Genomic DNA, 57,671 nt, shown 5'->3' with positions numbered 1-57,671 from the left:
TTTTTCTTGTCTTGTACAGAAAACAAATTTGGAATTGATAAAAACATTCCTGATAAAACTGATTTTAATAAAGAACTAAATATTGAATTAAATAAACATTATTTAGAATAACATGGAAAAAAATATGATTTAAAATGGGAATTATTAGATAAAAATGCAATAGAGAAAAAAGATTCATTTCCAGAATATTTTGTTTGGATAGAAATGTTCAAAAAAGATAAACTACAAAATCAAGGTTTAGTTAAACTTATTGTAAAGGATAAAAAATTCTAATTACTAAGTTTTATGAATGATGAGCGATTAAAAGCAGACCCTATTGACGCATCCAAAGAATTCCCATCAAATATTTTGGTGAAAATTAAAAATAAATAATATTTCTGCAGAAAAAATGGTTCCCAAATTTGCGGAATTGTAATCCATGACCAAAACTATTTTAAAATCTTTTTTTTAACTAGAAAACGAACAACCATGAAACTCGAACTCTATCAAATTGATGCTTTTACAGATAAAATTTTTGGTGGAAATCCGGCTTGTGTGGTGCCTTTAGAAAAATGGTTACCAGACGATATTCTTCTAAAAATTACAAAAGAAAATGCGGTGGCTGAAACGGCTTTTTTTGTAGATAAAGGAGAAAAAATACATTTGCGCTGGTTCACGCCCGAAATTGAAATGGATTTGTGCGGTCACGCAACTCTTGCAACGGCGCATTGTTTAAAAACAATCCTAAATTACAAAAGCAATAAAATAATCTTTGAAACTTTAAGTGGCGATTTGACCGTTCATGTAGAAGACGATTTCTATTTTTTAGACTTCCCGTCAAGAATGCCACTTGAAAGCACTTTACTTGAAAACTTCTCAAAGTCTTTAAACATCCAACCAAAAGAAGTTTTAAAATCACGGGATTATGTTTTAGTCTATGATTCAGAAGAGGATATTAAAAACATATCCATCAACCGCCAATTTTTTGACGAAATAAACCTCGAAACAGGCGGCGTAATTGTGACCGCAAAAGGCGAGAACTGCGATTTTGTTTCCCGCTTTTTTACGCCGCAAGCCTCTATTTTAGAAGATCCAGTGACGGGTTCGGCGCATTGTTCATTAATTCCATTTTGGGCAAAACGTTTGAATAAAAATCAATTGACGGCAATGCAAATTTCAGAACGTGTTGGGAAATTAAATTGAACCAATAAAGAAAACCGGGTCATAATTAGCGGACAAGCCAGAACGTATTCCAAAGGAAATCTTTGGACAGATGGCGATTTTGATGATTTGTAATCCTTCACGAGTTATATTTAAAATTAATTTTAACAAAAAAAATCACGGAATAAAAATTCAGACGTTGCGGATTTATACTCTGTGACCATTAATTTTTAGAAAATTACTTACTTTTCTCTGCTAAATAATTGGCAAGTACTTTATCCACCAACTCCTCTTTCGTCAAATGGTGAAAAACAGTTTTTATCTGATGTCTCACCTCATCTGGAATTTCGCGGTTTGGCTTGGTTTTAAAGACTTTTTTTGCCCAGACTAAAGTATTATTCCATTCGATAGATTCTGCGTCAGCTTTTTTTACCGGCTTAAAATGAATACCCAGTTCTTTTTCAAAATCAGCAATCTCAGAAACTTCTTCCTCTTGAATGATCGTCATTGAAAGTCCCTTTGCTCCTGCACGACCCGTTCTTCCACTTCTATGAACGTAGGCTTCGGTCGTATCTGGTAAATGGTAATTGACAACATAGGCTAATTCTTTTACATCAATTCCTCTGGCAACGAGATCTGTCGCAACCAATATATCAATATATCCTTCACGAAACTGATCCATTATCCGATCCCGAATTCCCTGTGTTAAACTACCGTGTAAAGCACCCGAAGAAATTTTTCGGATGGCAAGATTTTTCGCTAATTTATTAACTGCCGCTTTGGTTTTGCAAAAAATAATCCCACTTCCACCTTCCTGTGAGTTTAAAAAATGCAAAAGTACATCCAGTTTTTCTATTGGATCAACAACAATATATTGATGGTCAATACTTTCATTTCCAATAATTTCCATGTCAGAATTAATGGAAACTGCGCTTTTTGAAATAAAATTATGCACGACATCCTTCAGCTCGCCAGGCATTGTTGCGCTGAATAAATAAGTATTCCGTGTTTTAGGTAAAGCTTTTAAGATCGGCATAATGTCTTCCTTTAAAGCCTGAAACATTTCATCTGCTTCATCTAAAACCAAGTTTTTTAAAGATTTAATGTCGAACGTATTTTTTTCTAATAAATCTAAAAATCGTCCTGGCGTAGCGACAATTATTTGTGCGCCAGATTTTAATTCTTCAACTTGTGATTTCACCGTATTTCCTCCTGTTAACAAAACAATTGAAATTTCTGGAGTATATTTTGAAAAACCCTTAAGATTATTAAAAATCTGTTGGCTTAATTCTCTTGTAGGTGATAAAATTAAAGTTTGAACATTTGTATTTTCAACGTCAACCAATTGCAAAAGTGGCAATCCGAAAGCGGCGGTTTTTCCCGTTCCTGTTTTTGCTAGCGCAACTAAATCTTCTTTTTGATTCAAAATTATCGGAATTACTTCTTCCTGAATTTCCGTTGCAACAGTAATTTCTAAATCTTTTAAGGCGTTATGAAGTTTTTTAATAATTCCTAAATCGGATATTAGTCGGGGCATTGTAATTTTTTTACAAAGATAACCACAGTTTTTGTGAATAAATTATTCATGGTTAATAATTGTAGATTTTTATTTAAATTATAATCTGACAATGCTAAAAATTTAAGCAAATCTTAATCTCCACCACTTCAACTTTATTATAACTTTACACTTTAAAAATAAATATTTAAATCTATCAAATGTCAAAATCTATGAAATCAAAAGTTTGTTTCTTGCTTGTAAGTTTAACGATGATTGCTTTTGAAGGTTCTACAAATAGGTTATCTTCACAAGAATTAAGTGGTTCTGTTTCACACTCATTTAAAATTTTTAGTCAAATAAGGTATAATAACACGCCTAAAGATCTCGAAGAATTTGGAATAAGTCCAAGTATTTTGCATCCTCCCACAACGTTTTTAAATCCTCTTCCTAATGATCCAAATTCAAAAGGCAATGGCAATGTTGATAATAAAATTATAGATTTTGTAAATTTAAAGACAATTGCAAAAAATGATCTAAACTCAAATCCAAAAACACCTGTAGTTCTTGATGTTGAATCCTGGAATTTTAATCCCGCTGATATATCTAATTCTGTTCAAAATTTTAAACGAGTTATCTCAACTTATAAAAGTATAAATCCAACTGCACCTTTGGGCTTTTATGCCACTTTTCCCCAGACAAAATATGAATGGAGCAATATTAACACTGGTGAAAAATATAAAAAATGGCAAAGTGTAAATGATAAATTAAAATCAATAATAAAGGATATTCAATTTTTTGCGGCAAGTCTTTACACAAGAAATAATATTGTTGATTCCGCAAACTGGAAATCTTTTGCACAAGCCAATATTAACGAGTGTCGCAGGCTAAATCAAAAAATTCCTGTGTATGCTTACATAGAACCGCAAGTCGCAAAAACCGCCCAATTTTTACCAGCGAAGTATTGGAATTTTGAATTAAACGAATTATATAAAATGGGCTATGATGGTGTCATTATTTGGATCTCTAACAAAGACGAAAATGGAACTATTTTAACTTTTGCGGAAGCTCAAAAAGAGAATTGGTGGAAAACGACGCTAAATTTTATTAAAGAAAAAAACATAAAAGTTTTGCAATAACTTAATTACACCAAGCAAATTTATCAGCAATAATTTCTTCCTTGTGAATTTTTAAATATGCTAAAAACTCTTCAGAAACTGGTGAATGTTTCTTTCCTTCGCGCCAGATGAGTTGCCATTCTGTTGTAATTGGTAAACCGGGACACGGAATTATTTGAAGTTTTCCCGTTTCTAATTCATTCCGCAAACCAATTAACGGCATGATGCTAAAGCCTAAACCTGCTAAAATCGATTGTTTTACCGCTTCATTAGTTGCTAATTCCATTCTTTTGATGACCGTAAGATTTTGATCTTCAATAAATTTTTCCATTGTTTGTCGCGTTCCAGAACCTTCTTCACGAAAAATTAATGGCAAATTTTTAAAGATCTCTTCTACTTTCTGATCGGGTTTAAAATCGATTCCAGTTTTCCCCACCAAGTATAAATTGTTATCTAAAAGATCAAGTTTTTCAACTTTCATTTTTGATGGTAAAAGTGAAACCAAGGCAAAATCAATTTCATTATTTTCTAAACTTTCAATCACTTTTTGCTTATTTGTCACGTCCATTTGTAGTTTAACTTCTGGATGTAAATTCATAAAATCTGTCAAAAAATAAGGCATCACATATTTCGCAGTGGATACGATAGAAATTCTTAATCGACCTGCCAATAAACCTTTGTAAGCAGCAGTTTTAAAATCAATCGCCTGAACTTGTTGAAGAATTTGTTCTGCGGATTCCGCAATTTCTCGTCCAAAATCTGTAATTTGAATTTTTCGACCAACAACTTCCGTTAAAGGAATTGGGAATTGATCTTGAAAATTTTTAAGTTGGATAGAAACTGCGGGTTGACTTAAAAATAATTCTTCTGAGGCTTTTGTTACACTTTCAGTTTGCACAATTTTTAAAAATACTCGCAATTGATTTAAAGTATAATTCATAAAATTAATTTATATATATCATTGTAAATATATATAAAAATATATGAATTAAAAAATTCAACTTTGCCCCACTAAATAATTAAAAACAAATTTACATGACACGAATTACAGTCGCAAAAGGAGATGGAATTGGACCAGAAATTATGGATGCTACCTTAAGTATTTTAAAAGCAGCCGGTGCACAAATTGAAATTGATGAAATAGAAGTTGGTGAGAAAGTTTATTTATCAGGAAACACTTCTGGAATTGCAAAGGAATCTTGGGACACGATCAGAAAAAATAAAATTTTCTTAAAAGCGCCGATTACTACACCACAAGGTGGCGGTTATAAAAGTCTGAATGTAACGACCAGAAAATTTCTTGGTTTGTATTCTAATGTTCGACCTTGTATGAGTTTAAGTCCTTTTGTGACCACAAAACATCCGAAAATGGATCTCGTTATCATTCGTGAAAATGAAGAAGACACTTATGGCGGAATCGAGCACCAGCAAACGGATGAAGTAGTGCAATGTTTAAAATTGATCAGCCGACCTGGTTGTGAAAAAATTGTAAGATATGCTTTTGAATATGCTAAAGTTTATGGCAGAAAAAAAGTGACTTGTTTCACAAAAGACAATATTATGAAACAAACCGACGGTTTATTTCATAAAATTTTTGACGAAATTGCTTTAGAATATCCTGAGATTGAAAACGAACACTGGATCATTGATATAGGCGCCGCGAAAATGGCAGATACACCTGAAGTTTTTGACGTGATTGTTACTTTAAATCTTTATGGAGATGTACTTTCTGATATTGCGGCTCAAATCGCAGGTTCTGTAGGTTTGGCTGGATCCGCCAATATTGGTGAAGAATGTGCGATGTTTGAAGCCATTCACGGTTCTGCGCCGAGACGTGCCGGTCAAAATATGGCTAATCCTTCCGCTTTATTAGAAGGTGCTGTGATGATGTTAAACCACATTGGGCAAACCGAAGTCGCAGAAAAAGTACAAAATGCTTGGTTAAAAACTATTGAAGACGGTATTCATACTTACGATATTTATAGAGAAGGAACCAGTAAAGAAAAAGTGGGAACCAAAGAATTTGCGGAAGCAATTATTAAAAATTTAGGTCAAAAACCTTCAATTTTAAAAGAAGTTCATTTCGCAAAAGATGCTGTTTTACACTTACCAAAATATGTTAAAAAAGCCCCGATGAAAAAGGATTTAGTTGGTGTTGATCTTTTTGTGGATTGGAAAGGTACCGATCCAAATGAATTGGCAGAAAAACTGCAAAGCATTAACACAGAAAACAAACATCTAACAATGATCACCAATCGAGGTATAAAAGTTTGGCCAAATGGTTTTGAAGAAACCTTTTGCACCGACCACTGGAGATGCAGATTTGAACCAAATGAAGGGAAAATACTATACAAAAATAACATCATTACACTTTTGGCCAAAGCCTTAGATGCGAAAATTGATGTAGTGAAAACTGAAAATTTATATAATTTCGATGACAAAGCGTGTTATTCGTTAGGACAAGGTCAATAAAATTAGAACCTTAAATTAAAACTAGCAAATAAAAGATGCAGAACTTCTGCATCTTTTTTAACAAAAAAAATAAATATGACATCTTCAGAAATATTAAAATTAAGTCTTATTGACGGTAGTTTTTCAGCGGAAGAAGCCAAAGAAATATTATTAAAAATTTACCACACGAAATTAAATTTTCATCAGCGAAATAATCTAAGCAGTCAAGAGCGGTTTGGTAAAAATAATGCAATAGCTGAATTAAGAATTCCGATACTCCAAAAAAGTATTGAGGAAATAAAAGACTTCACAAAATTGGCAAAAAATAAAAATTTAAGCATTAATATTTCTTCTCAAATCACATTGGATTTAATGAAACATGATTAAAATAAAAAAGTTGAGCGAAATAAATCTGCTCAACTTTTAATGAAAAACTTAATATAATTATTTTGAAGCAGTTGGTGCTTTACCACCTTCTGGAACAAAAATGAGTGCTGCTGAATTCATACAAAATCTTTGACCAGTTGGTTCCGGTCCGTCATCAAAAACGTGACCTAAATGAGAACCGCTTTTGCTGTCTACCACTTCACTTCTCGTCATTCCATCGCTGTTATCAGTTATGATTTTGATCGCATCACTTGATATCGGCTGATAAAAACTTGGCCATCCTGTTCCGGAATCAAATTTGGTTTCGGAACTAAAAACCGGTTGCAAAGAAGCTGCCGAATAATAAGTTCCTTTTTTATAAAAATGGTCCAACTTTCCTGTAAATGCCATTTCTGTCCCTTGTTCGCGCAGGACTGTATATTGATTTGGTGTCAACCTTGCCTTCCATTCGGCATCAGACAATTTCATTGGATAATTTGATTTTGCAACTTGCGTCGTTTTCGAACTGCTTTTTGCTCCTTTACTTTGGGCTTTATTACAGCTTAAAGTAAAAAAAGCTAAAAGTATGAGTAAATAATGACTTGTTTTATTTAACATGATGTTTTTTTTAATTAGTTATACTGTTTAGATTTACGAGATTTTGTGTCTTTCAGATTTTGTTGTAATAAATTTTAAATGAATGAAACCTATTATATTAAATGAAATTTACTGTTTTTAATTAGCGTATAAAAATTTTCCGAAAATCAAAAAATGCAGAAGTTGAAAGCACTTTTTTAAGATAATTTGATTTTTATGCTTTTCTGATATGAAGAGTTTTTTCAGTTTTGTTCTTTACCAACCTTCATTAAAACCATTTTTTAGCGCCAGTTGGTAATTTTCTTGATTAAAGATATATAAATCCGGTGCTTTGTGCGCGCCACCTTTTCGGGTTTCTTCTAATTTAGTTAAAATATTGTAGCGCAACATTTTTCTGTAGAAATTTCCCCGATTAAGTTTTTTAGATAAGATAATTTCATAAAGTTTTTGAAGTTCGGGCATGGTAAATTTTTCGGGCAATAAATTGTAGCCAATCGGTTTATGGATCAATTGTTTTCTTAAAGTGGCAAGTGCTTTTTCAAAAATAAAATTGTGGTCCATCATTAGTTCCGGCAGATCATCAATTGATTTCCATTCGCATTTAATTGAAAATTCATCCACTACTAAATTAACTTTTGTGTAATCTACCAAAGCATAAAAACCAACTGAAACAAAACGCTGTTTATTCCACAAATCATCCGCATAATCTTGAAAAAAACCTTCCGATCTATTAATATCCCCAAAAACTCGAAATTGTTGTAAGTAGACATTTTCCGCGCCGGTTCTGTCTTTCAGGATTCTATTAGCAGCATCTATTAAATTTTCATCTTTTAATATATAACCTCCCGGTAATGCCCAGATTTCATCATCCAAAATTTTTACTACCAAAACTTTCAGCTCATTTTCATGAAATCCAAAGACAATGCAATCTATAGAAAGATTTGGCAAATAGATTTCCCAGGAATTTGCAGATATATTAGCTATTTTATTTCTAAAGTCCATTTTGCAAAAATATAATTAAAAACATTTGAATTTGCTAAAATTATCATATTCAATATTTTACAACATTATTTTACAATCATTAAACTTAAAATAATTATTTTAAAAATAAATTATACATTTTTAATGGAAAATGAAATTTTATAAAATTATCTGTAAAAATATTTTGCAATTTAAATATAATTAATTAATATTGCTTCATATTGAAGCAATAATTTATTTTAAAACTATAAAAACTATTTATATGATTAAACATTCTCTACAAAAAACAGCTAAAGCCTCACTTTTTACTGCGCTGATTATTTCCGGTTCTTCCCTGAAAGCCAATCCTATTAAGGGTTTTCTAACCAATGACCCTATAATTAAAGTAGGTGGATTAAAATTTTCTGATCTAAACAGAAACGGAAAATTAGATAAATTTGAAGATTATCGTCTTCCAATTGAAGACCGAATAAAAGATATACTTAGTAAAATGACAGATGATGAAAAAGCCTCACTTCTCATCGGAAGCGGAATTCCCGGTTTTAGTACGGGCGCAACAGCATTTGATCCATCACAAGACAAAAGTAAAGTTCCAGGCGCTGCGGGCGGAACAAATCCTATTAAACGCCTCGGTATTCCAGCAGTTATTGTTTCTGACGGACCTGCGGGCGTAAGAATAAATCCTACAAGACCCGATGATAAAAACACTTATTACACAACAGCATTTCCTGTAGGAACTTGTCTTGCTTCAACCTGGAACGAAAACCTCATCAAAAATGTTGGAAAAGCGATGGGAAATGAAGTAAAAGAATATGGCATTGACGTTTTACTTAGTCCGGCAATGAATATCCACCGAAATCCTTTGTGCGGTAGAAATTTTGAATATTACTCTGAAGATCCACTTTTATCAGGCAAAATTGCGGCGGCAATGGTAAACGGCGTGCAATCAAACGGCGTCGGAACATCCATCAAACATTTTGTGGCAAATAATCAGGAGCGCAACAGAATGGATGTCAATGAGCACATCAGCGAACGCGCATTAAGAGAAATTTATCTAAAAAGTTTTGAAATTGCCGTAAAAGAATCACAACCCTGGACCGTAATGTCCTCTTATAATTTAGTTAACGGCACTTATACTTCTGCCAGAAAAGATCTGCTCACTACAATTTTGCGTAATGAATGGGGATTTAAAGGTCTGGTAATGAGCGACTGGTTTGGCGGTTACAGTGATTTTTCTGGTGAAAATTCAGCTTTTAAAAAAGATGCAACAAGTGACGTCACAAAACAACTTGTCGCAGGAAATGATCTTCTTATGCCCGGAATGCCCAATCAAAAAGCGGCAATTCTGGAAAACATGAAAAATGGTAAACTTTCCAAAGAAATTGTAGATCTAGATGTGAGCAGAATTTTAGCTTTAATTTTAAAATCACCGGTGATGAATAAATACAAATATTCAAACAAACCAGATTTAAAGGAAAATGCAAAAATTACCAGAGAAGCTGCAGCAGAAGGCACAATACTTTTAAAAAATGACAAAAACACACTTCCTTATAACTCTAAAAAAAATCCATTAGCGGTTTTTGGTATCACTTCTTACAATTTTATTTCTGGCGGAAGTGGTAGCGGAAAAGTAAATCAGGCATACACAGTTTCTCTAATTGACGGCTTAACAAATTCTGGCTTCTCAATTGATAAAAATCTAGAATCTCTTTACAAACCATATGTTGATGAACAAGGTGCAATCGAAGCTGCACGTATGAAAAAAGACGGTATTTTGGCCATACCAAAAAGAATTCCTGAACTGGAAGTGAGCAAAGCAGTAATTTCTTCACAAGCTAATGTCGCAGAAATGGCGATGATCACAATCGGGCGAAATGCGGGAGAAAATGCAGACCGAAGCGTGGACGATGATTTTAATCTAGCACCAGATGAAGTTAATTTAATAAATAATGTATCGGAAGCTTTTCATGCAAAAGGTAAAAAAGTGGTTGTTATTTTAAATATCGGCGGCGTTATAGAAACTGCTAGCTGGCGTGATAAAGTGGACGCGATAATTTTGCCTTGGCAAGGCGGACAGGAAGGCGGAAATTCTGTAGCAGATATTTTCACCGGAAAAGTAAATCCGTCCGGTCGTTTAACAATGACATTCCCCGTAAAATACGAGGATACTCCTTCAGCGAAAAACTGGCTGGGGACGCCTCCGGGAAACAAACCGAAAGATGTCAATTATGAAGAAGGAATTTATGTGGGTTACCGCTATTTTAATACCTTTAAAGTAAAACCGGCTTATGAATTTGGTTACGGATTATCTTATACAAACTTTGAATATTCTGATTTAAAATTGAGCAGCACAAAATTTTCAGGAAAAATGGAAGTTAAAGTGACCGTGAAAAATACTGGGAAAACTGCCGGGAAAGAAGTTGTACAACTGTATTTATCAGCGCCAGACAAATCCACCGATAAACCAAGTGAAGAATTAAAAGCTTTTGGTAAAACAAAATTACTTCAACCTGGCGAAAGCGAAACTTTGACCTTAACTTTAAATTCCGATCAACTCGCTTCATTTATCTCAAAAAGAAACAGCTGGATCGCGGACGCAGGAAATTACAAAATCTCGGTAGGTTCTTCTTCCACAAATATTAAAAAAACTGCAAATTTTTACGTTGGGAAAGAGATCATCGTTCAAAAGACAAATCCTGCTTTTGCTGAAGATGTTGCTTTTACTGACTTAAAAAGCAAATAGAAAAATCACATTTTTCCTATTTTCTAAATATTAATTAAAAAAAAGTTTACCGAATTAGTTCCGGTAAACTTTTTTTTAAATTGATTTTTAAAACAAAAATTTATGATAATATCATCAAATAATATTAAGTAAAATATTTTACTTAATATTTTTATTTATAAAATATTTTTACTAATTTAGCAGTGTCAAAATCAATCGACATTTAGAAACAAAAATGAGAAATTATTTAATAATCGGCGGTTCATCAGGAATCGGTAAAGCTTTGGTTAAACTTCTTCAAACTGAAGGAAGTAACATCACGGCCACTTTTAACGACACACAACCGGAAGAAAATTTAGATAATGTCCGTTATATTCATTTAAATGTTTTAGAAAACAGCTTAGATCTCGAAACTTTACCGGAAGAAATTCATGGTTTGGTATACTGCCCGGGAAGTATTAATTTGAAACCTTTTCACAGATTTTCAGAGGAAGATTTTTTAAATGATTTTAAGCTTCAGGTTCTTGGCGCAACCAAAATTATCCGTGAAATTTTACCAAAATTAAAAGTCAGCGGAACAGCTTCGATCGTTTTGTTTTCAACGGTTGCCGTACAGTCAGGTTTTAATTTTCACTCGCAAGTCGCCATGTCAAAAGGTGCTATCGAAGGCTTAACAAAATCTTTAGCGGCAGAATTTGCACCAAAAATTCGGGTCAATGCAATTGCGCCGTCTTTAACAGATACACCTTTAGCAGGAAAAATTTTAAGCACCGAAGAAAAAAAATCAGCTCAGGCAGAACATAATCCATTGAAAAAAGTGGGCGAAGCAAAAGATATTGCAGAAATTGCTGCCTTTTTATTATCAGAAAAAGCCTCCTGGATCACGGGTCAAATTATTCACGTGGACGGTGGTTTTTCAACTCTCAAATAAGTTATTTTAGTTTTTTATATGTGTTAATTTTTGTTTGTTCCTGCACTTCTTCTAAGTGCAGGTCTTTTTTTTCACAAAAAAAAACAGGATCAAAAAATCCTGCTTTTTATTTTATTTTTTATCAACAACAATTCTTTCCTTTCTGTTTGCCAGTTCCCAGGCTGTTGCAAAAACTAGTTGCGCTCTCTTTGCCAGTAAAACATAATTAATTTTTTCCGGATCGTCTGTTGGTTTATGATAATCCTCATGAATGCCATCAAAGAAAAATGCGACAGGAATTCCTTTTTTAGCAAAGTTATAATGGTCACTTCGGTAATATAAACGCTGCGGATCTTTTGGATCATCATATTTATAATTTAATTTCAATTGATTGGTTTGCGCATTAGCCGTCTCATTTATTGTTTTCAATTCTTTTGAAAGCATCTCGGAACCAATTACATAAACATAATCCTGACCTCTGTTCTCAGCATCGTCGCGGCCGATCATATCAATATTTAAATCTGCAACGGTATTTGCCAAAGGAAAAATTGGATTATCAGAATAATAGGCCGATCCAAACAAACCGTGCTCTTCACCCGTCACATGTAAAAAAAGAACAGAACGCTTTGGTCCGTGACCTTCTTTTGCGGCTTTATTAAATGCTTCGGCAATCTCCATCACACCCACAGTTCCACTTCCGTCATCATCCGCCCCGTTGTAAACTACGCCGTTTTTTGTACCAACGTGATCGTAATGTGCAGAAACAACAATGATTTCTTCAGGTTTTTCTGAACCTTTTATGAAAGCCAGAATATTAGCTGAATCATTAAAAGTTTCACCCCTGCTTTTTTTATTCATGTAATCTGCAGGAACGGTTTGTAGATAAGATGTCATTTCAGTTGGGTGACCGATGTTCAAATTTTTATAATAATTGATAATATAATCAGCGGCGCGCTTTTGTCCGGGACTTCCTGTGTCTCTTCCTTCCATATTATCTGCGGCAATCACGTAGAGATTTTTCTTTAAATCTTCACTTTTAATAGAAGAAAAAGCACTTTTAAAAGCTTTTCCCTCATAAGAATAATTGACAGCAGCGCAACTGGAAAGCATTGCTACGAAACCAAATGTCAACAGACCTGTTTTTAACTTCATATTTTAATTTTTTTTAAAGATAATAATTTTTACTCTAAATAGTCAAACCGTTAATAAGTGTTAAATCTTACCATTCTATTCAAAAATGGAATGTTTTATGTATAAAATTTAGCAAATAAAATATACTATTATGGAAAATGAAAAAGTAATAAGCTTGCTGAATGATTTGATCACAAAAAATTATGATGCAGAAAATGGCTATAAAGAAGCGGCGGAAAAAACCGAACATTCATCTTTAAAATCCTATTTTGAAAGTCAGGCGAAAAACCGCTACGATTTCGGACATGAGATAAAAGCGCTGATCGCAAAATATGGTGGCGAACCAATTAAAGGAACAAGCATCGCAGGCGATCTTCATAGAACCTGGCTTGCCATAAGAAACGCTTTTACAGATGGAGATAATGCGATTTACGACGAATGCATTAGAGGCGAAGAAGCTTTCTCCAATGAATATGGTGAAATGTTGATCGACCATGAATTGCCGGAAGACGTTAAAAGTTTGGTGAGAAAACAGAAAGAATCTGCTGACAAAGCGCTTCTTTCTTTGCGAGCAATGGAAGGTTTCGCCAAATAAGAATTAAGTTTTTTAAGTTTTTTTAAATGACTTTACTGAAAAGTAAGGTCATTTTTTATTTTTGATTTTTATTTGAAAAAAGTTCTATTTGGTATTGTTTGAATTAAAAATGCAAAAATCTTTGTTTCAAATAAAATCATCTTCGTGGATCTAAAATTTCTATAAATCTTTAGATTAAAAAATTTTTTCTTGCTTAGATTTCAAAAAGAAAACGCTTCAAAAGTATATTGATTATCAATAAATTTCACGGAAATATGTTGCAAACCATTACTCAAAATAATTTTTTCTGCCTTTAAAATTGAATTGTAACGTGCAGTTTGTTCAAAGGTTTTTTCCGTTAATTTAATATGCGGCGCTTTACATTCTATTAAAATTTTTGGTAATGCTTTTTCGGTTATTAAAATATCAATTCTTTTAGTTAAATTATTGATTACCAGTTTTTTCTCTAAAATTATAGCAGACGCTGATATTGATTTTTGTTTGATAAAATGATGAATCCAATGTTGCCGAACCCACTCTTCCGGCGTAAGCAAATACCACGATTTACGGACTTCATCATAAATAAAAAACTTATCTTTGTCCTGCTTAAATTCAAAATTAAAATCAGCCGGAAAGTTGAGTTTCTGAAGTTCCATCGTCTATGAAAGATTTAAATGTAATTCTCAAAAGTATTAAAAATAAAGCGTTTTTGCCGGTTTATTTTTTTCACGGGGAAGAATCTTACTTTATAGATGTGGCCGTAAAATCTCTGGAAAATGATGTTCTCACAGAAGATGAAAAAGCCTTTAATCAAATAATTGTTTACGGAAAAGACAGTTCTTACGCAGAAATTTGTTCACTCGCTCGCCAGTTTCCAATGATAGGAGACAAACAGGTTATTATTGTAAAAGAAGCGCAGGATTTAAAAAGTGGCGAAGATGATACAAAACCAATCCTCGCCTATTTAGAAAATCCAGTTGAAAGTACGATTTTGGTTTTTGGTCATAAAAACAAAAAAATTGACGGCAGAAAAGCATTCGGAAAAGTATTGGCGAAAAAGCAGTTTTTGTTTCTTAGTGAAAAACTAAAAGACGGAAATTTAGTAAAATGGATTTCTGACGAATGCAAAGAATTAAAAATAAAAACATCCCCAAACATCCCAAATTTATTAGCAGAATACCTCGGTGATGATTTGTCAAGAATCGCTAATGAACTGAAAAAACTTCAAATTGTTTTAAAAGAAAATGAAGTTTTAGATGAAAAATTAGTTGAACTTCATATTGGGATTTCCAAAGATTATAATGTGTTTGAACTGATCAACGCGTTATCAGAAAATAATGCTTCGAAATCTCTAAAAATCGCGCATTATATGGGCAAAAACGTAAAACTAAATCCGATTGTTTTATCACTGGGAAATCTTTACACTTTTTTTTCAAATTTAATAATGTATCAGGCAATGGCGGGACAAAATCCGCAAACAATTGCTTCAGAAACGGGAATCAATCCTTACGCAATAAGATTTTTGGCAATTGCAGCAAGACATTATAATCTAAGAAACTCTACAAGAATCATTTCACTACTACGCGAAACTGATCTTAAAAGCAAAGGTTTAGGCGCTGTAAATGTTGGTGACGACGCACTGTTAAATGAGTTGGTTTTTAAAATTTTAAATATCAATTCGATTAAAGTTTTACATTAAAATTTATCATATTATTACGATTTAAAAATCATATTGACTTTTGTCTTCAAACAAAAATATTAAAACGAATTTTGTACTTCTAAAAAATTAAAATTAAAATATGGAAAATATATTAGATTGCATTATTGTCGGTTCTGGTCCATCTGGATTTACTGCCGCAATTTATGCAGCAAGAGCAGACCTAAAACCTGAACTTTACACCGGTTTAGAGCCAGGCGGACAATTGACAACAACGACTGAAGTTGACAATTTTCCAGGTTATCCGCAAGGAATTACCGGTCCGGAGATGATGATGGATCTGCAAAAACAAGCCGAAAGATTTGAAACAAAAGTGCATTACGAAATGATCACAAAGACTGAATTTTCTACAGAAATGGGTGGAATTCACAAGCTTTGGGCAGGAAATAAAGAATTAGCGGCAAAAACGGTAATTATTTCAACTGGCGCAACGGCGAGATATTTGGGTTTAGATGATGAGAAAAAATATATGGGCGGCGGTGTTTCTGCCTGTGCAACTTGCGACGGATTTTTCTACAAAGGAAAAGATGTGATCGTTGTTGGCGGCGGTGATACGGCGGCAGAAGAAGCGACTTATCTTTCAAATATTTGCAGCAAAGTTACAATGTTGGTCAGAAAAGACCATTTCAAAGCGTCAAAAGCAATGGAAAACAGAGTGGCAAATACACCAAATATTGAAGTAAAATATTTCCACGAATTGATTGGGATTGAAGGTGAAAATGGTTTGGTAGAAAGAGGTGTTGTTATCAATAACCAAACGCAGGAAATTTCTAAAATTGACGTTCACGGGATTTTTATTGCAATTGGTCATACACCAAATACCTCCGTTTTTAAAGATCAGATCAATTTAGATGAAAACGGCTACATCATCACCGACGCAAAATCTACGAAGACCAATCTTCATGGTGTTTTTGCTGCAGGGGATGTTCAGGATCATCTTTACAGACAGGCGATAACAGCGGCTGGAAGTGGTTGTATGGCAGCCATGGACGCTGAAAAATATTTAGGTGAGTTGAAATAAAAAAGAATTCTGATGGAATTTCGGGCAATTATTTATGTTTTTTTAGGTGGTGGGTTGGGTAGCGTTTTGCGTTTTCTAGTTTCCAACTACACTGAAAAATTATTAAATATCAAAGCATTTCCGTTGGGGACTTTTACCGTTAATATTATTGGTTGTTTTTTGATTGGTTTACTTTCCGCTTATTTTTTAAAAGTTGATAATTATTTAAAATTTCTTTTAATAACAGGATTTTGTGGCGGTTTCACGACATTTTCCACTTTTTCTGCGGAGAATTATTCGCTTTGGCAAAATGGGAATTATTATACTTTGATTTTTTACATTTTGAGCAGCGTGATTATTGGTTTATTTGCGGTATTTGCTGGCTTTCAAATGATTAAAAATTAAATTAAAATCGGTTCAAAATTTTATAAAAATAATTTTGTGGGAATATAAAATAATTTTATATTTGCACCACTGAAAACGGAAACGTTTTTATGGAGAGCTGGCAGAGTGGTCGATTGCGATAGTCTTGAAAACTATTGACTGTAACAGGTCCTGGGGTTCGAATCCCTAGCTCTCCGCAAAAATCCTCAAACTTTATTGTTTGGGGATTTTTTATTTTTAAAGTAAAATTAAACTGAATTTCAATAATTGAACTAATTAAAATGTTTATTGTTAGAATGTTAATAATACTATTAAATTTTGAACCTTCCTTTGTTAATTTCATTGTGGTTTCATGGCGCAAAAATATTATCTTTGGGAAGTTTTTTTATTTAAATTATACCTTACTTTTTTAAAATGATCTTAATTGTTGATGATTCTCCGGAAAATATTATCTCTTTAAAAAAAGTACTGGAGAAAAATGGTTTTGAAGTTGATACTGCTTTGTCCGGCGAAGAAGCATTAAGGAAAATACTTAAAAAATCTTACGTGCTTATTATTCTGGATGTTCAAATGCCCGGAATGGATGGTTTTGAAGTTGCAGAAGCAATCACTGGTTACAGCAAAGCGAAGGAAACTGCCATTATTTTTTTGTCAGCTGCCAGTGCAAACGTAAATCTTATTACACGAAGTTATTCTTCCGGCGGTTTAGATTACATCAGCAAGCCTGTTGATATGAATATTCTTCTTTTGAAGGTAAAAACTTTTTACAGAATCTATGAACAAAGTCGTGCGCTTCATGAAATGCAGATCGAGCTGCGAAAAGAAATTGAATTCCGGAAAGAGGCTGAGCAGAAAAAAGATGAATTTATCAGTGTGGCAAGTCACGAACTGAAAACGCCAATGACAACGATCAAAGGCTATATTCAACTTTTAGAAAGAAGTTTAGATACTAATAATATGGATGTTGTAAAGAACCGTTTACACAAAGTACAAAATCAGGTTGAAAAATTAAATCTGCTTATTGCAGACCTTCTTGATATTTCTAAAATCGAAAGCGGTAAACTACAATTCAATAAAAAATATTTTTCGTTTGATCAGTTGATAGATCAAATCATAGAGCCGATGCAACAGGCTAATCCTGGCGTAAAAATTATTAAAAAAAATAAAATAAACGAAGATGTTTATGGTGACGAAATGCGGCTGGAACAGGTCATTATTAATTTTATTTCTAATGCCATAAAATATGCACCAGAAACCGCTGAAATAGTAATAAACTCAGAAGTCCGTGGAAATGAGATCTACTTTTCTGTACAGGATTATGGAATTGGCATGACTGAGGAACATCGCCAGAAAATCTTTGAAAAATTTTACCGCATTGAGGAAACCTCTTCACGTTTCCAGGGTTTAGGAATCGGTTTATATATTTGCCAGGAAATCATTGACCGCCATTTAGGAAAATTAGGCGTGAACAGCAAACTGCATGAAGGTTCTGAATTTTATTTCCAAATACCATTACATCCTGAAAAGGTAGAAAATTAACAATTATGACTTTTAAAAGAAATTTATTTTTTGGATTGGGTTTATCATTGGTTTTATTGCTAATAAGTTCAATCGCTTCCTATAACAGTATAAAAAATCTTATCGGAATCTCTACGATGGTAAAAAGCAGTAATAAGATCATTAAAGATCTTGATAATGTTTTTTCATTAATAAAAGATGCAGAGACGGGTCAACGCGGTTATTTGTTGACAAATGACACAAGGTTTTTGGAACCTTACAGAAATGCGAAAGATAAACTTGCAAATATTTTTGATGCACTTTCTTCAGAAATTACTGACACTGACAGTCAGGCAAAAAATCTTGAAAAACTACAGATCACCATCACAAAAAGAATGGAGATACTTGATCAGAATTTAGATTCGAAATTCAAAAATAATCAGGTAACAACTGAAGAGCTGCTAAGCGGCAAAAAATACATGGATGAAACCCGCAGTATTGTTGCTAAAATGCAAAACGAAGAACAAGTTTTGCTCAGAACCCGTACAGAAAGTATGGATAAATTTGCGTCTTACACGCCATATCTCATTATTCTTTCTTCTTTTTTGGCTATTGTTATTACGCTGTTTTTTTTCCAGAAAGTTGCTCAGGATTTCAATGAAAAAAATAAATTGACCAGCGAACTGGAAGAGAAAAACCACGAAACCGGAGAGCGGCTTGCAGCAATTGAAAAAGTTGCCTCGCAGATCTCAAGTGGTGATTATAATATTATCTTAGATAAAAATATAAAAAATAATTTAGGAAATGCTGCGGAAGCGCTTCACAATATGGCAGAATCGCTGCAGACTTCATTTAGTTCTTTGGCGGATAAAAAATGGCTAAGCACCTCTCTTTCAGAATTAAATGATCTCATGGTGGGTGATAAAAATATAGATGCTCTATCAGCTGTTATTCTTAAAACCCTCGCATTTCATACCAAAAGTCAGCTTGCAACACTTTTCATTTTGAAAGAAGACACACATCTTCATTTAGCGGGAAGCTATGCTTTAGACGAAAGTGGAATTAAAAAAAGACTTAAAATTGGTGAAGGAATCGCGGGTGAAGCTTTTCGCACCAATCAAGAAATTGTTGTTGATCATATTTCAGAGGAAAGTTATACCATCAGTTATTCAACAGGAAATACGAAGCCCATCAACATTATTGCATTTCCTATATCTAGATATAATATTCCCCTGGGCGTAATAGAATTGGGTTCTACCGTTAATTTTACCTCACTGCAAAAAGAATTTTTAAGTGCGGTAGCAGGCAATATTGGTCTTGCCTATTATTCCGCACAAAGCCGTCTAAAAATGCAGGAACTTTTAGAAGAAACACAGGCGCAATCTGAAGAACTTCAGGCACAACATTCGGAGCTTGAAAATATAAATTCCGAACTTGAAGCACAAGGACAAAAACTTTTAGCTTCAGAAGAAGAACTTAGAGTACAGCAGGAAGAATTGCTGGAAAGTAATCAGGAGCTGGAGGAAAGAACAGGTTTACTGGAAGAAAAAAATCTTTTAATTGAAGAGCGTAATATTGATATTCAAAGAAAAGCCAACGAACTTGAACAAAGCACCAAGTACAAATCTGAATTTTTGGCGAATATGTCACATGAACTTAGAACGCCACTCAATTCTATTTTGCTGCTTTCAAAACTGATGACAGAAAGTGAAGATCTGGAAGAACAGTATAAAGAATATGGCGAAGTGATGCAAAGTTCCGGTCAGGGATTGCTTACTTTAATTGATGAAATTCTGGATCTTTCAAAAATAGAATCCGGAAAAATGACGCTGTTAATTGATGATGTTTTGGTAAAAGATGTCACCACAGATATGCAGATGCTTTTTAAACCACAAGCTGAAAATAAAAAACTGGAGCTGATCATTGAAATAGAGCCGGAAGCTGCAGAAATCATCCATACAGACAAACTCAGACTGGAGCAAATTTTAAAAAATCTTCTTTCAAATGCTATAAAATTCACTTCCGAGGGAATCATTAAAATGACTGTTTTCTGTGATGAAAACAAGGAAAAGATAAATTTTAAAGTAAGCGATACCGGAATAGGAATTCCAAAAGACAAATTGCGTCTCGTTTTTGAAGCATTCCAACAGGCTGATGGATCTACACAACGTAAATATGGCGGAACAGGGCTCGGTCTTTCGATCAGCCGCGAACTTGCCAGATTGCTTGGTGGGAAAATCGATCTTGCAAGCACCGAAGGAAAAGGTAGCGAGTTCATTTTAGAAATACCTGTAAATAAAGAACACGCGGTAATAATTCCTTTGGAAAAAGAAGAAAAAAAACCGGTTTACTTTTCGGAAGAAATCGAAACTCAGCCAGACCGGTTTATTGCTAATAAAATTCCACAACCAATACCTGACGACCGCGACAATATAATTCCGGGAGATAAAGTGATCCTGATCATCGAAGACGACACGCCTTTTGCAAAAATTTTAGCAGATTTTTCCCGAAGTAAAAATTATAAGGTCATTTGCGCCGTTCGCGGCGATCACGGTATTGAGTTGGCTCAAAATTTTAAACCGCTTGCTATTTTACTTGATATTCAACTTCCAATAATGGACGGATGGCAGGTAATGGAAGCTTTAAAATCTGACCCAAAGACAAAACCAATTCCCGTTCACATCATGTCTTCCATGAAATTTAAACAGGAAAGTCTGCTAAAAGGTGCGGTAGATTTCATTAACAAACCTTTTGCTTTAGAACAAATGCAGGATGTTTTTGATAAAATAGAGAATGCCTTAAAACGTTCTCCAAAAAAAGTACTTATTGTAGAAGAAAATAAACAACACGCCAAAGCGCTAAGTTACTTTCTAAGCGCCAATAATATCAGCACAAATATTGCGGATAACGTGGAGCAAAGTATAGATTCTTTACACAGCAGAGAAATAGATATCGTCATTCTGGATATGGGAGTTCCGGATAAAAATGCCTACGAAACACTGGAAACCATTAAACAAAATAAAGGCCTTGAAAATCTGCCGATCATTGTTTTCACAGGGAAAAATCTTTCTCAGGGTGAAGAAAACCGGATCAAAAAATATGCTGATTCTATTGTAGTAAAAACTGCTTATTCGTACCAAAGAATTTTAGATGAAGCTGGACTATTCCTTCATTTAGTAGAAGAAAAAAGTAAAAAAAATATAGAAACAAGATCTGGAATTGATAATCTTTCAGAAATGAGAAATATATTGAAAAACAAAACAGTTCTTATTGCAGATGACGATGTAAGGAATATTTTCTCACTCACAAAAGCCCTGGAAATACAGGGAATGAAAGTGATTCCGGCGCTGGATGGTAAAGAAGCACTTAAGATAATGCAGTCTGAAAATAATGTGGACATTGTGCTTATGGATATGATGATGCCCGAGATGGACGGTTATGAAAGCATCCGCGAGATTCGCGCTATTAAGGAATTTAAAAATCTTCCTGTTCTTGCAGTAACGGCAAAAGCAATGATGGGCGATAGGGAAAAATGTATCGCAGTAGGCGCGTCAGATTATATTTCAAAACCAGTGGATATTGACCAGCTCGTTTCATTGCTGAGAGTTTGGTTATACGATAAAATTTAAAAAAGTAAGAATGGATAATTTAAAACAGATCCTCATTATTGATGATGACAGTAAAAATATTTTTGCATTAAATGCGGTTCTGAAAGCCAAAAAATTCGACTGCGTTTCCGCTTTGAGTGCAAATGAAGGATTTGAAATGGTTTCTGAAAATAAAAATATTGGCGTCGTTTTAATGGACATGATGATGCCGGAAATGGATGGTTATGAAGCCATAAAAAAGATGAAAATCGACAGTAAAATGAAAGATATACCTGTAATTTCAATTACCGCTCAGGCTATGTCAGGTGATCGCGAAAAGTGTCTCGCAGCGGGTGCAGATGGTTATATTTCAAAACCTGTCGATGTAAATGAACTGATTAAACTTATTAATCAAGCAATGAAATAAAGGTGAATTCTGAACAAAATAACGAACATATCGAAACGCTTCTTTCAGATGTTCTGGAAGTATATGGCTATGATTTTACCGGATATTCGCGTGCATCTTTAAAGCGAAGAATTGTGCGACTTTACGAACTCGATGGTTTCGTGAGTTTTGCAGAATTTAGGTATAAAATTCGCAGTGATGCAGGTTATTACAAACGTTTTTTAGAAGAAATTACCATTAACGTGACAGAAATGTTCCGTGATCCCGAATTTTACAGAACTTTAAAAACCGATATTCTTCCAAGACTTGGCACCTACCCTTTCATCAGGATCTGGGTTGCAGGTTGTAGCACCGGCGAAGAAGCTTATTCGGTTGCTATTTTTTTAAAAGAACTTAATCTGCTTCATAAGTCATTGATCTACGCAACTGACATAAACAGCGCTGTACTTGAAAATGCGGCTCAGGCAATGATTCCTTTAAGTAAAATAAAACTTTACACGGAAAACTATATCGCAGCCGGCGGAAATAGTAATTTTTCAGATTATTATACGGCAAATTATTCTTTAGGTAAACTTCAGGATAATTTAAAAGAGAAAATCATATTCAGTACGCATAATTTGGTGACAGATAATTCTTTTAATGAGTTTCAGCTGATCCTTTGTCGAAATGTGATCATCTATTTCGACCGTGAATTACAAACCAAAGTTTTTAAGTTGTTCACCAGAAGTCTTGACAAATTTGGATATCTCGCACTTGGCACCAAAGAATCCCTTGATTTTTCAGATGTTTCAAAAAATTATGAAAGAATAAAACCGGCAAAAATCTGGCGAAAGATAAATTGATATGGAACGTTGCGAGGCTTTAATTATTGGCGGTTCGGCCGGAAGTCTGGAGGTACTTTTAAAAGTATTGCCGGACATTGATCCCTTGCTCTCCTTCCCCATTATCATTGTTCTTCATCGTAAATCCGGAAAAGATAGTATTTTAATTGACCTTTTTGCAGCGAAGACAGAACTTAACGTTAAAGAAATTGAGGAAAAGGAAAAAATAGTTAACGGTTCAATTTATATTGCGCCACCAAACTATCATATTCTTATAGAAATGGACAAAACTTTTTCTTTGGATGCGTCAGAAAAAGTCAATTATTCCAGACCTTCGATAGATATATCTTTCGAAAGTGCTGCTGAGGTTTTCGGTAATAATTTAGTAGGTTTGCTTCTTTCCGGCGCAAATAGTGACGGGAGTGATGGCTTAAAGAAAATAAAAAAATGCGGAGGTAAAACGGTGATTCAGGATCCTAAAAATTCTGTGGTAAGTTACATGCCTGAATATGCGCTTGAGCATGTCAAAATTGACGAAGTTTTAAATCCAGAAGAAATGGCAGATTTTATAAATAAACTTTAAAGATAAAAAATGATAGAAGAAGATAAAAAAGTATTGATTTTTGATGATAATGTGCAGATCTTAGAACTTTGCACAGAAATATTGGAAGATCTGGGTTGCGAAATAAAAACCTCACCAACAACAATGGACGTGGTAGAACAGGTACTTGATTTTATGCCGGATCTTATTTTGATGGACAACTGGTTGCCCGATGTGAGCGGCATTGAAGCTACGCAAATGATAAAAGCACACGAGGATCTTAAAGATATTCCGGTTGTTTACTTTTCCGCTAATACCAATATCAGTTCATTGGCTGAAGAAGCTGGTGCTGACGGTTATTTTCCGAAACCTTTTGATATTTACAAATTCGAGGAAATGGTGAAATTGTATTTAAAAGTAAAATAATATCTTAAAAATAATTCAGATTTAATAAAGTTTATAAAGTTATTTAGATCGAAGTAACTGTGAAATTTGCTGCACTACATTCACAGGATTTGCGCCTTGTTGCAGTGAATCTGAGGCGATTTTGAAAGCAAGGAGCTCGGCGCCCAATTCTTTAGATTTTTTATCAATTATTTTTTCTAAATCTTCCTCATCCATCTCATAAACTGCTTCCTCACAGGCAAAAAGAATATTTTCAGCAATTTCTGTGGTTTCAACACCGAAGGCTTTTTCTGCGATTATGGCTAAAATAATATCATTGTTTACAAAATCCTTGTCCATCGGTAAAAGTGATTCTAAAAAATCAGAATAATTAAATCTGGTTTTTGCACTTTCCAGAATAAAATCGGTCACGAGATCAAGTTCCTCATCAGAAATATCTGAAAATTCCGATTCTTCTTCTTCATCAAAATAATCGTCTTCATCCTCAGTTTCAAGTTCATCATCTAACTCTTCCAAGAAATTTTCTTCTGTTTCCACTAAAATATCATTATTTTGAATGATTATATCAGAACTTTCAGAATTAACATCTAAATAAGATTGTTTTTCTTTCAATTTTTGCTGAACCAGTTTATAGAAATCATCAAAGCGGAAATCATATTGCTCGTCAAGTTCCTTCAATTCCTGGTCGATCTGTTCAATAAATTCAATATCATCTTCAAAAATTTCATCTTTTCCAGCCACATCATTCATCCAGATCTTATCGCGTTGCAACATACTGTAAACACGAAAAATCAATGATTCTGCCTGCTGACGGTCTTCATCCTCAATTAGGATATCAAACGCGGAAAGATTTTCGAGGTAAAAGTTTTTGTCGATCATTTTTGTGGTTTAAAAAATTAAAATAAAGCAAATTTAAAAAAGAAAAAGTTTTTGAAAATAGACTTCGCCGATAAAAAAAACCTCTACATTTCTGTAAAGGTTTTGTTGTGGTCCCACTTGGAATCGAACCAAGCACCTACTGATTATGAGTCAGTTGCTCTAACCGAATGAGCTATAGGACCTAAAACTTTGGTAAAAAACCAGTCGTTTTATTGAGGTGCAAATGTAATATTTTTTTAGAAATTTGCAAACCCTTTTTAATTTTTTTCCTGGCAAATTTCCACTAAGACGCCATTCGTGGTTTTTGGATGAAGAAAAACAACTAATTTATTATCTGCGCCTTCTTTTGGTTCGGTAGAAATGAATTGAAATCCGGCGGATTGTAATCTTTCTATTTCCTCTAAAATATTATCAACACTGAAAGCCAAATGATGAACTCCTTCTCTGTTTTTATCTAAATATTTTGATATGGCACTTTCTGTATTTGTGGCTTCTAAAAGTTCAATTTTACTTTCACCGACTTTATAAAAACTGGTTTTTACGCCTTCTCTTTCTACGGATTCCTGTTTGTAGTTTTCTCTTCCTAAAAGTCTGGAAAATAAGTCGTCGGAAGTTTCCAGAGATTTTACGGCAATACCGATGTGTTCTAATTTCATTTTTTAATGATTTGAACCACAAAAGTAGCAAAAGAAAATATTAGAAATGATTTTAAACATTTTTATGAACACATTAGTTTCTTTAATAATTTTGAATTTAGTAAACATGAGAACACATAAGTTTTAAAATAAAATTCTTTTATATTAAAAAAAAATAAATGTAAAAAAATTGTAAAAATTCACGAAAATAACTTTGAAAATTTAAAGCGATTTTATGATTTTTATAAAAGGTTTTGTTTTTTGATAAATCCCGCGTGAGGACGAAGGCGGAACTCTTTTTTCTAAATTTTTCGCCAGAAAATTTTGGAAAAAAAGTGGGAGCAGAAGACCGACCGCAAGATATTAAAATGGCAGCGAAGCAAGGCTGAGCTGTCATTTTAATATCTTGTGGGCACGCCCAAAATATCCACACAAATTTAGTAAATTTGCAGTATTATGGAAAGTAACAGACAGAGAAAAATAGCGCAGATCTTACAGGAAGATTTTGCCGAATTATTTAGAAAACAAGCTTCTGAAAGCAAACAAACGATATTAGTAAGCGTTTCTGATGTCAAAATTTCCGCGGATCTTGGTGTGGCAAAAATCTATCTCAGCATTTTTCCGCCTGAAAACAGAAAGGCGATCATGAAAGAAATTGAGGAAAATAAAGCGACCTACAGAAACTTTGTTGGACAAAAAATGGGAAAACAAGTGCGAATTATTCCGCAACTTTCTTTTTTTCTTGATACTTCTATGGACGATGTAGAAGCGATCGAACGCGAACTGAAAGGCGAAGGCGATAATCCTGTTTTGTAAAACTAATTTGAAAAACACGGCATTTTACATAGCGCGAAGATATTTGCTTTCGAAAAAAGGCAGTACTGCTGTCACTTTCATTACCTGGCTTTCTGCCTGCGCAATGATGGTAGCGGTGGCTTCAATGTTTATCATAATTTCCGTTTTTTCAGGTCTTGAAGTTTTAAATCAGGATCTGATCTCTAATCTACATGCCGATCTCACGATCACGAGCAAAACCGGGAAATTATTACCCGACGCCAATAACTTAGTTTCAAAAATTAAGGCCAATAAAAATGTTGTACATTTTTCCCGCGTTATCGAAGAGAAAGTTTACATCGACTATGACAATGTGGGCGAAATCGGTTATCTGCGCGGCGTTGATTCTGCTTACACATCAGTAAATCCTATCAATAAAACGATCTATTACGGGACATATCCAAGCTTTAAATATGTCAATGAGGTGTTGATGGAAAATAATTTAAATAACCGTTTGGCAATTCCGGTCGGTTCTAATAATGCTACTGCCACTTTAATGATGCCGAGACCGGGCGTGGGAATGATCAGCAAAGAAGCTGATATTTTTAATAAAAAAAATGTTTATGTGACCGGTATTTTCCCGGGAAATGATCAACTGAACAATTATATTATTGCGCCTTTAGAACTGTCTCAGCAACTTCTAAATTTACCCAAAAATTCTGCTTACAGCATTGTTATAAAATTAAAAGATGCTGCAAATCCGAATCAAGTAAAATCCGAACTTCAAGATTCTTTAGGTAATAAAGTTGTCATTAAAACACAAAAGGAAGAGAATGCGGCTTTTTGGAAAATGATAAATACGGAGAAGTTTTTCATTTATTTAATTTTTGCCCTTGTTATTTTTATTACCACTTTTAATTTGGCAGGCGCGATTATTATTCTGCAATTGGATAAAAAAGAGCAGTCAAAATCTTTAATTTCACTGGGATTTCCACTAAGAAGTTTGCGTATGGTTTACTTTTATACAGGTTTACTGATCGTCACTTTCGGGGTAATTTCCGGATTGGTAGTTGGAACCGCGATTTGTTATCTTCAAATCCAAACCGGTCTTTTTAAAGCAAGCGCTACGTTACCATTTCCGGTAAAAATTGTTGGTGAAAACTATGTTATTGTTGCGGCAGTTGCTGCTTTTTTCGGAATTTCTGTTTCTTTTATTTTTTCTAAAATAAATAAAAGATATTTCCGAGCTTAAATAGATTTCTGAATTTTCTTCTTTTATTCCTCTAAAAAACATCTTTTTCGCTGTCTATAGTCAATATTAAATTTCATTATTATTGAAAGATTTAAGCAATTAATATTTACCTTTATCGCCCAAAAATAAATATTTTATACAATGAAAAGAATTTTTACTCTATTATCATTAACCTTGCTTTTAGGCTTTGCTTCCGCGCAGGCTCCTGCAACTTATTATGACGGTACGGCAGGTTTATCCGGTGCTCCTTTAAAAACAAAACTGATGCAGATCATCAGCGCTGGGGCAATTGACAATGGTTACGGCGGATTATATAACGGTTATCCAACTACTGATACGGACCATTATTATGATAATGACGGTTCTGTTTTAGATATGTATTCAGAAAATCCTACTGGTACAGATCCTTACAATTATCAGCATGGTGTAAAAAAATGCGGTAACTATTCCAATGAAGGTGACTGCTACAACAGAGAACACGTTGTGCCACAAAGTTTATTCGGTTCTGCAAACCCAATGGTTTCTGACATTAATTTTATTCGTCCGACTGATGGTAAAGTGAACGGAATGAGAAGTAATTATCCTTTCGGAGCAGTTACAGCACCATCATTTACATCAAAAAACGGAACTAAAGTTGGCCCAAGTACATCACCAGGTTACACTGGTTCAGTTTGTGAGCCAATTGACGAATTTAAAGGAGATATTGCGAGAATGATTTTATATTTTGTAACAAGATATGAAGACAAACTTTCAGGTTTTTCCAGCGGAGGTATGTTAGGAAACACAACTTATCCTGGTTTGACGACGTGGGAAAAAGATGTTCTTTTGATCTGGGCATCACAAGATCCTGTTTCGCCGAGTGAAATTGAAAGAAATAATGCTGCTTTTGCTTTTCAAAAAAACAGAAATCCTTATATTGATCACCCTGAATGGGTTCAGCAGGTTTTCGGAACTCAGGTTGCTGATACCGAAGCGCCATCAACGCCTACTAACTTAGCTGTTCTTTCTACAAACACAGCATCTGCCAGTTTAAGCTGGACAGCTTCTACAGATAATATTGCAGTTGCCTACTATAAAATTTATGTAGATGGTAACTTTAAGACCAATTCTTCTACAAATACCGCAACAGTTTCTGGTTTAAAACAAGGGACTTCTTACAATTTTTATGTTATCGCTGCTGATGCTGCCGGTAATGTTTCACCTCAAAGTAATACAGCGAGCGGAACAACTTTAGTTGATACTACAAACCCAACTGCGGCTACAAATTTAGCAATCGTAAATGTTGGCTCAAATAATATCGCAGTTTCCTGGACTGCTGCAACAGATAATGTTGGTGTAGCGTCTTATGATGTTTACGCAAACGGCGTTTTAATGGGATCTACAGCTTCTACGGATACGAATATTGCTAATTTAAACCCAAGCACTTCTTATACGATTTATGTAATTGCTAAAGATGCTGCTGAAAACGCTTCACCTCAAAGTAACTCTGTTAACGCAACAACTTTAGTAGTTGGAATCAATTGCGGAGTTGAAAACTTTGAAACGATTCCAGCAAATGCTTCTGCCTACTCTACTTATAACTGGACGAGCAATGGTATTTCATTTACATCTGTAGATTCAAGAACAGATCAAACGATAAACGGACGTGCAATTACAATCAGAAATGGTTCTCTTACGGCATTATCTGCACCAAACGGTATTGGAGATCTAACTGTAACGACTCAATTAAAATTTACAGGAACGCCTGGTGTTTTAAAAATATTCATCAATGATATTGATACAGGAAAAACAATTCCTTATGGCGCGACCGGCGTTAACACAACTACGACAGTTACAGGAATCAATATTTCAGGAACAGTTGATATCAGTTTAGTTAATAATACTGTACCCGCGAACAGAATCGCGATCGACGATATGAAATGGACTTGCTACGCAACAGCAGGAACAAGTGAAACCAATAAAGCGAAAGACGCGTTGGTGATTTCACCAAACCCAATTAAAAATGGCGAAATTAATGTTTCCGGTAAAAATCTTTCTCAATTTGACAGCGTTCAGATTTTTGATTTTACAGGTAAATTAATTCAAACCGTTTCTCAGCCATTTAAAACAGGCGGAAAACTTAAAATTAATAATTTGCCTAAAGGAATTTATATTTTAAAAGCAGGAACTGGTTCTGCTAAATTCCTGGTAAACTAATTTTTATTATAATATTATCTTGAAAGACCGGTTTTTTACCGGTCTTTTTTTTTATTTTTGAACTATGATTGAGAAACAGCTTTTTGGATTGATCGGGAAAAATATTTCCTACTCATTTTCTAAAAAATATTTTACAGATAAGTTTAAAAAGTTACATCTACAGAATAAGATTTATGAAATCTTTGACCTAAATGATATTTCTGAAGTAGAAGATTTTTTTCTAAATCCCGAGATCAAAGGGCTAAATGTGACGATTCCCTTTAAGGAAAAAGTAATTCCTTTTTTAGATGAATTATCTGATGAAGCAAAAGAAATTGGCGCAGTGAACTGTATTGCTATTAAAAACGGAACAAAAACCGGACATAATACTGACGCTTTTGGTTTTGAAAAAACACTTTTACTTCATTTAAAGGATTTTCACAAAAACGCACTTATTTTAGGAAATGGCGGCGCGGCGAAAGCTGTTAAATATATTTTAAAAAAGCATAATATTCCTTTTAAAACAGTTGCCAGAAACACAGATCTTAACTTTGAAAATTTAACTGCTGATGAAGTTGTCAATTCAAATTTAATCATTCAATGTACGCCTGTTGGTACATTTCCCAACGAATCAGATTGTCTTAAATTTCCCTTTAATTCTCTAACAGAAAAGCATTTGGTAATTGATCTGATTTACAATCCAACTTACACACAATTTTTAAAAAACGCGGCAGAATTTAATGCAAAAACATTGAATGGCTATTACATGCTGGAGCAACAGGCAGAGAAAGCCTGGGAAATTTGGAACTCCAAGTAAAAAACTTCCATTTAATGAAATAATTTTAATAAATTTATTTTTTTAAAAAAAGGCGTTATTATAACCAAAAAGATTTGCTATGACTACAGAAAATAATATTTCTGACAACGAGGAAAAAGTTTTAAATCCTGACTCAGAAAATATGGCAAATTCGCCGGAAAATTTTCAGAAACCTGAATCTTCAGAAATTAATACTGAAGAGCTCGAAAAAAACGACGATTTAAATAACAGTGAAAATTTGCTTGAAACTGCTGTTTTAGAAGAACATGAGATAAACTCTGAAACAAATTCTCCCGAACAAAGTTTACCTCCGCATGCAGAATTATCTCAGACAATGCCATCATTGAATGAAAACATAGCAGAACCGGAAGAGATAAAAGAGCCCGAGGAAACGGAAAAACCAACAATTGAAGAAGAAAAATCAGAAGAATTCTCAGATTCGAAATTTGAAGTTGATAATGATGTCATTGTTGAACAAAAACTCAATTCTAGCGCTGAAATTTTAGCAAAACTGGAAAAAATAGCAAATTTGCAGGATTCTGGAGTTCATTTCAAGGAGTTCAATGAGTTAAAAGACCAAATGCAAACGCTTATTCAATCAGAATCTGCTGCATCAAAAAACAAACTTTCCGAAGATGAAACATCACATTATGTTCATCCGTACACTTCGAAATTAAACGTGGTTCTTCATATGTTCCGGGAAAAACAAGATGCTTATCACAAAGATCTGGAAGTAAAACAAGAAGAAAATTTAAAAAACAGACAGGCAATAATCGATCGTCTGAAAAATCTTTATACAAATTCAGAAGCAGGAACAAACCTTTTTAAAGCTATTCGCGAAATAAAAGAAGACTGGTCAAATGCCGGACAGGTTGCAAAAAATGAATTTAAACTTTTAAACAATAATTACTTTTTTCATCTCAACCAATTCTATGAAATGCTTGACATGAATAAAGAGTTTTTAGGTCAGGAACATGCGCATAATCTGGAAAAAAGACAGCATATTATCTTACGATCAAAAGAGCTGATTGATGAACCATCTGTGCAAAAAGCGCTCAACGAGTTGCAATATCTGCATAAACTTTGGAAGGAAGAATCTGAACCGGTCGCAGAAGAATTCAGAGAATCAACGTGGCTGGAATTTAAAGAAATATCAAATAAAATTCATGATCGTAAAGCAGAATTATTTACAAAAATTGATGCCGAGCAAGCAGAAAATTTAACTAAGAAAAATGATATAATTTCTAAAATGAAAGCGATTGCTTCGCCGGAGAAAGAAGTTAACCACAGTTATTGGCAACAATCTATAAAGAAAATTGAAGATCTGCGTACAGAGTTTTTAAAATTAGGAAGCGTTCCAAAAAAAATGTCCAACAAAAACTGGGCAGATTTTAAGGAAGTTCTTCGCCAATTTAATTCTAAAAAGAACGATTTTTACAAAGGCTTAAAAAATACGCAACAGGAAAATCTTGACAAAAAATTAAATTTGATCCAAACCGCGAGTGACAATATGAATAGTGAAGAATGGGAAACTGTTGTACCGCTTTTCAAAAATCTTCAGGAAGAATGGAAAAAAATTGGTCACGTGCCGAGAAGCCAGGCGGATAAAGTCTGGACAGATTTTCGAGCAGCCTGCAATACTTTTTTTAATAATTTTCGGGAGAAAAATAATGTTTCAGAAGATAACTGGAAGGAAAATTTAAAGCAAAAAAATGAAATTTTATCGGAGTTAAAAAACATTACCGACGAAGAAGGAAGCATTGAAAAAATAGAAGAACTGAAAAACGGTTGGAATAAAATTGGCAAAGTTCCCCGTGAAAATCTTTCTATAAATACGGAATTTAATAAAACGCTGCGAGAAAAATTAAAATTAAATAAAATAAATGAGTTTGATCTGAAGGAAGAAGGTCTTTCAGAAGCACAGCTTTCCGATAAAGCTAGAAAAATTAAAAATCAAATTTCTGATCTTGAAACAGAAGTCGTGAAATTGGGGAATAATCTAGGATTCTTCGCAGATTCTTCCAGAAATAATCCGCTTTTAAAAGAAACTTATGTGAAAATTGATGATAAGCAAGCACAGTTAGAAAGTTTAAAAGTGACTTTGCACCAAATTATAAGCGGAGAATAAAATTTTAAAAATGAAAAAAATTCTATTTTTATTCCTGTTTTTTCTGAGTTTCGGATTGAAATCTCAAAATGCGAAAGAATTTCTAAATCTTCCAAATCCTTTCGTTATTTCAGAAACAGAATATTTTTTAGACTGGAGTAAGCAGGCATCAAATACGCTTTACCTACAGCAATATTTAATGAAAGATGAAAAAATTGACAGTTTTACACAAATGGTTAATATTTCCTATTTTGATAAAGAAATTAATATTGATGATGCCGTAAAACAGAAGGTTGAAAGTTTTCAAAAAAGAGAAAATAACGATAAGTTTTCTAAGGTTCAGGTAACGGAAAGTCCGGACGGTACGGAATATATTGTTGACGGCATGTTAACAGAACTTCCTAAAAACGGCAATTCTTATGCAGAATATGGTATTTACCGTTTTAAAACTTTGACAAACGGCAGCAAAAAATCATTTATCATATTTTCTTTCATTAAAAGAAATTATGGAGAAGTGAAAGCAAGCGCAAAATTTTTGGACAAAGAGCGAAATAAGTTAATGGGTTCTATTATCGATTTTGCAATTCCGCCGATAAATTTAGCGAGCAAAGAATCTGAAACCAAATAAACATTTGAAAACACTTAAAATTTAAGTGTTTTTTATTTAAAATATGACGCACGAATTTTACATGCAGCGCTGCATCGAACTTGCCAAAAAAGCTTTAGGAAAAACCTATCCAAATCCTTTAGTAGGCGCAGTTATCGTTTATAATGATGAAATTATCGGAGAAGGATATCACCAGAAAGCAGGTGAAAACCACGCAGAAATTAATGCAATAAATTCGGTGGAAGATCAATCACTTCTACCCTTTTCCACAATTTATGTTTCGCTGGAACCTTGCGCACACTTTGGAAAAACACCGCCTTGCGCTTTGAAACTGAAAGAAATTGGTTTTAAGAAAGTCGTTATTGGCGCGATGGATTCTCACGATAAAGTAAATGGAAAAGGCAAAAAAATTTTAGAAGATGCTGGAATCGACGTAGAATCTGGAATTTTAGAAAAAGAATGCGAAGATTTAAATAAAAGATTTTTCACATATCACAGAAAAAAAAGACCTTATATCAAATTAAAATGGGCTGAGTCAGCAGATGGATTTTTAGATAAATATTTTAAACCAACTCAGATCGGAAATACTTTGACTAAACAATTCGTGCATCTACTAAGAAGTGAAGAACATGCTATTTTAGTGGGAACAAACACAGCTTTGATCGACAATCCAAGTTTGACAACACGAGAAGTAGAAGGAAGAAATCCAGTTAGGGTTTTGATAGATTTTGATTTAAAAGTACCAGTTGATTTTAACATTTTCAATAATGAAGCTGAAACAATAATTTTCAATTCTATTAAAGAAGAGCAAATTGAAAATTTAAACTTCATAAAAATTGAAAAAGAAAATTTTATACAAAATCTGATGACAAAATTGTTTGATCTGCAAATACAATCTGTTATCATCGAAGGCGGACGTTATACGTTACAACAATTTATTGATGAAAATATCTGGGACGAATGCATTATTATCAAAAATGAAAATCTCACTTTAGAAAACGGAACTTCTGCACCAAAATTCTTGCAAATACCTATTAGAAGTGAAATTTTACGTGATAATAAACTTTATTTTTATAAGAATATTTAATTTTTAAATGTCCCAATTTTCCTTTAAAACAATTAAAAAACCGATTTACGAAGTTCTTTTAAAAGAAAAAGGAAGCAAATTTATTGGTTTTGCTGCATCAGTTTTCAACGAAGAAGATTTTAAAAAATTTTTAGAACAAATTAAAAAAGATCATCCAAAGGCGACTCATCACTGCTACGCTTTTAAAATAGGTACAGAAGGCGAAAATTTTCGGGCAAATGATGATGGCGAACCAAATGGCAGCGCAGGTTTACCAATTTACAATCAAATTTTAGCGAAGGAATTAACAAACATTTGTGTTGTAGTTGTGAGATATTATGGCGGAACTAAGCTGGGCGTTTCCGGTTTGGTAAAAGCGTATAAGTTATGTGCTCAGGAAACTTTAGAATTATCTGAAGTTATAATTTTAGATTTGAAAACAACTTTCGAAATTAAATTTAAGTTCGAAATTCAAAATATTGTTTTTTCTTTAATAAATAAATTCGACGGAAAAATTGTAGAATTTTTAGCCGCCGAAAATTGTTTAATTCGGTGTGAAATTAAATTAGCAAATCAAGAATCTTTTACAGAAAAACTGTTAGAATTCAGAGATTTAGAATTTGATATTTTGGAACACTAAGATTTAATTTCGTCTTCCGCCGCCATTTAGCATTGAAGCAAAATAGAGTAACTGACCTAAAGATCCGATTGCGGCTACCACATAAGTAAGGGCTGCCCATTTCAAAGAATCTTTTGCCGCTGCCTGCTCCTGAACAGTAACAGTTCCTGATTTTTCCAGCCAAACCAATGCACGTTTACTTGCTTCGTATTCGACAGGTAAGGTGATAAAGGCAAAGGCAGTAGTAACTGCAAAAAGCAAAACACCAATCGCCAGAATTGTTTTATTTCCACTTGAAGCCATTATAAAAATGCCTGCAATTAAAACAAAATTCAATAATTTTGAACTAATGTTAACCAAAGGAACCATTTTGGAACGAAGATTTAAAGCAGAATATCCAAGTTTATGTTGAACTGCATGTCCGCATTCGTGTGCTGCAACTGCAGCTGCGGCAGCATTTCTTTGCATATAAACTTCTTCAGAAAGGTTGACAGTTTTATCAGCAGGATTATAATGATCTGTTAATTGTCCGGCAACAGAAGTAACCTGCACATCATCAATTCCATTGTCTGAGAGCATTTTTTCGGCGATTTCTTTACCAGACATGCCGTTTTGTAAATGCAGTTGAGAATAGAAAGCAAACTTTGATTTCAGACGGTTTTGAATTATAAAACTAATTCCAAAAACTAACGCCAAAATTATATAATAACCACCCATCACAATCAATCTACTTATTAAAAAAAACTCTTCTTCAGACCAAGTAAAAACTATGCCAAGACCATTATTTAAAGATTTTAATTTTATCTTTGTTTTAATAAAAAATTTTCAATGGCTCAACCTACCTTAATTGAAGTTAATACTCCTGAACTTGTCAAAAAATTCGTGAAATTCCCAATGGAACTTTATAAGAATAATAACTGCTACGTTCCACCTTTAATTAATGATGAAATTAAAATCTGGGACCCAAATCATAACGGCGCTTTGGCCTATTCAGAATCTGTAAAATATCTGGCATTAATTGATGGAAAAATTGTAGGTAGAATTGCAATTATGCTCAATCATAAAGAAGCAAAGGAATTAGAAATTTCAAAAGTTCGTTTTGGCTGGTTAGATTTTATTGATGACATTGATGTTTCTAAAGCTTTAATTGACAAAGCAATAGAATTTGCTAAAGAGAAAAATATTTCTAAAATTGAAGGTCCGATGGGTTTTACCAATTTGGATAAATCCGGGATGTTGACGATGGGTTTTGATAAATTAGCAACGATGATCGGCCTTTACAATTTTTCGTATTATCCGGAACATTTAGAAAAATTAGGTTTAATTAAAGAAAAAGAATGGGTAGAATTTGAAATGAATTATCCCACAGTTTTACCGGAAAAAGTAGAAAAATTCAGTAGTTTAATAGCACAGAAATATAAGTTAAAAGTTCTTCATTTTAAAAATAAAAAAGAAATCATACCGCACGTAGATGCAATGTTCAAACTTTTGGACGAAACCTATAAAACACTTTCTACTTATACGCCTATCTCGCAGGAACAAATTAAAACCTATAAAGAAAAATATCTGCCTTTTATTGACAAAGATTATATAGTTTGTGTGGAAGATGAAAACTACGAACTTGTCGCTTTTGCCATCACAATGCCTTCTTATTCAGAAGCGTTGAAGAAAGCAAAAGGTAAATTGTGGCCTTTTGGATGGTGGCATTTTTTGCAGGCAAGTAAGAAAAACGACCGCGCTAATTTTTATTTAATTGGAATTCACCCAGATTATCAACGCCGTGGCGTAACAGCAATTATTTTTAAAGAAATTTTTGTGAGATTTAGTAAAATGGGGATCAAATTTGCTGAAACAAATCCAGAACTGGAAGAAAATAAAAACGTACAATTACTTTGGCAGGATTATGACATCGTAAATCACAAACGCAGAAGAACTTATTCTAAAGAAATTTAACACTGAAATGAGAGAATTTTTTGAAGATCTACTGAATTATAATTTCTACTACAATGAAAAGTTAATTGAATTTCTTGATAAAAATGACAATCAAATTTCAGAGAAAGCAAAACTGCTACTAACACATCTCATAAATGCACAAAATATCTGGAATCACCGCATTTTACATTCTACGACAATATTTGGGGTTTGGGAAACATTGCCTTTAGAAAAATTGCAGGAAACTAATTTAAAAAATTTAGAAACTTCAAATAAAATTTTAGAAAATGAAGATTTTGAAAGACTCATAAATTATGAAAATTCAAATGGTGAAAAATTTGAAAATGTTTTAAAAGATATAATGTTTCATTATCTCAATCATTCCACATATCACCGCGCTCAAATTGCAACAGAAATTAAAAATTCTGGTTTAGAACCAATAAATTCTGACTTTATTGCATATAAAAGATAGATTATGAAAAAACAGCTTACAGTTTACGGAATTTTAATCCTTATTTATCTCACCTACAATTTCTTTTTTAAAATTCAGGATGATAAAATAAACGCCGCAATCGATATTATTTTTGCCAGTCTTATTTTTGGCTACATTTCATATCTGGCATTTACCGTGTTAAAAAGAATGAACAAAAAAACATAATCTTTAAAGTTTCTAAATCATATTCATCTATATAATTAATTTGATATTTTAACCCACTATATTTTATCTTCTCTACTTTATTCAGTAAATTTGCACAATAACCCACCAAAATGAATTCAGCAGAAAATTATATTCCCATTTTATTTCAAGCCGGAGTTGCTATCGGTTTTGTCCTGATCTCAATTTTAGGCGCCCATTATTTAGGACCAAGATTAAAAGGTACAAATAAAGATAAAAACTTTGAATGTGGTATTGAAAACGAGGGAAACGCAAGAACACCTTTTTCCGTAAAATATTTTTTAACCGCGATTCTATTTGTATTATTTGATATTGAGATCGTCTTTTTTTACCCTTACGCCGTTAATTTTAGAGAATTTGGTTTGGAGGGTTTCGTTGCGGTTTTAATGTTCGTTGGCGTTTTCTTTTTAGGCTTTTTCTACGTTTTAAAAAGAGGTGCTTTAGACTGGGACAAATAAGAAAATAGTTAGAATATTAATTATAATATTTGAATATAAGTTTAGATTCCAAAAATTTAAATTTTATATTCAAAATCTAAAATTAAAAAAATGTCAGACAATAACAACATTATAAAAACAGATGCACCAGCGCCTCCCGGCTTTTCCGGTGAAGGTTTTTTCGCAACAAAGCTTGACAGCTTAATAGGAATGGCGCGTGCAAATTCACTTTGGCCTTTACCTTTCGCAACATCCTGTTGTGGAATTGAATTTATGGCGATGATGATGCCGACTTTCGATCTTGCCCGTTTTGGTGGGGAAAGAATGTCGTTCTCTCCACGTCAATCAGATGTTCTTTTAATTTGCGGAACGATATCAAAAAAACTGGGACCGATTTTAAAAGAAGTTTATACTCAAATGGCCGAACCAAAATGGGTAATTGCAGTTGGCGCATGCGCAAGCTCAGGTGGAATTTTTGATACTTATTCTGTTCTTCAGGGTATTGATAAGGTTATTCCTGTTGATGTTTACGTTCCTGGTTGCCCGCCAAGACCAGAGCAAATTCTGGAAGGATTTATGCAGGTTCAGGCTTTGTCAAAAAGTGAAAGTTTAAGAAGACGTGATTCTGATGAGTATAAACATTTACTCGAATCTTACGATATAAATTAAGAATATGACGAACGAATTTGTGCTGGAAGCGATCACGAGAGAATTTCCGGAATCTGTTTTATTACATTCTGAACCTTATGGGTTTTTAACTTTAGAAGTCAAAAAACAGGATATAAAAAAAATAATTCATTATTTACAAGATTCTTCTCTTGAAATTAATTTTCTTACAGATATTTGTGGTATTCATTATCCTGAATTTCAGGAAAAAGAATTAGGCGTTATCTACCATTTGCATAATATGATGACTAATTTTAGAATTCGTCTAAAAGTTTTTATGCCAAGAGAAAATGCAGAAGTTGACAGTTTAACTGAGCTTTACGCCGGCGCGAACTGGATGGAAAGGGAAACTTTTGATTTTTATGGGATTAAATTTAAAGGCCATCCGGATCTTCGCGTGATTTTAAATGATCCTGAAATGGGCTATCATCCAATGTTGAAAGAATACAAACTGGAAGATGGAACCAGAACCGATAAAGACGATAAAATGTTCGGAAGATAAATTGCTTAAATTTTAAAGCAAATCTAAATTATGAAAGACAACGAATTATCTAACATACTCAGCCAGTACGAGACAAAGGAACAAATTGATGGTCAATTATACACCTTAAATCTTGGTCCAACGCACCCTGCAACACACGGAATTTTTCAGAATATCCTTACAATGGATGGTGAAAGAATTCTACATTCAGAGCAGACTGTGGGTTATATTCACCGTGCTTTTGAAAAAATTTCTGAACGAAGAAATTTTGCACAGATCACTACTTTGACTGATCGAATGAATTATTGCTCGTCGCCTATCAATAATATTGGTTGGCACATGACGGTTGAGAAATTAATTGGATGCGAAGTTGGGAAACGTGTAGATTACATGCGTATTATTATGATGGAAATGGCCAGAATTGCAGACCATTTGGTTTGTAATGGCGTTATTGGAGTTGATACCGGGGCTTTAACAGGATTTACCTACGTTTTTCAGGATAGAGAGCGTATCTATGAAATGTATGAACAGATTTGCGGTGCGAGAATGACTACAAATATGGGCAGAGTTGGTGGTTTCGAAAGAGATTTTACACCAAAATTTCATGAGCTTATAAAAGATTTTATTAAAAACTTCCCTAAAAGATTTCAGGAATTTAAAACACTTTTAGAGAGGAACAGAATTTTTATGGACCGCACAATCGGCGCAGGTTCGATTTCTGCCGAAAGAGCTTTAAGTTATGGTTTTACGGGACCAAACCTTCGAGCAGCCGGTGTTGATTATGATGTTCGTGTTGCTCAACCTTACTCTTCTTACGGTGATTTTGATTTCACAATTCCCATCGGAACCGCGGGAGATACTTATGATAGATTTATGGTGAGACAAACGGAAGTTTGGGAAAGCTTTAAATTAATTAAAAATGCTTACGAAAATTTACCTGAAGGTCCTTTCCACGCGGATGTTCCGGATTTTTATTTACCGGAAAAAGCGGATGTTTATACAAAAATGGAAGCTTTAATTTACCACTTTAAAATCGTAATGGCTGAAACTGAAATTCCGAAAGGTGAAGTTTACCACTGCGTAGAAGGCGGGAACGGTGAATTAGGATTTTATTTAGTGAGCGATGGCGGAAGAACGCCTTATAGATTGCATTTCAGAAGACCTTGTTTTATTTATTATCAGGCTTATCCTGAAATGATAACCGGTTCAATGATTTCCGATGCCGTTGTAACGTTGAGTTCAATGAATGTGATTGCGGGAGAATTAGACGCGTAAGAAATTATAGATTTTAGATTACAAATTTTAAATTGATCTAAAGCAAAAAATATAAAATTAAAAACTTGAATATTAGACGTTCAAAATCTAAAATTTAAAATTCAAAATTAATATTGTGAGTGAATTAAGTTTTAAACCTGAAACTTTAGATAAAGTTCAGCAGATGATAAAAAGATATCCAGAAGGAAAAAGCAAATCTGCTCTTATTCCCGTTTTGCATTTGGCGCAAACAGAATTAGGTGGTTGGTTAAGCGTTCCCGTTATGGATTATGTGGCAGAGGTTTTAAACTTATTGCCAATTGAGGTATATGAAGTCGCGACTTTTTACAGCATGTTCAATATGAAACCGGTTGGTAAATTTGTATTAGAAGTTTGTAGAACCGGTCCTTGCATGTTGAACGGAAGTGAGAAAATTTTAGATCACATCCGAACTTCTTTAAATATAAAAGACGGCGAAACTTCCGCAGATGGTTTATTTACTTTAAAACCAGCGGAATGTCTTGGCGCTTGCGGTTATGCTCCAATGATGCAGTTAGGCGATTTTTACCATGAAAATTTAACAACAGAAAAAGTAGATGAAATTCTTCAGCTTTGCAGAGAAGGTCAACTTGCTTTAAATTAATTTAAACTAAAAAATGAGTAAAAAACTTTTACTTAAAGACGCACATATAGAAGGTATTCGCTATTTCGAAACCTACCGAAAACAAGGTGGTTATGAAGCAGTTGAAAAAGCATTTAAAATGACACCTGAAGAAATTACGGAAGAAGTAAAAACTTCCGGACTTCGCGGCCGTGGTGGCGCAGGTTTCCCAACAGGTTTGAAATGGAGTTTTCTTGCAAAACCAGAAGGCGTTCCGAGACATTTGGTGGTTAATGCCGATGAATCTGAACCAGGAACTTTCAAGGACCGTTATTTAATGGAATTTTTGCCTCATCTATTAATTGAAGGAATGATCATTTCATCTTTCGCTTTGGGCGCGCACGATTCTTATATTTATATCCGTGGCGAATATGCGTGGATCACAAATATTTTAGAGGAAGCCATTGATGAAGCAAAAGCTGCCGGATTCTTAGGTAAAAATATCTTAAATTCTGGTTACGATTTAGAAATTTATGTTCATCGTGGTGCAGGTGCTTACATTTGTGGCGAAGAAACGGCATTATTAGAATCTCTTGAAGGAAAACGTGGAAATCCAAGATTAAAACCACCATTTCCCGCTGTAAAAGGCGCTTGGGAAAGACCAACCGTTGTAAATAACGTTGAAACAATTGCAGCAGTTGTGCCAATTATAAATATTACTGGTGCAGAATATGCTAAAATTGGCGTTGGAAAATCGACTGGAACAAAATTAATTTCTGCTTGTGGAAACATTAATAAACCTGGCGTTTATGAAATCGACATGACGATTTCAGTCGAAGAATTTATCTATTCTGATGACTATTGTGGTGGAATTCCAAACGGTAAAAAATTGAAAGCCTGTATTCCAGGTGGAAGTTCAGTTCCAATTGTTCCTGCAAATTTGTTGTTAAAAACAATCAACGGAGAAGATAGAATCATGAATTATGAATCTCTTGCAGACGGCGGTTTTGCAACAGGAACCATGATGGGTTCCGGTGGATTTATAGTTTTGGACGAAGACCAGTCTGTGGTAGAACACACGATGACTTTAGCAAGATTTTACAACCATGAAAGTTGTGGACAATGTACGCCTTGTCGAGAAGGAACTGGTTGGATGTACAGAATTTTAAAGAAAATTTTACGCGGTGACGGAGAAATGAAAGACATCGATCTACTTTGGGATATTCAGAGAAAAATCGAAGGTAACACAATTTGTCCACTTGGTGATGCAGCAGCATGGCCAGTTGCAGCAGCGATCAGACATTTCAGAGATGAGTTTGAATGGTATATTGATAATCCAGAATCTCAAACAAGAAATTATGGAATGTCAAACTATGCTGATCCAATTCCAACACCTGAAATACAAAATATAAAGTAGTCTTGAAAAATAAAATAGTAATTTTTGCAGTATTATTGCTTTCAATCGTTAGTATAAATGCGCAAACAGAACCCTTTAAAAAAGGTGACATGATGTTTTTTTGGGGTTACAACAGAGCCGTTTATGCAAACTCAGATATTCATTTTAAAGGTAATAACTATGATTTTACTTTGCAAAACGTTCACGCAAGAGATAGACAAACACCATTTAAAGCAAATATTTATTTTAATATAAATAAATTAACTGTTCCTCAGGTAAATTATAGATTATCCTATTTTATAGCAGATAACTTGAGTATAACTTTAGGAATGGATCATATGAAATATGTGATGGTGCAAAACCAGACTGCAGATTTTACGGGATATATAGGAAATCCAACTTACTCAGCTTTTGTTGTTAATAATAAGGTAGATTTAACGAGTGGTGAATTTTTACAATTTGAACATACGGACGGATTAAATTATGCAAATATTGGTGTTCAAAAATATAAACATCTTTTAAATCACACTAAATTTGATATATTTTTAGGTTATGGTGGAGGTGCAGGTGTTATGGTTCCAAAATCTAACGTAACGTTGATGGGTTTTGAAAGAAGTGACCGTTACCATATTGCAGGTTTTGGACTTGATGCAAGGGGTAGTATTAATTTTGTACTTTGGAATCATTTAGTTGGACAAATTGAAGCAAAAGGTGGTTATATTAACTTACCAGATATTAAAACGACACTGAATGACAGACCTGACAAAGCTAGCCAGGATTTTGCATTTGCGCAGGTTAATTTTGGTTTAGGCTACACTTTTAGAACAAAAAAGAAATTATAAATTCATATTGCCAAAGGCAAATTACAAGATATGAGCGAAGAAATTAAAAAATTTAAAGTAACTATTGACGGGCAAACTACAGAAGTTGAGCCCGGAACTACTATTTTAAACGCAGCGCGCCAAATTGGTGGTAAATCAGTTCCGCCGGCAATGTGTTATTACTCATCTTTGGAAACAAGCGGTGGAAGATGCAGAACCTGTTTGGTTGAAGTGAGCGCCGGTTCAGAAAAAGATCCGAGACCAATGCCAAAATTAATGGCAAGTTGCAGAACTGCAGTGATGGATGGAATGGAAGTGAAAAATTTAACTTCACCAAAAACTCAGGAAGCACGACACGCCGTGACAGAATTTTTGTTAATTAATCACCCTCTGGATTGCCCAATTTGTGATCAAGCGGGCGAATGTCATCTTCAGGATCTGGCGTACGAAAATGGTGAAGAACAAACAAGAACAGATTTCGAGCGAAGAACTTTCGAACCGGAAGATATCGGTCCTTATATTAAATTGAATATGAACCGCTGCATTTTGTGCGCAAGATGTGTTTTGGCGGCAAATCAATTAACGGAAGAAAGAGAACACGGTATTTTATTTCGTGGTGAACATGCAGAAATTTCAACATATTTAAATAAAGCTTTAGACAACGACTTCATTGGAAACGTTATTGATGTTTGCCCTGTTGGGGCTTTAACGGATAAAACTTCGCGTTTTATGAGTCGCGTTTGGTTTACAAAACCAATGGACGCACATTGCAATTGTGATAAATGTTCCGGCAAAGCAGTTGTTTGGTTAAAAGGCGAAGAAGTGATAAGAGTCACTGCCAGAAAAGACCAGTACGACGAAGTTCAGGAATATATTTGTAATACCTGCAGATTTGAAAGAAAAGACGCAAAAGAATGGATAATTGAAGGTCCACGTCATATTGACAGACATTCTGTAATTTCTTTAAATCATTATCAAAAACCTGTCGAGACACTTAGAATGCTGGATAATCCGGAGGCAAAAGAAATTAGCAAAAAAGACGAAATATAAGTTATGGGAGTTTTAACTTTTAAATTAATACTGGTTTTTGGCCTTTTCTTATTGGCACTAACCGTTGCAGCCTACTCTACCTGGGCAGAAAGAAAGGTAGCTGCAATAATGCAGGATAGAATGGGACCAAGCCGCGCAGGACCTTTTGGTTTGTTTCAGCCATTAGCGGATGGTGGTAAATTTTTCTTTAAAGAAGATTTTACGCCGGCAAACGCAGAAAAATTCCTCTTCGTGATCGGACCATCTTTGGTAATGTTTATTTCCCTGATTACTGGAGCTGTCATTCCTTGGGGTAAATCTTTAAATTTTGGCGGACAAAGCTATTCTTTACAGGTTGCCAATATTGACGTCGGCGTGCTTTATTTAATTGGAATGGTTTCAATCGGTGTTTACGGAATTATGATAGGCGGATGGGCTTCTAATAATAAATATTCTTTGATCGGTGCAATACGTGCTTCTTCTCAAATGATTTCATACGAACTCGCAATGGGTTTAGCTCTGATTGCGATCATTATGATGACAGGAAGTTTAGATCTAAAAGTAATAACAGACAGTCAGTCAACAGGAAAACTTTGGGGCGTTATTCCCTGGATTTCTGGCATGAACTGGAATATTTTTTACCAGCCTGTCGCATTTATTATATTTTTTGTGGCAGCTTTAGCAGAATGTAACAGACATCCTTTTGATTTGGCGGAATGTGAATCTGAGTTAATTAACGGTTATCATACAGAATATTCTTCCATGAAACTGGGACTTTATATGTTCGGTGAATATGTAAATATGTTTATTTCGAATGCTTTGATCGTTACTTTATTTTTAGGAGGTTACAACTTTCCAGGAATTCAGTGGGCGACGGAACACTGGAGTGAAAATACGGTAGGAATATTGTCGATCCTGTCATTTTTGTTAAAAACTTTTATCGGTATTTTAATATTTATGTGGGTGAGATGGACTTTACCACGTTTCAGATATGACCAGTTAATGCATTTAGGTTGGAAAAAACTGATCCCAATCGCGTTGGTGAATTTGGTGTTAACGGGCGGAATTATTTTGGCTTTTGAGCATTTTATGAAATAGCTTTTAATCTTTGAAGATTGTAATAATCTTCAACTATTAAATAAACTGGTTAAGCAAAATGAGTTGCAGCCCGGCTTGAGTGGAAATCCTTTTTTTGCATTTGAAAAAAAGATTGGGAACGGAAGACGGAAATGTCTGCCAAAGAAAAATTGAAAAACATACATTCGAAGCAGTCAAATACTGCCAAAAAATTGGAACTAGAATAAAATTAATTTTAATATTGTTAAATTGCGGCACTATTAAATTGTTACATTATAAAAAATGAAATTAACAAACAGATCAAAGGTAGTCTCTAATAAAAAGATGACTGTTGGCGAAAAATTATATTTTCCGGCGATATTGAAAGGTATGGCGATCACTATGAAACACGCGGTAAACACCGTTGTGAATGGTTCACAGACAATTCAATATCCGGAAGAAGTGAAACCAAGAGCTGAAGTTTGGCGCGGACTTCATGTTTTAAAAATTGACGATGAAGGTCGCGAACGTTGTACCGCATGTGGTTTATGCGCCGTTGCCTGTCCTGCTGAAGCGATCACAATGACTTCTGGAGAAAGAACTAAGGAACAAAGAAATCTGTTCCGGGAAGAAAAATATGCTATTACTTACGAAATAAATATGTTGCGTTGTATTTTCTGCGGCATGTGCGAAGAAGCCTGTCCAAAATCCGCTATCTATCTTACAGACAGACTTGTAGATGTAGAAACTAACCGTGGATCGTTCGTTTACGGAAAAGATAAACTGGTTGAAACTATGGAAACAAGAATTGACGTTTCAGCAAGACAGTCGGAAGAACAAAAAAAATTAGTTTAAGAAATGGAGCAGATATTATTTTTTTTAGTTGCTTTCATAGCGTGTTTCAGTGCGGTTTATTTTGTTTTTGCTAAAAACCCACTTTACAGTATTTTATCACTAATTGTCACATTTTTCTCGATTGCCGGACTTTACGTTCTATTAAATGCACAGTTTTTAGGAATTGTTCAGATCATCGTTTACGCAGGTGCGATCATGGTTTTATTTCTTTACATCTTGATGATGTTAAATTTAAATGAAGCCGACGAAAGTAAGAAACCAACTTATGGAAAATTTATAGCAATTTTTTCTGCAGGTCTATTGTTCATCGGAATGCTAGGCGCTTATAGAGGAATGGCGATGAATTCTGTGGCTGGTGCAACTGTCAATCAATCTGCAGGTTTAACTAAAGATCTGGGCAGATTATTATTTAATGAATATGTTTTACCTTTTGAACTGGCTTCAATATTAATTTTAGCAGGAATTGTAGGTGCAGTTTTAATTGGAAAAAGAGATTTATAGATTATGGGAGAGACCAATACTTTTATACAAAGTGTGCCTTTAGAGTATTTTATTTTGCTCAGTACATTTTTGTTTTCGTTAGGCGTGTTAGGCGTTTTAGTTCGTAGAAATGCGATCGTTATTTTGGGTTGTGTAGAATTGATGCTAAATTCTGTAAATCTTTTGCTTGCTGCATTTTCAAGCTACAAAGGAGATGGAAACGGACAAATTTTGGTATTCTTTATCATGGTTGTTGCTGCCGCAGAAGTTGCTGTAGGTTTAGCAATTATTGCAATGATGTACAGAAATTCAAAATCTGTGGACATCAGTATTTTTAATAAATTAAGAGGTTAAGAAAAGGATGGAAAATTTAGTTTACGCAATCATACTTTTGCCTCTCGCAGGTTTTATATTTAATGGTTTTTTTGGTAAAAAATTACCGAAAATATTCGTTGGTACTTTAGCGACTTTAGTGGTTTTCGCCTCTTTTTGTATCGCTGTAAAAATATTTTTAGGCTTTAATGAGAATTCTTCGCCAATCATTGTGAAAGCATTTGAATGGTTTAAAGTCAACGGAATGCAGATCAATTTCGCGTTTCAGATCGATCAGTTGTCTTTAATGATGATCATGATCATTACAGGAATTGGCTCATTAATTCACCTCTACTCTATCGGCTACATGAGCCACGACAAAGGGTTTTACAAGTTTTTTACTTATTTAAATTTATTTATTTTCTCAATGTTACTTTTGGTAATGGGAAGTAATTATTTAATTTTATTTATCGGTTGGGAAGGTGTTGGAGTTTGTTCTTATTTGTTAATTGGATTTTGGTATAAAAATGAAGATTACGGTAAAGCCGCGAGAAAAGCCTTTATCATGAATAGAATTGGTGATTTGGCTTTATTAGTCGGTATTTTCGTTATTGCCCAGCAAATGAACGCGATCGATTATATGACCGTTTCTCAAAACGCAGCGAAGTTTGAATTAAATTCACCGGTTGTCGTTTTCATTACCTTAAGTTTATTTATTGGCGCAATAGGAAAATCTGCACAGATTCCATTATTTACCTGGCTTCCGGATGCAATGGCGGGTCCAACGCCGGTTTCTGCGTTGATTCACGCGGCAACGATGGTTACTGCAGGGATTTATTTAGTTGTGAGAAGTAATTTCCTTTATTCTTTGGCGCCAACAACTTTAGATATTATTTTATTTATTGGTTTAACGACTTCGTTAGTCGCGGCGTTTATCGGTTTACGTCAAAATGATATTAAAAAAGTATTGGCTTATTCCACGGTATCGCAACTCGGTTTTATGTTCATTGCACTTGGCGCAGGCGCTTATACAACAGCAATGTTTCATTTAATGACGCACGCATTCTTCAAAGCACTTTTATTTTTAGGTGCAGGCTCTGTAATTCACGCTATGAGTGATGAACAGGATATGCGTAAAATGGGTGGTTTAAGAAAGAAAATTCCATTAACATACATTACTTTTTTAATAGGAACGCTAGCAATATCCGGGATCCCTTTCTTTTCAGGAATGATCTCGAAAGACGAAATTCTTTCTGCAACGTGGAATAAAAGCCCGATTATTTGGTTTTTAACTTTGTTCAGCGCGGCTTTAACAGCAGTTTACATGTTCCGATTATTATTCCTAACATTCTTTGGAGAATTTAGGGGAACAAAAGAACAGGCAGATCATATGCATGAAAGTCCGGCTACAATGACAATTCCTTTGGTTGTTTTAGCAGTTTTATCTTTGATCGGCGGATCTATTAATTTACCACATTTCGTGGGTGAAAATATATCTTTAAAACTGGAAAAATGGCTTCACAGCATCTATTTATTTGATGTCCAGGCCGCAGAAATCCCTTTATGGAAAGAACTTTCTTTAATGGCGGTTACTGTTTTAGTAGTTTTGGTAATTATTTTCGTCCTTTATCAAATGTATGTAAAAAAAGGAAAAATGGCTTTACCGGAAAGAGAATATCTTGGCTGGGAAAGACTTTCCAATAAAAAATTATTTATCGACGAAATTTATCAGGCAACAGTTGTAAAACCCGTGGAAGGTTTAGGAAGAGCCGGTAAAATGTTTGACAAAGAAATTTTGACACCATTCACAGATTTTGTTGGAATTGGTGCCGAAGATACCGGTAAATCTATGAAACGATTCCAAAACGGAAACGTCGAAAACTATGTGCTAATCATGTCTTTAGCGATAGGAATAATTTTAATTGTTAACTTTATATTACAATAAATGTCTGGAGTTTTATTAGCATTATTGCTATTACCTTTAATAGGTTCAGTTTTTACTTTCTTTTGGAAGAACAACAAATTCAGCAATGATGTTGCGCTTGGTTTTTCCCTTATTTCGATGGTTCTGGCATTTTACGCTTTGGCTTATTTTAATTTTGGACCTACAGTCGGGCAGAAATTACAATATGAAATTAACGTTCCTTTTTCGGGAGTTCTAAGAAGTAATCTTCATTTTGGTATCGACGGATTAAGCATGATCATGTTGATTCTTACTAATATTTTAGTACCACTTATCATTCTGTCTTCATTTAATGAAAAACGTGCTTACAGTAATAAATTTTACGGCTTAATTTTATTAATGCAGTTTGGTCTACTTGGGGTTTTTACCTCATTGGACGGACTTGTTTTTTACGGTTTCTGGGAAATTACTTTAATCCCTATTTGGTTTATTTGCGGACTTTGGGGACAGGAAGATCAGAAATTAAAATTTACGACTAAGTTTTTTATCTTCACATTTGTAGGGTCTTTATTTATGCTTGCTGGATTAATTTATGTCTACAATCATTCTGCGTCATTCGCTTTAATTGATCTTTATAACTCTACTTTAACAACCACAGAACAGACTTTTGTATTCTGGGCTATTTTCTTAGCGTTCGCGGTGAAATTCCCGATTTTTCCTTTCCATAACTGGCAATCAGATACTTATACTTATTCGCCGACACAAGGTTCAATGCTGCTTTCCGGAATTATGGCTAAAATGGCTGTTTTTGGTCTATTAAGATATTTACTGCCAATTACACCTTTAGCAATTGCCGGAACCTCTGGCGGAATTGTCTTAATGCTTTGCGTATTTACCGTGGTTTTTGGAGGTTTAATTGCTTTGATTCAAAACGATTCAAAACGAATTATTGCTTATTCTTCACTTTCTCACATTGGTTTAATTGCAGCGGGAATTTTCGCTTCTGCTTTATTAACTTTAAAAGGAAACTTCACCATTGAAGGTGGCGAAGGTGCAGTTATCTTAGCATTTGCTCACGGAATCAACGTTGTTGGTCTATTTTACTGCGCTGATATTTTATTTAAAAAATTCAAAACGCGTGATATTCGTCAAATGGGCGGTTTGGCAAGCGTTGCGCCAAAATTTGCTATTTTATTTATGATCATTTTATTTGGATCTCTCGGAGTGCCTTTAACGAATGGTTTTATTGGCGAGTTTATTTTGATAAAATCAATTTACGATTACAGCAGTTTGCTTGGTGTGATTTCCGGTTTTACAATGATTCTAGCTGCTGGTTATCTTTTAAGATTTTACGGAAAAGCCATGTTTGGCGAAGGTGATAAAGTAATTTTATCTTCAGTAAAAGATATTTCAGGTGTAGAATTTTCAGTTTTGGCGAGTTTAGCGGTTTTCGTAATTCTTTTGGGTGTTTTTCCACAACCAATTTTGGATATGGCAAACAGTTCTTTAAAACTGATCTACGGTTCTTTGGTTTTTTAAAACAAATTGATAAAAAAGTCAGGTTTTTTTAAAATCCTGGATAATAAATTTTCAAATATTAAGTATGAGTGTTATAATTATTATTTTCCTTACCGCTGTGATAGCCTTATTTTCCGGCGTTTTTGAACAGGGAAAATGGGCAAGATATATTGGAATTGCCGGTCTTTTAGTAGCTTTTTATGTTGCATTTTTGCCTGAACATCAGTTTTTCGCAAAATATAATTCCATGTTTATCTTTGGAGAAAACGCAGCGCTTTTCACAAAAATCTCAATTGTAATCACTTTAATTTTATTTTTCCTCGGCGGTTTTGCATTAAGCAATCACAGAAGTCATCAATCTGAACTTTATAGTTTAATATTATTTTCTCTCACAGGCGGAATTGTTTTATTTTCCTTTCAAAATTTAGTTACTTTATTTTTAGGAATTGAGATCTTGTCTATACCACTTTATGTAATGGCAGGCGCCAGAAAAAGCGATTTAAAATCAACCGAAGCTTCGATAAAATATTTTCTGATGGGCGCTTTCGCCACAGGATTTTTATTATTTGGCGTGGCTTTAATTTACGGAAGTTCCGGCAGTTTTGACCTTTACGCCATTCACGAATTTGGAATAGCAAACCCGAAAAACCTTATGTTTACAATGGGTTGCGTTTTAATGTTGACCGCTTTAGCATTTAAAGTTTCCCTCGCACCTTTCCATATGTGGAGCCCGGATGTTTATCAGGGATCGCCATCTTTGATCACAACTTTCATGATGACGGTTGTAAAAATTTCAGGATTTGTCGCATTATTTAGATTAATGACGATCGGGTTCTACGGCGTTTTCGGAGAATGGATCAATATTTTAGCAGTACTTGTAATTATAACTTTATTATTAGCCAACTTTATGGGACTCGCGCAAAGCAACGCAAAACGAATGCTTGCCTATTCTTCCGTTTCTCATGCCGGTTATATTGGTTTAATATTTTTTGGTATTAATAATCTTTCAACTTACAACTTAGCATTTTACCTTTTCGCATATTCTTTAGCGTCAGTTGGCGTAATGATGTGCTTGATTTATGTTGAAAAAATAAAAAGAGAATCTTCCTTTAAAGCCTTTAACGGCTTAGGACGTTCAGAACCAATATTGGCAGTTACCGCATCCATTTCCTTACTTTCAATGGCAGGAATTCCTTTAACTGCAGGATTTGTTGGGAAGTTCAGTTTATTCGCTCAAGCAATGGAAGCAGCACCAATTTTGGTAATTATCGCGGTGCTAGGTTCTGCAATTTCAATTGCCTATTACTTAAGATTGATTATTGCCATGTTTTTCCACGAAGAAAGCACTTTCAACACCAGCGAAAAAGTAAGTTTAACTTACAACATTGTCGCAGTTTTTATTATCGCAGCAATTATCTCTTTAGGCGTTTACCCGGATTTATTTGCAATGCAGTTTGGTTTGTAAAATCTTTTTGATTTAAAATATTGAAGCAAAACTTTTTGGTCGTGCTTTTTTTGTGAAATTTAAAAAAAACTCAAAAAAATTTCGCCATTCCAAAATAAAATTTAACTTTGCAATTCAAAGTACTTTATATGGAAACAAAAAATTACAATGAAGATCTTTCGCACATCCGCAATATGATGGAGCGAAGTTCTAAATTCATTTCACTCAGCGGACTTTCCGGTGTTGTTGCAGGATTGATCGCTCTAGCAGGCGGAGGTTTTGTTTATTATCTATTTCAACAAGCTGGTTTTAATTATTTTGAAGGCAAAACTATCATTCTCACAGATGATCTTGTTAAAAAATTATTTTTCACAGGTCTTGCAATTGCAGTTCTCGCAATCATTTCCGGTTATTTATTTACAGCCAAAAAAAGCCGTAAAACAAATTCTCAAATGTGGAACTCGACCACAAAAAGATTACTGTTTAACTTTGCTGTTCCATTAGCAACGGGCGGTATTTTCTGTCTGGCTTTGCTTTACCACCATTCATTTGTTTTTATCGCACCCGCAACATTGATTTTTTATGGCTTGGCTTTGGTCAATGCAGAAAAATATACATTTTCAGATGTGAAGTATTTAGGTTATTGTCAGATCGTTTTGGGATTATTATCCATGTTTTTTCTCGGCTGGGGTTTGGTTTTCTGGATGATCGGTTTTGGAGTTTTGCATATTTTTTATGGATTGATAATGTATAGAAAGTATAAATAATTTTTAGGTAATGATCAACATCAACCAACTTAATAAAGAATTTGAAAGCCGCGTCAGATTGGGCATTATGTCCGTTCTGCTGGTAAACGATTGGGTTGATTTTAAGGAAATGAAAAATCTTTTAGAAGTGACGGACGGGAATTTGGCAAGTCACAGTTCGGCCTTGGAAAAATCAAATTACATTGAAATTAAAAAAGAATTTGTGGGTAAAAAAACAAAAACTTCTTACAGAGTTACCAATTCCGGTAGAAAATCTTTTGAAGATCATTTAAATGCTTTAGAAAAATTAATAGGAAAATAAAAAATCTATTTTTTTATACTTATACTTTGTTTTTCAAAGCACTTTGACTTAAATTATAACAATTAAAAATAAATAAAATGCTTACAAATCTTAAAATTAACCCAATCGCCAAATGGCTTTTTCTGCTCAGTTTCGCTCTCGGAAATATTTGTTTTTTTGGTTATCTTTTTTCTGATAGTTTTTACTTTGCTTTTGCCGGATATTTTCTACTACTTTTCGGTACTGTGATTAATCTAATTGTTTTTGCAGCAATACTTACATACGGATTTTTTCACAAAGAAAACTACAAAGAATCTTTAAATTCTGCACTTCTACTACTTCTAAATATTCCCTTTGCATTTCTATATGCTTGGATCGGTCTCTCAATTTTAAACTAAATAAAAACTAAATATGAAAAAACAACGCGTCCAATTTCTACTTTTCATCTATGAAAAAACCCAAAAACAATACAGGAAATATTTTAAAAAAAAGAAAAGAAGCTGGCAATTTAATGAACAGCAATTGCTAAGCTTTAAAGAAGATACATTAGGTAGAAAATTGGGTGATTTTTATAAAAAACATGGCTTCACAATGATTGCAAAAATGGAAAACCACGATGTTCATCATTTAATAACGGAATGCGGAACCAACTTTGAAGACGAAATTGCGATGCAGTTTTTGCTTTTAGGTAACGGAAAACTCAACGCGCATCTTTTAGCAGCCATCATTCTCGGAAGTTTGATTTTGCCGGAATATTTCCCGATTTATTTAAAAGCCTACAAAAAAGGTAAAAAAATGATCCCATTTTACAATATTGATTTTGAAGAACTTCTTTCTCAAAATTTCGAAAAGATCAACGCATTTATTTATCAAAAACAAACTGTCGCTCAACTTTAAATCAAACTCTTAAAAACAAACATTCATGAAAAAATCACAATTGATACTGCTCTCTACTTCCCTATTTATTGCACTTTTCTACGAAGAAGAAATCGGAATAAATCTCGGTTTCTTAGGAATTTCTTATTCCATACTTTTATTTTTTTATACTCAGAAAATAAATCAAACCAAAACTTTTTTTATACTTTTTGCTTTAAGCATTTTCTCAAGTTTAGCATTTGCTTACTACGCAGATTTCCCTTCATTTTTAGCAGTATTTTTCTCGGTGTTTTTATTAGCCTTTAAATCTCAAAATAGAAATTTAAAATCAATTCTGGCAATTCCGGTTTTTATTTTAAATTTTGTGACATTTTTCGGAAGATTATTTAAATTTGAAGATTGGTTGCCCAAAAGAAATGCGTCTGGTTTTTGGCAAAAATTTATTTCAGTTGTATTAATTCCCTTAATTTTTATTTCAGTTTTTTTGGCAATATATGCCAATGGAAGTTCGCATTTTTCAGGTTTATTTACAGATTATGAACTTGATTTAAATGGGTGGGGATTTTTGTTTTTAACCTGTTTTGGCTTCTTTATCGCTTTCAGCATCTGGAATTTCAAAATCTACAGTTTCTTTTACTTAAAAAATAACGACCTAAAAAATGACTTTATTAATGAAAACAAAATTCAGAAACCAACTTTTTCATTTTTAGATCTTTCTGCAGAACGAAAAAGTGGCATCATTTCTTTTTTAGCTTTAAATATTTTGTTAATCACTTTTATTTTTACATTTAATTACGAACAGTTTTTCCAAACCATAAAAATTGACCAAAATCTTTCGGCAGAAACTCACGAACGTGTAAATGCTGTTATTTTATCGATAATAATGGCAATTGCTGTGATCATGTTTTATTTTAAAGGAAATTTTAACTTTGATAAAGAAGCGAAATCCCTTAAAATATTAGCAAAGATCTGGATTATTTTAAACGGTATTTTAATTCTTTCTGCCTTCGCAAAAAACTCAGAATACATTTTAAATTTAGGTTTAACCTACAAAAGATTGGGCGTTTATGCGTTCCTTAGTTTAGCGATTATTGGTTTAATTTTTACCTATTTAAAAATAAAAAATCAGAAAACCAACGCTTATCTTTTTAACCAAATGATCTGGTATTTCTACGGAACAATCTTAGTTTGCAGTTTCATAAACTGGGGCGGCATTGCCACAAAGTATAATATCGATCGTGGTTTTAAAAGTTATTTTGATCTTTCTTCTTTAAATTTTAATGATAAAATTTTAGAAAAAAAATTCCCAAATGAAAAAAGATTTGATCCTTATCATAGTGAAAAAACAAGTTTTCTTTCAAGCAATTTTTACGATAAATGGAATAAAAAATAATTCATTATCAAATACTTCAAAGTTTAATTTTTAATTAATTTTGTCTTTTCCATTTCTTATTTAATTATCATGAACTTCCCTTTCCATTATGCTTTTAAAGTAAAAGATTTAGAATCGACACGACAATTTTATATCGATTTATTAGGCTGTGAAGAAGGTAGATCTACCGAAACCTGAGTTGATTTTAATTTCTTCGGACACCAACTTTCTGTGCATATCAACAACGATTTTCCGACTTTGGATTTTTGTGGAAAAGTGGATGGAACTGAAGTCCCGATTCCACATTTTGGATGTGTTTTGGATGAAATTACCTTTAAAGAAATTCAGGGAAAATTAGAAAACTCTGATATTGATTTTCTAATAAAACCACAATTGAGATATACCGGAAAAACTGGCGAACAAACCACAATGTTTATATTTGATTTTAGCGGAAATCCGATAGAATTTAAAATGTTAAAAGATGAACAGCAATTATTTAAATAAAAGAACTGACGAAATTATCTCTCAGGATTTTTCTTAAATCTCTTTTTATTAGTTTTAAATAAAAGGATTTTATCACTTCATTTTATGCCTTGGCAAACCAATCTCGTGTTCCTGCGGATAAGGCTTTCGGGAAGTCATGCTCACATCTTCGCGAACCAATCGGTGGGCATCAAATTTTTTCTGTTCATCATACGCATATCTCGGATCAGGGATCATTGGCATTTTTGCCATTTTATGAATGGTGATGGTGGGAAAATGATAATCAACTTCTACAGTTCCGAGCAAAAGATAGCAACCGCCACCCTGAAAATTGTATTTAATTAAGCTGTCCGGAAAATGCGCGGTATCAAAATAATCACCGTTCACATCGATCCAGGTTCCGAAAAACATCGTTCCTTTTTTAGTCGGAACGTGTTTTCTGGAAATAAGATAAGCCAACATTTTCACCTGCTTTTTATAATTTTTAAGCAAATCTTTTACAAAAACAGAACCTCTGTATTTGGTTTCTAAAAGATCAAACGGACTGCATGATACGGGAAACCCAATGATTTCGAGCTCATCAAAAGCGTCTTCAAAGTGTTCCCGCCGAAGTTCCGGAAGTTTGTAATCCTGCATCGGTTCTTCGATAAGCGTTAAATTACGGTTTTCCGGTTTAAAATTGATCAGCAACAATCGCGCTTCAATTAAAAGTTCATTTTTCTGTTTTCCCGTAAATCTAAAAGCGCCAATAAAAATGAGAGTTTGAAGCGTTTCAATACCAATCGGAATTCGTCTCACAAAGTCTTCCAGAGATCTGTAATTGCCATTAATTTTTCTTTCTTCAGAAATAATTTCGGCAATTCTGGTTTCCAAAGACTGCAAAAGCATAAAACCCAGATAAATTTCTTTTTCCTTTAAAACCGTTTGAAATTCACTCGTATTCACACAGGGATTTTGCACAATTCCGCCCGATATTCTGGCTTCGTGGATGTAAACTTCGGTACGGTAAAAACCGCCCTGATTATTGATCACAGAAACCATAAATTCTAAAGGATAATAGACTTTTAAATACAAACTCTGATAACTTTCCACCGCGTAAGAAGCTGAATGTGCCTTGCAGAAAGAATATCCTGCGAAAGATTCAATTTGTCGGTAAGCTTCCGTCGTAAGTTCGATAGAATGACCTTTGGCAATACAGGATTTAAAAAAATGCGTTTTTACTTTCTGAAGCGCCGAAAGAGACCTTCCTTTTCCGCTCATTGCTCTTCGCAGAATATCGCCATCGCCTAAACTAAGTCCACCAAAATATTGTGCAATTTTGAGAACATCTTCCTGATAGACCATAATTCCGTAGGTATCGTTGAGATGTTCCTCAAAAATTGGATGAAAATATTCAAACTGATCGGGATTGTTGTGCCGGAAAATATATTCACGCATCATTCCACTTTGAGCAACACCCGGACGAATGATGGATGATGCCGCAACCAGAGTGATATAATTTTCACATTTTAACCGTCGCAAAAGTCCTCGCATCGCAGGACTTTCGATGTAAAAACAGCCGATGGTTTTACCAACAGCCAGATATTCGTTGCAAACGGCTTCATTTTTTGAGAGCGTCGTATCCCGAATATTAACATCAATACCTTTTGTTTCTTTAATGAGTTTTACGGTGTCATTGATCGTTCCGAGCCCTCTTTGGGAAAGAATATCAAATTTTTCCAGTCCAATATCTTCCGCCACATACATATCAAACTGAACAATGGGAAATCCTTTTGGCGGCATTTCCAGTGCAGAATAAGTAGTGATCGGTTCTTCTGAAATCAATATTCCACAAGAGTGCATACTTCTTTGATTTGGAAATTTTTCCAGCAATATTCCATATTTATGAACCAATTTTACCACAGAATTGGTATCATGCGTTTCCATTGATTTTCCCGCTAAATTATCCAACTCTTCTTTAGGCAAACCAAAAGCTTTCCCAACTTCCCGAAAAATTGATTTGTATTTAAATTGTACGTTGGTGCCGCAAAAAGCAACGTGATCTTTGCCGTATTTTTTAAAAATATATTCCAGCATAGCATCACGGTCTTGCCAACTCCAGTCGAGGTCAAAATCGGGCGGTGCTGTTCGGTTAAGATTTAAAAAACGTTCAAAATAAAGATCAAGTTCTATGGGACAAATATCTGTGATTCCCAAACAGTAACTTACGATAGAATTGGCGCCGCTTCCTCTGCCTACGTGCATAAAGCCCATTTTGT

Annotated in this window: 57 protein-coding genes, 2 tRNA genes and 1 pseudogene (1 of these 60 only partly in view); 49 read left to right on the top strand and 11 right to left on the bottom strand. The window is 34.0% G+C overall.

Features of this window, described 5'->3' with window-relative positions; genetic code table 11:
* Window positions 1-468 precede the first annotated feature (468 nt).
* Window positions 469-1,275: pseudogene (locus BM238_RS00825) on the top strand (PhzF family phenazine biosynthesis protein).
* A 103-nt stretch (window positions 1,276-1,378) separates the two neighbouring features.
* Here the strand turns inward: BM238_RS00825 and BM238_RS00820 are convergent.
* The gene (locus BM238_RS00820; RefSeq protein WP_090078296.1) at window positions 1,379-2,677 is read right to left on the bottom strand and encodes a DEAD/DEAH box helicase; all 1,299 of its coding nucleotides are present in this window, start codon (window positions 2,675-2,677) and stop codon (window positions 1,379-1,381) included.
* A gap of 179 nt (window positions 2,678-2,856) precedes the next feature.
* Between BM238_RS00820 and BM238_RS00815 the strand changes: the two genes are divergently transcribed.
* Window positions 2,857-3,774 carry a hypothetical protein gene (locus BM238_RS00815; protein ID WP_090078295.1) on the top strand — a complete coding sequence of 306 codons (918 nt, stop codon included), beginning with the start codon at window positions 2,857-2,859 and terminating at the stop codon, window positions 3,772-3,774.
* Window position 3,775: 1 nt separating this feature from the next.
* Here the strand turns inward: BM238_RS00815 and BM238_RS00810 are convergent, their stop codons facing one another.
* Complete coding sequence (locus BM238_RS00810) at window positions 3,776-4,693, bottom strand: LysR family transcriptional regulator (protein WP_090078294.1); 918 nt, start codon at window positions 4,691-4,693, stop codon at window positions 3,776-3,778.
* Window positions 4,694-4,788: 95 nt separating this feature from the next.
* On the opposite strand from BM238_RS00810, the gene BM238_RS00805 reads away from it, so the two are divergent.
* Window positions 4,789-6,225: an NADP-dependent isocitrate dehydrogenase gene (locus BM238_RS00805; RefSeq protein WP_090078293.1), complete on the top strand. Its 1,437-nt coding sequence runs from the start codon at window positions 4,789-4,791 to the stop codon at window positions 6,223-6,225.
* 75 nt (window positions 6,226-6,300) lie between these two features.
* Window positions 6,301-6,591 (top strand): hypothetical protein, encoded by a 291-nt coding sequence (locus BM238_RS00800; protein WP_090078292.1) that lies wholly within the window; start codon window positions 6,301-6,303, stop codon window positions 6,589-6,591.
* 57 nt (window positions 6,592-6,648) lie between these two features.
* Here the strand turns inward: BM238_RS00800 and msrB are convergent, their stop codons facing one another.
* Complete coding sequence (msrB, locus tag BM238_RS00795; protein WP_090078291.1) at window positions 6,649-7,188, bottom strand: peptide-methionine (R)-S-oxide reductase MsrB; 540 nt, start codon at window positions 7,186-7,188, stop codon at window positions 6,649-6,651.
* Between the two features lie 234 nt (window positions 7,189-7,422).
* On the bottom strand, window positions 7,423-8,169 hold the full coding sequence (locus BM238_RS00790; RefSeq protein WP_090078290.1) for an NUDIX hydrolase: 747 nt from the start codon (window positions 8,167-8,169) through the stop codon (window positions 7,423-7,425).
* A 241-nt stretch (window positions 8,170-8,410) separates the two neighbouring features.
* Here BM238_RS00790 and BM238_RS00785 point away from each other — a divergent pair, with 241 nt between their 5' ends.
* Both BM238_RS00785 and BM238_RS00780 read left to right on the top strand, forming a co-directional pair.
* Entirely contained in the window at window positions 8,411-10,891 is a 2,481-nt protein-coding gene (locus tag BM238_RS00785; protein WP_090079068.1) for a glycoside hydrolase family 3 N-terminal domain-containing protein, read from the top strand.
* A 214-nt stretch (window positions 10,892-11,105) separates the two neighbouring features.
* Window positions 11,106-11,801 carry an SDR family NAD(P)-dependent oxidoreductase gene (locus tag BM238_RS00780; protein ID WP_090078289.1) on the top strand — a complete coding sequence of 232 codons (696 nt, stop codon included), beginning with the start codon at window positions 11,106-11,108 and terminating at the stop codon, window positions 11,799-11,801.
* Between the two features lie 111 nt (window positions 11,802-11,912).
* Here BM238_RS00780 and BM238_RS00775 read toward each other — a convergent pair whose 3' ends face one another.
* Window positions 11,913-12,932, bottom strand: a complete 1,020-nt coding sequence (locus BM238_RS00775) for a M28 family metallopeptidase (RefSeq protein WP_394333968.1) — start codon at window positions 12,930-12,932, stop codon at window positions 11,913-11,915.
* Between the two features lie 130 nt (window positions 12,933-13,062).
* On the opposite strand from BM238_RS00775, the gene BM238_RS00770 reads away from it, so the two are divergent.
* Entirely contained in the window at window positions 13,063-13,506 is a 444-nt protein-coding gene (locus BM238_RS00770; protein ID WP_090078288.1) for a ferritin-like domain-containing protein, read from the top strand.
* A 200-nt stretch (window positions 13,507-13,706) separates the two neighbouring features.
* On the opposite strand, the gene BM238_RS00765 is transcribed toward BM238_RS00770, so the two are convergent.
* Window positions 13,707-14,141 carry a type I restriction enzyme HsdR N-terminal domain-containing protein gene (locus tag BM238_RS00765; protein ID WP_090078287.1) on the bottom strand — a complete coding sequence of 145 codons (435 nt, stop codon included), beginning with the start codon at window positions 14,139-14,141 and terminating at the stop codon, window positions 13,707-13,709.
* 5 nt (window positions 14,142-14,146) lie between these two features.
* On the opposite strand from BM238_RS00765, the gene holA reads away from it, so the two are divergent.
* The 10 genes from holA to BM238_RS00715 all read left to right on the top strand — a co-directional run bounded on the left by holA (window position 14,147) and on the right by BM238_RS00715 (window position 23,864).
* Window positions 14,147-15,184: a DNA polymerase III subunit delta gene (gene holA, locus BM238_RS00760; RefSeq protein WP_090078286.1), complete on the top strand. Its 1,038-nt coding sequence runs from the start codon at window positions 14,147-14,149 to the stop codon at window positions 15,182-15,184.
* 100 nt (window positions 15,185-15,284) lie between these two features.
* Window positions 15,285-16,223: a thioredoxin-disulfide reductase gene (gene trxB, locus BM238_RS00755; protein WP_090078285.1), complete on the top strand. Its 939-nt coding sequence runs from the start codon at window positions 15,285-15,287 to the stop codon at window positions 16,221-16,223.
* A 12-nt stretch (window positions 16,224-16,235) separates the two neighbouring features.
* Window positions 16,236-16,607 carry a fluoride efflux transporter CrcB gene (gene crcB, locus BM238_RS00750; RefSeq protein ID WP_090078284.1) on the top strand — a complete coding sequence of 124 codons (372 nt, stop codon included), beginning with the start codon at window positions 16,236-16,238 and terminating at the stop codon, window positions 16,605-16,607.
* 91 nt (window positions 16,608-16,698) lie between these two features.
* Window positions 16,699-16,783, top strand: a tRNA-Ser gene (locus BM238_RS14335).
* 217 nt (window positions 16,784-17,000) lie between these two features.
* The gene (locus BM238_RS00740) at window positions 17,001-18,125 is read left to right on the top strand and encodes a hybrid sensor histidine kinase/response regulator (RefSeq protein WP_090078282.1); all 1,125 of its coding nucleotides are present in this window, start codon (window positions 17,001-17,003) and stop codon (window positions 18,123-18,125) included.
* A gap of 5 nt (window positions 18,126-18,130) precedes the next feature.
* The gene (locus BM238_RS00735; RefSeq protein WP_090078281.1) at window positions 18,131-21,712 is read left to right on the top strand and encodes a response regulator; all 3,582 of its coding nucleotides are present in this window, start codon (window positions 18,131-18,133) and stop codon (window positions 21,710-21,712) included.
* 10 nt (window positions 21,713-21,722) lie between these two features.
* On the top strand, window positions 21,723-22,097 hold the full coding sequence (locus BM238_RS00730) for a response regulator (RefSeq protein ID WP_090078280.1): 375 nt from the start codon (window positions 21,723-21,725) through the stop codon (window positions 22,095-22,097).
* Window positions 22,098-22,099: 2 nt separating this feature from the next.
* Window positions 22,100-22,918, top strand: coding sequence for a CheR family methyltransferase (locus BM238_RS00725; protein WP_090078279.1), 819 nt, complete (start codon window positions 22,100-22,102; stop codon window positions 22,916-22,918).
* A gap of 1 nt (window position 22,919) precedes the next feature.
* Window positions 22,920-23,480: a chemotaxis protein CheB gene (locus BM238_RS00720; protein ID WP_090078278.1), complete on the top strand. Its 561-nt coding sequence runs from the start codon at window positions 22,920-22,922 to the stop codon at window positions 23,478-23,480.
* Window positions 23,481-23,489: 9 nt separating this feature from the next.
* The gene (locus BM238_RS00715; RefSeq protein WP_090078277.1) at window positions 23,490-23,864 is read left to right on the top strand and encodes a response regulator; all 375 of its coding nucleotides are present in this window, start codon (window positions 23,490-23,492) and stop codon (window positions 23,862-23,864) included.
* Between the two features lie 39 nt (window positions 23,865-23,903).
* On the opposite strand, the gene BM238_RS00710 is transcribed toward BM238_RS00715, so the two are convergent.
* The 3 genes from BM238_RS00710 to mce form a co-directional block, all read right to left on the bottom strand.
* On the bottom strand, window positions 23,904-24,722 hold the full coding sequence (locus BM238_RS00710; RefSeq protein WP_090078276.1) for a hypothetical protein: 819 nt from the start codon (window positions 24,720-24,722) through the stop codon (window positions 23,904-23,906).
* A 108-nt stretch (window positions 24,723-24,830) separates the two neighbouring features.
* A tRNA-Ile gene (locus BM238_RS00705) sits at window positions 24,831-24,904 on the bottom strand.
* A 75-nt stretch (window positions 24,905-24,979) separates the two neighbouring features.
* Complete coding sequence (gene mce, locus BM238_RS00700; RefSeq protein ID WP_090078275.1) at window positions 24,980-25,378, bottom strand: methylmalonyl-CoA epimerase; 399 nt, start codon at window positions 25,376-25,378, stop codon at window positions 24,980-24,982.
* Between the two features lie 435 nt (window positions 25,379-25,813).
* On the opposite strand from mce, the gene rbfA reads away from it, so the two are divergent.
* The 8 genes from rbfA to BM238_RS00655 all read left to right on the top strand — a co-directional run bounded on the left by rbfA (window position 25,814) and on the right by BM238_RS00655 (window position 34,795).
* Complete coding sequence (gene rbfA, locus BM238_RS00690; protein WP_090078273.1) at window positions 25,814-26,173, top strand: 30S ribosome-binding factor RbfA; 360 nt, start codon at window positions 25,814-25,816, stop codon at window positions 26,171-26,173.
* Between the two features lie 7 nt (window positions 26,174-26,180).
* Window positions 26,181-27,383, top strand: coding sequence for an ABC transporter permease (locus tag BM238_RS00685; RefSeq protein WP_090078272.1), 1,203 nt, complete (start codon window positions 26,181-26,183; stop codon window positions 27,381-27,383).
* Window positions 27,384-27,524: 141 nt separating this feature from the next.
* Window positions 27,525-29,579 (top strand): endonuclease, encoded by a 2,055-nt coding sequence (locus tag BM238_RS00680; RefSeq protein WP_090078271.1) that lies wholly within the window; start codon window positions 27,525-27,527, stop codon window positions 29,577-29,579.
* 64 nt (window positions 29,580-29,643) lie between these two features.
* A complete protein-coding gene (locus BM238_RS00675) occupies window positions 29,644-30,375 on the top strand; it encodes a shikimate dehydrogenase family protein (RefSeq protein WP_177205403.1) in 732 nt (243 codons plus the stop codon).
* A gap of 334 nt (window positions 30,376-30,709) precedes the next feature.
* Window positions 30,710-32,503, top strand: a complete 1,794-nt coding sequence (locus tag BM238_RS00670; protein WP_449404426.1) for a DUF349 domain-containing protein — start codon at window positions 30,710-30,712, stop codon at window positions 32,501-32,503.
* Between the two features lie 10 nt (window positions 32,504-32,513).
* On the top strand, window positions 32,514-33,110 hold the full coding sequence (locus BM238_RS00665; RefSeq protein ID WP_090078269.1) for a hypothetical protein: 597 nt from the start codon (window positions 32,514-32,516) through the stop codon (window positions 33,108-33,110).
* Window positions 33,111-33,153: 43 nt separating this feature from the next.
* A complete protein-coding gene (gene ribD, locus BM238_RS00660) occupies window positions 33,154-34,176 on the top strand; it encodes a bifunctional diaminohydroxyphosphoribosylaminopyrimidine deaminase/5-amino-6-(5-phosphoribosylamino)uracil reductase RibD (RefSeq protein WP_090078268.1) in 1,023 nt (340 codons plus the stop codon).
* Between the two features lie 7 nt (window positions 34,177-34,183).
* Window positions 34,184-34,795, top strand: coding sequence for an IMPACT family protein (locus BM238_RS00655; protein WP_090078267.1), 612 nt, complete (start codon window positions 34,184-34,186; stop codon window positions 34,793-34,795).
* Between the two features lie 3 nt (window positions 34,796-34,798).
* Here the strand turns inward: BM238_RS00655 and BM238_RS00650 are convergent, their stop codons facing one another.
* Window positions 34,799-35,491, bottom strand: a complete 693-nt coding sequence (locus tag BM238_RS00650; protein ID WP_090078266.1) for a zinc metallopeptidase — start codon at window positions 35,489-35,491, stop codon at window positions 34,799-34,801.
* 111 nt (window positions 35,492-35,602) lie between these two features.
* Between BM238_RS00650 and BM238_RS00645 the strand changes: the two genes are divergently transcribed.
* The 24 genes from BM238_RS00645 to BM238_RS00530 all read left to right on the top strand — a co-directional run bounded on the left by BM238_RS00645 (window position 35,603) and on the right by BM238_RS00530 (window position 55,434).
* On the top strand, window positions 35,603-36,727 hold the full coding sequence (locus BM238_RS00645; protein WP_090078265.1) for a GNAT family N-acetyltransferase: 1,125 nt from the start codon (window positions 35,603-35,605) through the stop codon (window positions 36,725-36,727).
* 7 nt (window positions 36,728-36,734) lie between these two features.
* Window positions 36,735-37,178 (top strand): DinB family protein, encoded by a 444-nt coding sequence (locus BM238_RS00640; protein ID WP_090078264.1) that lies wholly within the window; start codon window positions 36,735-36,737, stop codon window positions 37,176-37,178.
* 3 nt (window positions 37,179-37,181) lie between these two features.
* Window positions 37,182-37,364, top strand: coding sequence for a hypothetical protein (locus BM238_RS00635; protein ID WP_090078263.1), 183 nt, complete (start codon window positions 37,182-37,184; stop codon window positions 37,362-37,364).
* Between the two features lie 110 nt (window positions 37,365-37,474).
* Window positions 37,475-37,840: an NADH-quinone oxidoreductase subunit A gene (locus BM238_RS00630; RefSeq protein ID WP_090078262.1), complete on the top strand. Its 366-nt coding sequence runs from the start codon at window positions 37,475-37,477 to the stop codon at window positions 37,838-37,840.
* Between the two features lie 90 nt (window positions 37,841-37,930).
* Entirely contained in the window at window positions 37,931-38,488 is a 558-nt protein-coding gene (locus BM238_RS00625) for an NADH-quinone oxidoreductase subunit B (RefSeq protein ID WP_090078261.1), read from the top strand.
* Between the two features lie 4 nt (window positions 38,489-38,492).
* Window positions 38,493-38,987: an NADH-quinone oxidoreductase subunit C gene (locus BM238_RS00620; RefSeq protein WP_090078260.1), complete on the top strand. Its 495-nt coding sequence runs from the start codon at window positions 38,493-38,495 to the stop codon at window positions 38,985-38,987.
* A gap of 30 nt (window positions 38,988-39,017) precedes the next feature.
* Window positions 39,018-40,241, top strand: coding sequence for an NADH-quinone oxidoreductase subunit D (locus BM238_RS00615; RefSeq protein WP_090078259.1), 1,224 nt, complete (start codon window positions 39,018-39,020; stop codon window positions 40,239-40,241).
* A gap of 115 nt (window positions 40,242-40,356) precedes the next feature.
* Window positions 40,357-40,863 (top strand): NADH-quinone oxidoreductase subunit NuoE family protein, encoded by a 507-nt coding sequence (locus tag BM238_RS00610; protein ID WP_090078258.1) that lies wholly within the window; start codon window positions 40,357-40,359, stop codon window positions 40,861-40,863.
* Between the two features lie 13 nt (window positions 40,864-40,876).
* The gene (nuoF, locus tag BM238_RS00605; RefSeq protein ID WP_090078257.1) at window positions 40,877-42,238 is read left to right on the top strand and encodes an NADH-quinone oxidoreductase subunit NuoF; all 1,362 of its coding nucleotides are present in this window, start codon (window positions 40,877-40,879) and stop codon (window positions 42,236-42,238) included.
* Window positions 42,239-42,240: 2 nt separating this feature from the next.
* Complete coding sequence (locus BM238_RS00600) at window positions 42,241-43,059, top strand: hypothetical protein (RefSeq protein ID WP_090078256.1); 819 nt, start codon at window positions 42,241-42,243, stop codon at window positions 43,057-43,059.
* A gap of 30 nt (window positions 43,060-43,089) precedes the next feature.
* Window positions 43,090-44,088: an NADH-quinone oxidoreductase subunit G gene (locus BM238_RS00595; protein ID WP_090078255.1), complete on the top strand. Its 999-nt coding sequence runs from the start codon at window positions 43,090-43,092 to the stop codon at window positions 44,086-44,088.
* A gap of 3 nt (window positions 44,089-44,091) precedes the next feature.
* Window positions 44,092-45,165: an NADH-quinone oxidoreductase subunit NuoH gene (gene nuoH, locus BM238_RS00590; RefSeq protein WP_090078254.1), complete on the top strand. Its 1,074-nt coding sequence runs from the start codon at window positions 44,092-44,094 to the stop codon at window positions 45,163-45,165.
* Between the two features lie 261 nt (window positions 45,166-45,426).
* Complete coding sequence (locus tag BM238_RS00585; RefSeq protein ID WP_090078253.1) at window positions 45,427-45,978, top strand: NuoI/complex I 23 kDa subunit family protein; 552 nt, start codon at window positions 45,427-45,429, stop codon at window positions 45,976-45,978.
* A 3-nt stretch (window positions 45,979-45,981) separates the two neighbouring features.
* Window positions 45,982-46,479, top strand: a complete 498-nt coding sequence (locus BM238_RS00580; RefSeq protein WP_090078252.1) for an NADH-quinone oxidoreductase subunit J family protein — start codon at window positions 45,982-45,984, stop codon at window positions 46,477-46,479.
* A gap of 3 nt (window positions 46,480-46,482) precedes the next feature.
* A complete protein-coding gene (gene nuoK / locus BM238_RS00575; protein WP_090078251.1) occupies window positions 46,483-46,812 on the top strand; it encodes an NADH-quinone oxidoreductase subunit NuoK in 330 nt (109 codons plus the stop codon).
* Between the two features lie 7 nt (window positions 46,813-46,819).
* The gene (nuoL, locus tag BM238_RS00570; RefSeq protein WP_090078250.1) at window positions 46,820-48,715 is read left to right on the top strand and encodes an NADH-quinone oxidoreductase subunit L; all 1,896 of its coding nucleotides are present in this window, start codon (window positions 46,820-46,822) and stop codon (window positions 48,713-48,715) included.
* A complete protein-coding gene (locus BM238_RS00565; protein ID WP_090078249.1) occupies window positions 48,716-50,212 on the top strand; it encodes a complex I subunit 4 family protein in 1,497 nt (498 codons plus the stop codon). It abuts the gene before it with no gap.
* Window positions 50,213-50,276: 64 nt separating this feature from the next.
* Window positions 50,277-51,656: an NADH-quinone oxidoreductase subunit N gene (locus tag BM238_RS00560; protein WP_090078248.1), complete on the top strand. Its 1,380-nt coding sequence runs from the start codon at window positions 50,277-50,279 to the stop codon at window positions 51,654-51,656.
* A gap of 128 nt (window positions 51,657-51,784) precedes the next feature.
* Complete coding sequence (locus BM238_RS00555; protein WP_090078247.1) at window positions 51,785-52,402, top strand: hypothetical protein; 618 nt, start codon at window positions 51,785-51,787, stop codon at window positions 52,400-52,402.
* A 10-nt stretch (window positions 52,403-52,412) separates the two neighbouring features.
* The gene (locus BM238_RS00550) at window positions 52,413-52,703 is read left to right on the top strand and encodes a winged helix-turn-helix domain-containing protein (RefSeq protein ID WP_090078246.1); all 291 of its coding nucleotides are present in this window, start codon (window positions 52,413-52,415) and stop codon (window positions 52,701-52,703) included.
* Between the two features lie 77 nt (window positions 52,704-52,780).
* Window positions 52,781-53,080, top strand: a complete 300-nt coding sequence (locus BM238_RS00545; protein WP_090078245.1) for a hypothetical protein — start codon at window positions 52,781-52,783, stop codon at window positions 53,078-53,080.
* A 13-nt stretch (window positions 53,081-53,093) separates the two neighbouring features.
* Window positions 53,094-53,579, top strand: a complete 486-nt coding sequence (locus BM238_RS00540) for a Coq4 family protein (protein WP_090078244.1) — start codon at window positions 53,094-53,096, stop codon at window positions 53,577-53,579.
* Between the two features lie 25 nt (window positions 53,580-53,604).
* Window positions 53,605-54,951 carry a DUF4153 domain-containing protein gene (locus BM238_RS00535; RefSeq protein ID WP_090078243.1) on the top strand — a complete coding sequence of 449 codons (1,347 nt, stop codon included), beginning with the start codon at window positions 53,605-53,607 and terminating at the stop codon, window positions 54,949-54,951.
* A 210-nt stretch (window positions 54,952-55,161) separates the two neighbouring features.
* Window positions 55,162-55,434: a glyoxalase gene (locus BM238_RS00530; RefSeq protein WP_233741884.1), complete on the top strand. Its 273-nt coding sequence runs from the start codon at window positions 55,162-55,164 to the stop codon at window positions 55,432-55,434.
* 72 nt (window positions 55,435-55,506) lie between these two features.
* Here the strand turns inward: BM238_RS00530 and BM238_RS00525 are convergent, their stop codons facing one another.
* On the bottom strand, window positions 55,507-57,671 hold the 3' portion of the coding sequence (locus BM238_RS00525; protein WP_090078242.1) for a DNA polymerase III subunit alpha. Its footprint extends 901 nt past the window's final position; the window shows 2,165 of its 3,066 coding nt (coding positions 902-3,066); the start codon falls outside the window, past its right edge — the gene reads right to left on this strand; its stop codon occupies window positions 55,507-55,509.

Origin of the sequence: Halpernia frigidisoli (assembly GCF_900113805.1) — a bacterium.
Classification (GTDB): domain Bacteria; phylum Bacteroidota; class Bacteroidia; order Flavobacteriales; family Weeksellaceae; genus Halpernia; species Halpernia frigidisoli.
Note: the sequence above shows the minus strand (reverse complement) of the source record. Positions and strands in the feature narration are given on the sequence as shown.

Coding starts and splice junctions, on each gene's coding strand:
- BM238_RS00800 (WP_090078292.1), top strand. CDS start 6,301: ATGACATCTTCAGAAATATTAAAATTAAGTCTTATTGACGGTAGTTTT.
- BM238_RS00645 (WP_090078265.1), top strand. CDS start 35,603: ATGGCTCAACCTACCTTAATTGAAGTTAATACTCCTGAACTTGTCAAA.
- BM238_RS00670 (WP_449404426.1), top strand. CDS start 30,710: ATGCCATCATTGAATGAAAACATAGCAGAACCGGAAGAGATAAAAGAG.
- BM238_RS00615 (WP_090078259.1), top strand. CDS start 39,018: ATGAAAGACAACGAATTATCTAACATACTCAGCCAGTACGAGACAAAG.
- trxB (WP_090078285.1), top strand. CDS start 15,285: ATGGAAAATATATTAGATTGCATTATTGTCGGTTCTGGTCCATCTGGA.
- BM238_RS00820 (WP_090078296.1), bottom strand. CDS start 2,677: ATGCCCCGACTAATATCCGATTTAGGAATTATTAAAAAACTTCATAAC.
- BM238_RS00560 (WP_090078248.1), top strand. CDS start 50,277: ATGAGTGTTATAATTATTATTTTCCTTACCGCTGTGATAGCCTTATTT.
- BM238_RS00715 (WP_090078277.1), top strand. CDS start 23,490: ATGATAGAAGAAGATAAAAAAGTATTGATTTTTGATGATAATGTGCAG.
- BM238_RS00535 (WP_090078243.1), top strand. CDS start 53,605: ATGAAAAAATCACAATTGATACTGCTCTCTACTTCCCTATTTATTGCA.
- BM238_RS00630 (WP_090078262.1), top strand. CDS start 37,475: ATGAATTCAGCAGAAAATTATATTCCCATTTTATTTCAAGCCGGAGTT.
- BM238_RS00730 (WP_090078280.1), top strand. CDS start 21,723: ATGGATAATTTAAAACAGATCCTCATTATTGATGATGACAGTAAAAAT.
- BM238_RS00545 (WP_090078245.1), top strand. CDS start 52,781: ATGCTTACAAATCTTAAAATTAACCCAATCGCCAAATGGCTTTTTCTG.
- BM238_RS00680 (WP_090078271.1), top strand. CDS start 27,525: ATGAAAAGAATTTTTACTCTATTATCATTAACCTTGCTTTTAGGCTTT.
- BM238_RS00770 (WP_090078288.1), top strand. CDS start 13,063: ATGGAAAATGAAAAAGTAATAAGCTTGCTGAATGATTTGATCACAAAA.
- BM238_RS00785 (WP_090079068.1), top strand. CDS start 8,411: ATGATTAAACATTCTCTACAAAAAACAGCTAAAGCCTCACTTTTTACT.
- BM238_RS00585 (WP_090078253.1), top strand. CDS start 45,427: ATGAAATTAACAAACAGATCAAAGGTAGTCTCTAATAAAAAGATGACT.
- mce (WP_090078275.1), bottom strand. CDS start 25,378: ATGAAATTAGAACACATCGGTATTGCCGTAAAATCTCTGGAAACTTCC.
- BM238_RS00710 (WP_090078276.1), bottom strand. CDS start 24,722: ATGATCGACAAAAACTTTTACCTCGAAAATCTTTCCGCGTTTGATATC.
- BM238_RS00620 (WP_090078260.1), top strand. CDS start 38,493: ATGACGAACGAATTTGTGCTGGAAGCGATCACGAGAGAATTTCCGGAA.
- BM238_RS00625 (WP_090078261.1), top strand. CDS start 37,931: ATGTCAGACAATAACAACATTATAAAAACAGATGCACCAGCGCCTCCC.
- BM238_RS00555 (WP_090078247.1), top strand. CDS start 51,785: ATGGAAACAAAAAATTACAATGAAGATCTTTCGCACATCCGCAATATG.
- BM238_RS00675 (WP_177205403.1), top strand. CDS start 29,644: ATGATTGAGAAACAGCTTTTTGGATTGATCGGGAAAAATATTTCCTAC.
- BM238_RS00640 (WP_090078264.1), top strand. CDS start 36,735: ATGAGAGAATTTTTTGAAGATCTACTGAATTATAATTTCTACTACAAT.
- BM238_RS00540 (WP_090078244.1), top strand. CDS start 53,094: ATGAAAAAACAACGCGTCCAATTTCTACTTTTCATCTATGAAAAAACC.
- BM238_RS00580 (WP_090078252.1), top strand. CDS start 45,982: ATGGAGCAGATATTATTTTTTTTAGTTGCTTTCATAGCGTGTTTCAGT.
- nuoL (WP_090078250.1), top strand. CDS start 46,820: ATGGAAAATTTAGTTTACGCAATCATACTTTTGCCTCTCGCAGGTTTT.
- nuoF (WP_090078257.1), top strand. CDS start 40,877: ATGAGTAAAAAACTTTTACTTAAAGACGCACATATAGAAGGTATTCGC.
- BM238_RS00780 (WP_090078289.1), top strand. CDS start 11,106: ATGAGAAATTATTTAATAATCGGCGGTTCATCAGGAATCGGTAAAGCT.
- BM238_RS00810 (WP_090078294.1), bottom strand. CDS start 4,693: ATGAATTATACTTTAAATCAATTGCGAGTATTTTTAAAAATTGTGCAA.
- nuoK (WP_090078251.1), top strand. CDS start 46,483: ATGGGAGAGACCAATACTTTTATACAAAGTGTGCCTTTAGAGTATTTT.
- BM238_RS00765 (WP_090078287.1), bottom strand. CDS start 14,141: ATGGAACTTCAGAAACTCAACTTTCCGGCTGATTTTAATTTTGAATTT.
- BM238_RS00650 (WP_090078266.1), bottom strand. CDS start 35,491: ATGGGTGGTTATTATATAATTTTGGCGTTAGTTTTTGGAATTAGTTTT.
- BM238_RS00790 (WP_090078290.1), bottom strand. CDS start 8,169: ATGGACTTTAGAAATAAAATAGCTAATATATCTGCAAATTCCTGGGAA.
- BM238_RS00805 (WP_090078293.1), top strand. CDS start 4,789: ATGACACGAATTACAGTCGCAAAAGGAGATGGAATTGGACCAGAAATT.
- holA (WP_090078286.1), top strand. CDS start 14,147: ATGAAAGATTTAAATGTAATTCTCAAAAGTATTAAAAATAAAGCGTTT.
- BM238_RS00595 (WP_090078255.1), top strand. CDS start 43,090: ATGAGCGAAGAAATTAAAAAATTTAAAGTAACTATTGACGGGCAAACT.
- crcB (WP_090078284.1), top strand. CDS start 16,236: ATGGAATTTCGGGCAATTATTTATGTTTTTTTAGGTGGTGGGTTGGGT.
- BM238_RS00635 (WP_090078263.1), top strand. CDS start 37,182: ATGAAAAAACAGCTTACAGTTTACGGAATTTTAATCCTTATTTATCTC.
- ribD (WP_090078268.1), top strand. CDS start 33,154: ATGACGCACGAATTTTACATGCAGCGCTGCATCGAACTTGCCAAAAAA.
- BM238_RS00565 (WP_090078249.1), top strand. CDS start 48,716: ATGTCTGGAGTTTTATTAGCATTATTGCTATTACCTTTAATAGGTTCA.
- BM238_RS00740 (WP_090078282.1), top strand. CDS start 17,001: ATGATCTTAATTGTTGATGATTCTCCGGAAAATATTATCTCTTTAAAA.
- BM238_RS00720 (WP_090078278.1), top strand. CDS start 22,920: ATGGAACGTTGCGAGGCTTTAATTATTGGCGGTTCGGCCGGAAGTCTG.
- rbfA (WP_090078273.1), top strand. CDS start 25,814: ATGGAAAGTAACAGACAGAGAAAAATAGCGCAGATCTTACAGGAAGAT.
- msrB (WP_090078291.1), bottom strand. CDS start 7,188: ATGTTAAATAAAACAAGTCATTATTTACTCATACTTTTAGCTTTTTTT.
- BM238_RS00775 (WP_394333968.1), bottom strand. CDS start 12,932: ATGAAGTTAAAAACAGGTCTGTTGACATTTGGTTTCGTAGCAATGCTT.
- BM238_RS00815 (WP_090078295.1), top strand. CDS start 2,857: ATGTCAAAATCTATGAAATCAAAAGTTTGTTTCTTGCTTGTAAGTTTA.
- BM238_RS00655 (WP_090078267.1), top strand. CDS start 34,184: ATGTCCCAATTTTCCTTTAAAACAATTAAAAAACCGATTTACGAAGTT.
- BM238_RS00665 (WP_090078269.1), top strand. CDS start 32,514: ATGAAAAAAATTCTATTTTTATTCCTGTTTTTTCTGAGTTTCGGATTG.
- nuoH (WP_090078254.1), top strand. CDS start 44,092: ATGGGAGTTTTAACTTTTAAATTAATACTGGTTTTTGGCCTTTTCTTA.
- BM238_RS00550 (WP_090078246.1), top strand. CDS start 52,413: ATGATCAACATCAACCAACTTAATAAAGAATTTGAAAGCCGCGTCAGA.
- BM238_RS00735 (WP_090078281.1), top strand. CDS start 18,131: ATGACTTTTAAAAGAAATTTATTTTTTGGATTGGGTTTATCATTGGTT.